This window comes from Faecalimonas canis, assembly GCF_054601575.1.
In genome coordinates this window covers 21,136-72,481 of the sequence record NZ_BAAHSI010000010.1, presented here as the reverse complement: position 1 = coordinate 72,481, position 51,346 = coordinate 21,136, and the positions used below count along the sequence as shown (strand labels likewise).

Below are 51,346 nucleotides of genomic sequence, written 5' to 3'. Positions count from 1 at the left end.
CCTGAGCCAGTATCAAACTCTCGTTAAAAGTGGTTTCCCGTTCAAGAAGCACTACTAGCAATTCTATCCCTTTTACTGTTTGGTTCGTCAGATCTCTCTGATTCGTTCTGTTTATTTCTCTTAGAAATTTTCAGGTTCGTTGTCTATTGTTTAATTATCAATGTTCTGTTTTTCTTTCGCTCTCTTGCGACAGCCATATTAGAATATCATATCCGTTCTTCTTTGTCAACAACTTTTTTCATTTTTTTGAAATTTGTTTTTGACTTGTCTGCCCGTTTCTCGAGTGCTTGTCTATAATATCATCCCCTCCTGCATATGTCAACATCTTTTTTCATTTTTTTAATTCTTTTTAGCATATGACATAAACAAAAATCTCTTATCATTCACACAAAAAGGAAGAGTCCTATCTGACCCTTCCTTTTATCGCACCTTACTGCATATTAATTTTTCTTCTTATATTTTAACGCCACTAAACTTCCCGTTGCAATTGTCATCATTATTAGCCAAATCATCACTTGTGCTGTGTCAACTGTCTTTGGATTTGATGTTACATTTCCACTGCTTTCCGGTTTGATAATATTTTGCAACTTGTCGATTTCTTCTAAATTCTTTTGAACCTGCTCCACTTTCATCTTTAATAGTTTCAGTTCTTCTTCTGTATAATTTCCTTTATATAGTTTTTCTGCCATCTCTAAATCTTTTTTCGCATTTTCAAGTAATTTTTTATCCGCAACTTTTACATTATCCACATTGATTCGGTCTGCTTTATTGATATTTTCAGTTTCTAAGGCTGATTTTGCCAGAGCAACCCTTTCTGAAAGCACTTTAATATGTCCCGCAATCTTATTTACTCTACTTTTCTGTTCTTCAGTTATATTAGGATTTGCCATTAATTCTTTTCCTTTTGCGTTTAACTGTTGAAGTTTTTCCATATCTGAAGATTTTATTGTTTCTATTTTATATAATTGCACCTCTTTTTCTAACCGTGCAACCTCTTCAACAAGATATGTTCCAACCGGCTGTTCTATTGCCCTTACTTTTGTATCTAACTCCAGTTTCAATCCCTGCACATCTCTTCTGTCACGCAATGCCTGAATTGCACTCAAATTATCTACCGGCGCATCATCAGTAGGAACAAGAGGTTTTAAATCTTTAAATACAGAGCCATCTAAAGTTGCACAATATTCATTTACACAAACCGGATATTTCTTCTCTGTATCATAAACAGAAATTTCTTCTCCACTGTCCGTTATCATAGAAGTTACTTTTATTTTACCGTCTGCTTTTTCATAAGTAACTGTAATTCCTGAAAACTGGTCGCCAAAATTAGAACTTTCTTTTGTTCCCAACAAGGCATTTTCTAATTGTTGTGCCATTTGCTTTCCTGTTATTTCATAAGTATAAATTCTATTTCCAAACGGTGTGATTGTATAAATATCCGCTACTGTAACCTCTCTTGTTGCCATTCCTTCTTCCAGCAAAATATCTGTACGAATTCCGCCACTGTTCGTAAATGCTGCAACCGTATTTTGCTCTTTTGTTGCATCCAGCATCAATCCTGCCAGCCAGTTTCCTGCTATGGAAGTTGTTGTTCCTTCCTGAATAGGCGATTTTGTAATATTTTTGTCTACTGTACAGAGAACTTCATACATTTCGTCTTTCACTTCATCCCATGCTGCCTGACTGATTTTTGTGATTTCTTTATCCAAATGTGGATTATTTCCGTTCTGATAATACAAGTTTTGTACGTTTTCTTTCGCTGTCGTATCCACATAACTTGGCTCTACTACTTCTACATCATTATTTTCAGGATTAATCTTTACTTCCGCCGATGCATAACCATATGCTTTGGAATTTCCTTGAATATAATCAATTCCATTTTCTGCCGTTCCTACATTTTTCTTATGGGAATGTCCTCCCAAAACCAAATCCACCACTTCCGGATTCATCGCTTTCGCAATCGGTTCAGGTTCACCGTGCGCCAAAACCATAACAATATCTGCTTTTGTTTTTTCTTTTACTTCTTTTGTTTTCTCGCTAAGTTTATTTAAATCTGCATCTATTTTATATGGTGCTATTTGAGAAGCCTTTATATCATTCGTATAGTCTTCTACATATCCGACAATTGCTATATCGTAATCACCTTTTTTTACTACGGTATAATCCTGTGTAAATGGAACTCTCTGTCCGTTTTGCTTATAATAAATATTACCTGCCAGCACAGGAATATTAGGATCTCCCTTGTAACTTCCTATTTCATAAGGTGCTATCGTCCCTTGCTCATCTGCTGCATATTTTTGAACATCCCAGTCAAATTCATGATTTCCGAGAGCAACTGCATCATATTGCATTTTATCATAAGCCGCACGCATCGGCGCTCCAAAAGTTAAGTTAGAATGCGGTGTACTCTGATAAATATCTCCGCCGTCCAGTAAAAGTACCCCTTCATATTCTTTATTTTTCCTTGCATCATTAACAATTTTTGCAATATATGCAAGTCTGTATTGAAAAGTTTCTTCCTCATATGTTGAAACATCTGTAATATATCCGTGAACATCTGTTGTTTCAAATACTTTAATCGTGTCCCAGTTTGCATATGGGTCATTATTTTCCGCCTGCACCTGAGGAACATTAACGAGCAGCATCGCCATAACCATCAAAAATGATAATAATGTTTTCTGTTTTCTTTTCATTATTTTTTCCTTTCTTTTTTCATGCATTTAGCCAGTTACACCTGCACACATAATATTTCTCCCTCTATAACCACCTTTCTTTTCTTATTTGTGTGTTTTATTTATCCTTACCGCTCTCTTTTTCTGTATTATACTATGTTTTTACAAAAAATGTAAACATAATTCTTATTCAAAAAAGGAACACCAAAATCCTCTTATCTTAGAGAATTTTGGTGTTCTTCTATCATTAATGAGGTTTAAATCCTTCTCCTCGCACTTCATTTGATTCCATTGTTATTAAAAAGGCATTTTCATCTACCTCTTTGACCGCTTTTTGTACCATATGCATTTCCTTATTACTACAAGCACACATTACAACTAATTTTTCTTCGCCCGAATAACTTCCTACACCACGCAAAAATGTTGAACCTCTCTGTGTAAGTTCATCAATCCGTTTCGCAACCTCATGTCCGTGGTCTGTAACAACTAACGTCATTTTTCCTGCATCAATACCATACATAACCTTATCTACAACAACAGAAAGAATGTATGTCAAAATCAATCCGTAAATAATACTGTCCACATCTCCAAAAAGAAGTCCTCCGAGTCCGACAATAATCACATCTGTAAGGAATGTGATTTTTCCGATAGATAAGTGCGGTCTTAACGCACGAACTGACATGATAATAAAATCCGCTCCCCCTGTAGATGTATTTCTCATATAAATCATAGCGTAACCTAATCCCGAAAATACTCCTACACATATAGCCGAAAGCATCCTATCCCCCGAATATACCGGAAGCATCGGCGCTACATAGTCCATAAGAGGCCATGCAATAATCATTGTTTTAAGGGAACGAAGAAGAAATCCTCTTCCTAGTAATTTGTAACACATAATAACAATCGGAATATTTAATATAATTGTCATTGTACCGATTGGTAAGCCGAATAAATGATAAAAAATCATAGCAATTCCTGAAATTCCTGCAACAGGAAATCCTGAATTAGCCGCAAAATTATATACTCCAATAGCAATCAAAAGATTTCCTACAATATCTACCAAAATATCAATCGCAAACTCTTTTACTTTGTTTTTTTCCATACTCTCTTCCTCTCTTATTTTTGTTTATTTTATCCCTAAACCGAAAAAAGAGCAAAGCAAATTATAATAGTATAATTCGCAATCGCTCTTTTTCAATTATAGTATATTCTTCCTTGAATTAAATGTCAATATTTTTCTCTTCCTTGAAATGTAAAATCATCTCATTTGTAAGGCTTATATTTCTTTCCGTTATCGGAATATTTTCACGCTCAAACCATTCCGCTAAAGCCAATTCTTCTCTATCCAAAGTAATTTTATCTTCTCCATCCAAATCCGCAAAAAATCCCAACAAAAGAGTATCCGTAAAAGACCACGGCTGACTTTTATAAAATCGAATATTTTTCACCTTCAGACCTACTTCTTCCATAACTTCCCGTCTGACTGTTTCCTCAATTGTTTCTCCTATTTCTGCATACCCTGCAATCAGAGCATATTTTTTATATTCTCTATCCGCATATTTTGACAGCAAAATCCTGTTCCCATATGTCACTCCAACGATAACCGCAGGAGAAATTTTCGGATATTCCATTTGTCCGCAATTTTCACATTTCAGCATTCTTTCCTTATTATCTTTAACCATCTTCTTTCCACATCTTCCACAAAATCTGTGCGATTGATACCAGCGGTGCAACTGATATCCGGTAATTCCTGCAAAAGCGAGGTATTGCGGTTTCAGTTTGCGAAACATCTCCGTATCTTTCCAGCAATACCCTTCAATTTCTCCGCTTAAATTTTCCGCCAGATAAAAAGAGCAATTGTCAATCGAAAAAAGATATGTACATTTCGTCGCAAAATCAGACTCATATTTTTCCATTTCTTCAATAGTAGGAAAAACAATCTCCATGCAATCTTTCAACAACACTTCCCTCCCCCGATATATGCAGACAAAACTTTCTTTTTGGGGTTCTTTCGGTGTGTATTCATTCCTATAAATATGTGGATGTATATCTTGTATCATTTTATCATCTCCAGTAGACTTTTTTTATTTTTAACGATAAAATCATTTTATAACAAATCAGAAAGGATTGAAAGAATGAAAATAGTATTTTTAGATGCAAAAACAATCGGAGATGACATTGACCTTTCCGGTTTCGAAAAATTAGGTGAAGTTATTCGATATGATTTTTCCTCACCTGAGGAAATTCCCTCCAGAGTTAAAGATGCAGACGTAATTATTTTAAACAAAGTTGTCATTAATCAATCAACAATCTCTACTGCCAAACAATTAAAACTTGTCTGTGTTACTGCAACAGGTACAGATAATTTGGACAAAGAATATCTCGCTGAAAATAATATTGCATGGCGCAATGTTGCCGGCTATTCAACCAACTCTGTAGCGCAGCATACATTTGCCATATTATTTTATCTATTGGAAAAATTAAATTACTATGATAGTTATGTAAAAGACGGACGTTATGTCAACGACAAAATTTTCACTCATTTTGAAGAAAAATTTTCTGAAATAGAGGGAAAAACGTGGGGAATTATCGGTCTTGGAAATATCGGACGCCGCGTTGCTCAAATAGCAGAATGTTTCGGTGCAAAAGTAATTTATTATTCCCCTTCAGGAAGTCCTGCTCAGGAAGGATATATACAAGTAGATTTCGATACCATCCTTTCACAATCAGATATTCTCTCCGTTCACGCACCTCTCACAGAAAAAACACGCAATCTAATGAACAAGACTGCATTTTCTAAGATGAAACCTTCGTCTATTTTTCTAAATCTCGGACGAGGAGCAATCGTTGTGGAAGAAGATTTAACATATGCTCTTGAAAATCATCTCATTACCGCTGCCGGATTGGATGTTCTCTGTACAGAACCGATAGAAGAAGGAAATCCTTTGCTGACAATAAAAGACAGCCGAAAACTTTTTATCACTCCACACATTGCTTGGGCAAGCGTAGAAGCCCGAACAAGATTGATGAATATTATTTTGGAACAGATTAAAGAATTTTTCCAACAATAACAGTCTGAGGAGATGCATATGCATCTCCTCACTTATTTTTTAAACAGGATAAAACAAATCCGATCGTTCCGACAAAAATAGAAAAATCTCCTATATTAAATGTAATATTTGTAAACTTTTTCCACTTTGTCTGAAATCCGATATAATCCACAACATATTTCCTTTTCATTCTGTCATATAAATTACTTATCGCACCGGCAATCAGAAGACTTAAACTAATTTTTTCCAACCCATTTTTATTTCTTCCAAACAGACAAAGCGTATAAACACCTACCATACAAGTGAGAAAAAACGATAACCATCTCACCACTTTAGGATGTTTATCCCCAAAATTTAATGCCATTCCTTCGTTATGCACATGGCGAAAAATAATTCTTTCTTTGCAAACAGGAATTTCTTCCCCTCGTTTTATCTTCTTTTCCACCTGTTTTTTCATCCACAAATCAGAAAGTGCAACTCCAATAATTATCGAAAAGCAAAATACTATCATAATTAGTCCTCACCGATACATTCTATTTCGGCTTCACATGATTGTATTTCATCTTCTCTTTCGGAAATATTTTCACACAAATCGAAAAATTCCCCCTCCTGTACCTCACCGTTTTTGTAACGCTCATAAACCATACGTCCCAAATCTCTGAAATCTCTTCTATTATTTCTTTCTAGAGTGCGGATTTTTCCTTTAATCTTTTGCACTTCCACAACTTCCCCTGCTTTTTTCCCCACTGTTTCCGCAGTTTCACTAATTCTATCCACAATATCTTCAAACAAATCTTTCATCCCTATGTTTCTCCCTTCTTAAAATGACCTTAACTCATCAAATGTTTTATATAAATCCAGTGTTCCATATCCCCAAACTCTATTCGGATATTCTTCTGTATCCATACGATTTGTTCCCAAAACCAACAAATTTTTAATCTGTACGGTATCTACATTTCTTCTGCCCAACTGGTAATAAAGCCACTCCATAAGCAACGCTGAAGCTCCTGCCGTAATTGCTGTTGAAATACTTGAACCGCTTCTTTCTACAAACTGATTTCTTCCCGTCGCCCCCGTCACATTTATTCCGGGAGCTGCAAAATCCGGTTTCAGACTTCCATTTCTAGTATACCCTCTTCCCGAATCAATGGCAATACTATTATTACTTCCATTATAGTTTGCCGCTGTCATTGCTGTCCACACGCATCCCGGCTCTGTAATTGTCCAATCCGGATTTGACCGCAAAAAGTATACCTCCCCACTTAAAAATTCTTTTACCGGAAGCCACATATGGAAAATACCGTCTGCAACCTGTATTGCTTCCACCTCCACTTTCCAAATTCCTTCTACCGCATTTTCAAATCGAATGAACGCTAATTCTGAATTTGTTCTCTCTACAAGCAGCCTGTAATCTACATACACAGTTGTTCTTTCAAAAACAAAACTATGCACGGATGTACTTTCGCTTTGTTTCACCGTTGGAAACGGGATTCTTTCCCCCGCTGGCGAAGTGATCGTTATCATGAAAATATTCGGTATGTCCGTCCACATCTCCAAGGTAAATCCGGCCCCTGTTCTCTCCACACGAATTTCAACAGAATCCTTTCCTCTCTCTCCCTCCAACCTGCCATAATAATGATGGCGCTGGTTTGCCTCATTACCACCGCCCAATACAACTGCCATATTATGTACATTCGAATAATAAGAAAGAAGATTTCCAAGAGGTGATGTTCCATTATGATCTCCCAAATTTGTCCCAAGCGGTATACAGAAAATAAGAGGTAATTGTTCTTTTTCCGCTATCAACTCCAAATATCTCATTCCGAGCATAATATCATTTTCCTGATAGCATTTTGCCTCCTCATTTATAAAATAAAATTGTTTCAAATATTTTTTTGCTTCCTTTAATTTCACAATTCCTAATATTGCTCGCGGTGCTGCTCCCAAAAAATCTTCTTCTACATTTTCTCCACCTGCTGCTACACTTGCCACAAATGTGCCATGTCCATCCGTATCTGTTGTCGGAACAATCTCTTTTGCATTATCGCTTTGCAATGCTTCGTTAATTTCTTCCCTGATATATTCACTTCCATATAAAAACCCTTCCGGCTCTCTTCCCGTCTGAATAGTCTGATCCCAAATTCCCGCAATTCTTGTCGTACCATCCGCATTTTTAAAAAGAGGATTTTCATAATCGATTCCCGTGTCAATAATCCCAATCATTACCCCTTCGCCTCTCAATTGTAATGTGGGGTAATTTTGTACCTGGGAAATTCCCGCCTGATTTAGCGTTTCCGAATCTAACAATGTATAACATTTCGGAATACTCCCATAAGTAAATCTCTCCAATGTCATCGGATCTCCAAAAATCTTATTCACATAAACCGAACGATAATAAAATCCAATTTCTTGCTCACACAATCTGGTCTTTGAAGTCTGCTCCAGAAAATACGGATTTTCTCTTTCGTAAATAAAATCTCTAAAATCTTCCGATAAAATTTGCTCTTTGCATAAAGTTGAATCTTCCAACATATTTTCCTTTTATTTTTAATATATGAAAGTGTGAAAATTTCGTGAAAGGGGACGTAGTATTTTTTAATTTTACTACGTCCCCTTTCACGAATTATTCACATTTATTTCCAAATTTCTTTTTCTTCACGCATTCCACGAACACTGTCATCATATTCCGCAAACTTGTTGCTTCCTGCATAATCTGACGGTTGTGCATCTGCCGGTGCTGATTTGAATACGACTTTCAATAAAATCGGTGTAATAATTGTTGTAATAACAACAACAATAATAACCGGTCCTAAGAAATTAGACCCCAAAAGTCCTAACGCTTCACCTTTACTTGCCACAATTAACGCTACCTCACCACGAGAAATCATTCCGACCCCGATTCGCTTGCACTGATAATTTTCATATCCACAAAATTTTGCTCCCAAACCACAACCAACAATTTTAGTTAAAATAGCTATGATACATAGCACTACTGAGAACACAACAACGGCAACTGACATTTTCGGCAATACAACTTTTAAACCGATGCTGGCAAAGAAGATTGGCGACAACAACATATAAGATAATGTATCAAACTTTGATGCCACAAAAGCTGAACGGGATGTATTTGAAATAATCAACCCTGCAATAAACGCACCTGTAATATCCGCAACTCCAAACACTACTTCTGCAATAAACGCCATCAACAAGCAGAATACGAAAGCAATGATTGCGTGTCTTCTAAGCGGTTTGTGTGATGTTTCACTCCATTTTTTAAACAGTTTGTAAAACAAAACACCGATAATGCCCGCAAAGATGAAAAATCCTACAATTTTTAATAATACAACCGCAATACTTACAGAAGAATCTGCCATACTTGTTACAACTGTAAGGGCTACAATACCTAAAATATCATCAATAATAGCTGCACCTAGAATAGCATTTCCCGAACGTGTTTTTAATTTTCCAAGTTCTTTTAATGTTTCTACCGTAATACTTACGGATGTTGCCGTCAAAATAATGCCAATGAAAACATTCTGTAAAAAGATACTGCAACCTGCATCTGATGAAATCAACTCTGGCTTATTAAAGAAATACGCAATTGCAAATCCACCAATCAACGGAACAATAACACCACAAAGCGCAATTACAAACGACGCTTTCCCGCTCTCTTTTAATTCCTTAATATCTGTTTCCATACCTGCACAGAACATCAAAACGATAACACCGATTTCTGCGATTTCATGGATAAAACTAGTTTCTGTTAATATGCCAAGCATTGCCGGTCCCAATACAAGCCCCGCTAATAACGCTCCTACTACCTGTGGCATTTGTACTCTTCTCGTTGCAAGTCCGAGTACTTTTGTACTTAAAAGAATAATTGCAACGTCTAACAAATAACGATACTCTTCCATGTCTACATCTCCTTATCTTTTCTCTTCTCTTAAAAACCTTATTCAGATTACACCCCTTGGAGATGTTTTGCAACCGTCATTTTTTACAATATTTTTATCTTTTTTTATTTGTTTTTATAACTTTTCATTTTCTTTATGACTTTTGCTCAATAGCAGCCTGTCCTCGAAGAGTAATGATCGGTCCTCCCGTCCCCTCTATGTACGCCTTGGTAATTGTTACCTGACCGATATTATCATCTTTTGGAATTTCATACATAATATCAAGCATAAACTCTTCGATAATTGCACGCAACGCTCTCGCACCTGTATCTTTTTTCATCGCTCTTTCAGCAATTGCTCCCAATGCTTCCTCATCAAATTCCAGTTTCACTTCATCTAATGCAAGCAATTTCTGATACTGTTTTAAAATCGCGTTTTTCGGCTCTTTTAAAATTCTTACCAATTTGTCTTTGTCTAATCCCTGTAAAGTGAAAATAACAGGAAGACGACCAATAAATTCAGGAATCATACCAAAATTTCTAAGGTCTTCTACTTCCACTTTTTCCAAAAGATTCTTATCATTATTGTATTTATCTTTTAAATCTGCCATAAATCCAACAGATGCCTGCTTGTTCAAACGTTCTTTAATAATTTCCTCCAAATCAGGAAATGCCCCACCACAAATAAACAGAATATTTTTAGTATTGACGGTTGTCAGTGGAACCATTGCATTTTTGCTATTTGCTCCCACAGGAACCTCCACATCGCTTCCTTCTAACAATTTTAACATTCCCTGCTGTACGGATTCACCGCTTACATCTCTTTGATTTGTATTTTTCTTCTTGGCAATCTTGTCAATTTCATCAATGAAAATAATACCCTGCTCTGCTTTTTCCACATCATTGTCTGCTGCCGCCAACAATTTAGAAACAACACTTTCAATATCGTCACCGATATATCCCGCTTCTGTCAGAGAAGTAGCATCCGTAATCGCTAAAGGCACATCTAAAAGCCGTGCCAATGTTTTTACAAGATATGTTTTTCCACATCCTGTAGGTCCAATCATCAGCATATTTGATTTTTCAATTTCAATATCATCCATTGTATTTGTGGCAACTCTCTTGTAATGATTGTAGACAGCAACTGCCATGGCCTTTTTCGCGTGTTCCTGTCCTACAATATATTCATCCAAACTTGCTTTAATTTTATGAGGTGCCGGAATATTTTTTATATCTAATGCCGGTTTTGATTCTTCTTTTGGCTTTTTCTTCTTTACTTTCTGCTGCTTTGGAATCATGCTTTCCAAATCTTCCACATTCATCACCTGTATTCCGGGTATATTCATTAATTTACTATAATCAATCTGCCCATTGTTCATCGCATCAAAACTCTTCTGCATACAGTCCGAACATACATGAATGTGATTTGGTAATTCAATCATTTTCCCTGCTATACTTTCAGGGCGTCTGCACATAAAACAGAATTTTTCATATTCATCTTCTTGTTTATCATTTGTTTCCTGTAATTCAGTATCTTTTATATTGTTTTCGTTCTCTAACATATTATCCCTCTCTTAACATTTCCAAAAATTCTTCTTCCGAAATAATCGGTATTCCCAATTCCCTCGCCTTTTTATTTTTTGAAGAAGTTGATGTTGTATCATTATTGATTAAATAATTCGTCTTAGAAGTAACACTCCCTGTCACTTTTCCACCTTTACTCTCAATCATTTCCTTCACCGCATTACGATTTGCAAAATGATTCACGCTTCCGGTAATGACAAACTGGATTCCTTCGAGAATCTGTCCGCTTTCCTCTGCATTTTCCTCAGGAATAGTAACCTCTCGAAGAAGATTTTCAAATTCTCTTCTGTGTTTTTTTACAGAGAAGTATTCTACAAATGTTCCTGCAATCACTTCGCCCACGCCGTCAATTTGATTTAATCTCTCCGGTGTGGCATTCATAATCTCTTCTATATTATTATTAAATTCTTTACATATCATCTTTGCATTTGCCAAACCAATATTAGCAATGCCAAGACTGTAAATCATTTTCGGCAAAGTTGTCATTCTCGCTTTTTCTACACTCGCTTGCAATTTATTATAAGACTTTTCCCCAAATCCTTCCATCGATTTTATTTCTTCTTCGTAACGGTCTAAATGGAAAACATCCGCATACTCTTTGATAAAGCCTTCCAAAATAAATTTTTCTAAAGTCGCCTCCGACATTCCGTCAATATTTAACGCATCTCTGCTGGCAAAAAGTGCAAAAGATTTTATTCGTTTCGCTTGACATTCAGGATTTGTACAATAAAGTGCTTTTGCATTATTTACTTTTTTGATTTCTGTTTTCTCCCTACACACCGGACATATTTCAGGAATATCTTTCACTCCGCTTCTTGTCAGATTTTCAGCAATCTGCGGAATAATCATATTCGCTTTATATACCTGTATCGTATCGCCGATGCCAAGTTCCAATTCTTCCATAATACTGATATTGTGGACACTTGCACGACTTACAGTCGTTCCCTCCAATTCCACCGAATCAAATATAGCCACCGGATTAATCAATCCTGTTCTTGACGGACTCCACTCAATCTCACGAAGAGTTGTTTCTCGAATTTCATCCGCCCACTTAAATGCAAATGAATCTCTCGGAAATTTCGCCGTCATTCCAAGCGACTGACCATACGCAATATCATCATACACTAAAACAAGCCCATCTGACGGGAAGTCATTATCTTCTATCTTATGTGCAAATGCCTCTACTTTCTCTTCAATATCAGCACTTGTCACCTCCTCATGTTCCACCACATCAAATCCCTGTTCCGAAAGCCAGCGCATCTGTTCATTTCTTGAATTTTTGAAGTCAACACCATCTGCTTTCACGAGAGAAAATGCAAAAAACTTTACATTTCTCTTTGCAGTAATTTCGTTATTTAATTGTCGCACCGAGCCGCTACATAAATTTCGCGGATTTTTATACCTTGCATCAATATCTTCAATTTCTTCATTAATTCTCTCAAAATCTTTATAGCCGATAACAGCTTCTCCACGAAGCACCAACTCACCTTTATAAGAAATATGAAGCGGAATATTTTTAAATACTTTTGCATTATTTGTTATAACTTCTCCCACTTCCCCGTTGCCTCGTGTTACCGCTTTCTGAAGTTCGCCGTCACGGTATGTTAAAACAATTGTCAACCCATCTAATTTCCATGAAATAATCGCTTTCTGATTTCCTAAAAAATCTTTCAAACCACTGATTTCTTTCGTTTTGTCTAACGACAGCATCGGCTTCTCGTGCCGTTCTTTCGGCAATTCACTTAAAACTTCATATCCTACATTAACCGTCGGACTATTGGATAAGGTAACATTTAGTTCTCGCTCCAACTCAACTAACTCGTCATATAATTTATCATATTGAAAATTGCTCATAATTTCTGTCGCACTCTGATAATAGGCTTTTCCCGCCTCATTCAAAAGTGTAATCAGTTCCTGCATACGTTTTTTCTTGTCTGTCATTCTTTACTCCTATTTCTGTTCTATAACGGTTTCATTTGATGAATCTTTAATCAACTCATAAAGTTCCCTTGTCTCATCATCCGTCACTTTTCTATACTCTCCTGATTTTAGATTTCCCAATTCGATATTCATTACACGCACTCTCTCCAGTTTTGTCACCTTGTAACCAAAATATTCACACATTCTGCGAATCTGTCTGTTTAATCCTTGCGTCAGTGTAATGTTAAATTTATATTTTCCGATGGCTTTTACTTCACACGGTCTTGTCACCGTATCTAAAATTGGAACTCCCTGCCCCATTTTCTCAATAAATTCCCGTGTAACCGGTTTATTTACCGTCACTTTGTATTCTTTTTCATGTCGGTTTCCTGACCGCATCATTTTATTGATTATATCTCCGTTGTTCGTCATAAGCAAAAGTCCTTCTGAATCTTTATCCAAACGTCCGATATATGTTACCCTTGTCGGATAGTTCAGGAAACGAATGATATTGTTCTTCTCTTTCTTTTCCTCCGTGCAGACAATTCCCACCGGTTTATTTACCGCTAAAAGTACCATTTGATTTCCCTTGCTGATAACTTTCTTTCCAACTTTCACTTCCTGCTCTTTAGAAATTTTCATTCCTGTTTCCGCACGTCTTCCATCTACAAAGACTTTACCTGCCTCTATCAGTCTGTCCGCTTCTCTTCTTGAACAGACACCGGCTTCACTTAAAAATTTATTTAAACGAATTAATTCTTCTTTCATTTTCATTCTCCCCGCTATTTAAACGCATAGGTTTATGATACTGTTTTACTTTCAAAAAGTCAATGTTTCTGCTATAATATAACCCATAGTAAATCTCAAAAAGGAGCAGATTATGAATATCAAATCTTTTACAGAAGAACCTGTTTCCAAAATCTTTTTTCGTTACCTTTTTCCTTCAATATGCGGAACAATGGTAACGTCTATTTATGTGTTGGCAGATACAATCATTATTGGAAAAGGAATAGGCGCCGACGCAATGGCTGCCTTAAATATTGTATTGCCTCTATTTAACATTTTCTTCGGAACAGGATTATTATTCGGCGTGGGCGGTTCTGTATTAATGTCTATTGCCCGTGGAAAAGGCGATAACAAAACCGGTGATAAATACTTTACCACTGCTGTACTGTTAAATGCCGTTACAAGCATTCTTTATATGATACTTTTTCTTATTTTTATGGAAGATATCGCACGTTTCCTCGGCGCGACAAAAGTTACTTTGCCATATATCATGGATTATGCGCCTTATGTTATCTGGGGACTTGGATTTTTCTCCTTCTCTACATTTTTGCAGACTTTTGTCCGAAATGACGGTGCACCTAAACTTTCCATGCTTGCCGTTGTAACCGGCGGTATTTCAAATGTATTTTTGGATATTCTCTTTGTCTATACTCTTGATATGAAAATGGCAGGTGCTTCCATTGCAAGTGTTATCGGAACAACCATTACAACCTGTATTTTACTGTTCCATTTCTTTTCAAAGAAAAACGGATTACATTTTACATTAAAAGGACTTTCATTTTCCTTTGTAAAACAGATTTTTCAAAATGGATTTACCAGTTTTATTTTGGAAATGTCCTCCGGACTTGTTATGTTTTTCTTCAATATACAGATTTTAAAATATATTGGCGATGTAGGAGTAACTATGTATGGCGTCATCGCAAATACTGCTATCGTTGTCACCTGTTTATGTAACGGAATTAATCAGGCCTCGCAGCCTATTATTTCTATTAATCATGGTGCGGGACAACATGAACGTATTCACGTTGTAAAAAAACTGGGACTGAGAACCGCTTTTCTTATCTGTTCTGTCCCTGCAATACTCGGATTAATCGTTCCAAATATGTTTACAAATATTTTCTTAAATCCTAATGCGGAAATACTGGCACTTTCCCCTACGGCAATCCGTATTTACTTTACGGGATTTTTTGTTATTGGGATTAATATGTTTATTGTAGGATATTTTCAGTCCACGGTAAAACCACAGATTTCCCTTTTTCTCTGCCTTATGAAAAGTTGTGTGCTGAGTATAGTATTTGTCTATATTCTACCTCTCTTCCTCGGCATAACAGGAATATGGGCCGCTGTACCTTTAGCTGAATTTATCACACTAGGACTTGGTATCTATTTTCTTAAACGGAGGTAACTATGATTTTATTATCCATTCCTGAAGTGAGGGAGTTTATGTCAAAACTTCTTCTCTCTGAAACATTTGATTCTTTCCTTTTTATCGAAGGAGAAATCGTTACTTTTAATACATTTTCAATGAATGGACGGCTGCAAAAAGATTTTTTTGATAAAGACATGACTCCCGACCGCGCCTATTCTTTATGGAAAGATTTAAGGGAATATTGTTTTTCCCTTATTCGTGGAAAGCGTACTCCTCTTCGTTTTAAATTTGTGTTCGGATTATCTGAACCTAACATCGAAAAACTTTTAAAACAGCAAGGATTGTCTTTTACCACGAATGATGTGCAAGGACTATATTTGAATATTTCTTATGATGGCACTTCTCTTAAATGTGTCACGGGAACTTCTATGAACCTTTTTACAATGGACAAGTCTTTAGAGGAGGCTTGGGATAAAATGGTGCAGAAATTTTTTGTACAAAAAGAAATTATGTTTGAGGTAATATAAAAATAATCGGAGGATATACGAATGAAAAAAGCGAAAAAATTTCTTATATTAATTGCCTGTAGTCTGTTTTTAGCAGGCTGCGCATCTTCTTTAACTGCATCTAGCATCAGTTCCATACAGCAAAAGCCTATTACTCCTAAAATCACATTACCCGAAATCAATCTTGTAAAACCAAAGCAACATACTATTGTAATTGATGCCGGACACCAGCTGAAAGGAAATGCAGAGCGTGAGCCAATTGGACCCGGTGCATCTGAAATGAAACCAAAAGTTGCCAGCGGTACGTCCGGAGTATCGACAAAAGTACCTGAATATCAACTCACTTTAGATATTTCTCTTCTATTAAAGCAGGAGTTATCAAAACGTGGCTATCAGGTTATCATGATTCGAGAACAAAATAACGTCAATATCAGTAATGCTGAAAGAGCCGAAATTGCCAACCGCTCCGAAGCCGATATTTTTATTCGCATACACGCAAACGGAGATAGCAATCAATCTGTATCAGGGGCTCTCACCATGGCTCCTTCCAAAAATAATCGATATGTAAAGGAGATTGCTGACTCTTCTCGCAGACTTTCCGAATCCGTCATTACTTCTTACTGCAATGCAACCGGTTTTAAAAATAGAGGCGTACTTACAAGTGATACAATGAGTGGAATTAACTGGTGCAAAATTCCCGTTACCATTATCGAACTGGGATTTATGACAAATCCGTCAGAGGATAAAGCCATGCAAAACCCAGATACGCAAAATTTTATGGTTTCAGGAATTGCCGATGGTATTGATGCCTATTTCAATTAATTCTTCTCATAAAAAAAGGACACTATGTGTCCTTTTTTAATAAAGAATATCATAATATGAAATTGGAAGATTTTGTAATTTCCATCCACCTTCTTCTTTGACATAAGTCACTGTTTCATCACATTCTTTTTCTTCAGTTTCAGACTGTTCCGACCAAAATCTTTTAAAGGTCGCTTTAATTTTCATTGAAACATCAAACGTTACTTTGTTTCCGTAATAGTTGTTCGATGTCAGTCTTATATCAGATATATCAAAAGCCTGAACTACTACTCCCTCTGTGTCCATAAGTTGATAAAGGTCTTCATACGAAGATTTAATAAAAGAACGTTTCATTGCCTCTTCCGAAAACAATTCTCTCATTTTACTAAAATCTTCCTTGGCAACTGCCGAAGTCAAAATCTTCTCCAAATCCGTTCCAAGTTGTTCCGCTAATTTTTCTTTCTCTTCTTCCGTTGGAACAAGTTTAATGCTCTCGCCGAATGTACCGGAATCTATCATTACAATATCCCTGTACGATTCCATTCCTTTTTCTGACACTTCCAGTTGATATTGTCCTTGAAACAAACTGGAAACTGTCACTTCTTTCATTCCTTCCTTTTCAGAACGTTTACTCTCTTCAATTTCTTTACCGTTTAATTTTACTGTCGCATTTTCAGGAACAGTTACGCTCCATTCATCTACTACTTCATCTTCAGGAACTACACTCCATTCATTCCAGAATAAAAACTTTTTATCCCTTTTTATAAGAGAAACTGTTTCATATTCTTCATTTCCGCTTCCTGTTTCCCGATATGCTATTCCATATGTAACCGTATCCGAATCTTTTGGATTTCCACTTAGTTTTGCTTCTACTGATTGATATTTGATCAAAGTATCATCCTGTGAATGAGCATTCACATACATTTGCTTACTTAACATATCCTCTTTTTCAAAAGAATAATAATCATATACCTTACTCCACTCACAGTTGGCTTTCGCTTTCCAATACTCCAGTGCTGTTGTTTCTGCTGAATATTTCTTATCCAATGAGAAGTAAATACCGACTACCAGCGCTATCATAACTGCCACTTCTGCAACTAAAAACAAACTCTTTTTAGAAACTTTTGGTTTTTGCACCGACATTTCTACCGTTTTATCAAACTGCTCTTCCGCCTCTTTTATGACCGCTGCACTGTCAACCTCTTCTCTATATTCTGCTAAGGAAGTACCACACTCCCCACAAAATAAATCTGTATCATTACATTTCGCTCCACAATTTGGACAAAACATCTCTTCACCCCCCTAAGACCATCCTTTTGCATCTGAATACGCCTGCAATTTTTCTACATTTTTCTTCTCCGTTTCCGAAAAACCTGCACTGACTTTATTCATATCTGACTCTTTTGTCATATTCTTGTACCAATCAAACTGATTAAAATGATTTGTATATTCTTCCGATGTAAACTGATAACCGTGTCGAGCATAAATTTCATTAATTGCAAGTCTGAGCGTCTGTTTATCTTGTACTTTCTCATTAATCATCTCATCTGTAAGCAACGTTTTATCACTGTCAGGAAATACCAGTTCCGACTGCGGTTCAGTAACATTTTTATCTGCCGGACTATCTGCAACAGTAATTTTCTTTCCGTCAAATGCAATCTTCTTATTTGATTTATACTCTTTTGTTTCATCTATTTCCTCATATCTTGAAGCATTCGGTTTAAAATCTGTATTCCACTTTGCTTTAACCGTTTTTCCTTCACTTCCCGTAATGAAAAATGTAGCCACAAGTGCAACAATGAGTAATGCATCAATTACACCAAATAAAATAGCAATTATTTTTTTCTTTCCTCCCATAACGACAACTCCTCTTTCTAAAGCACTTTAAAAATTCAATAAACCGTCCATTGCTGTTCCTAAAATACTTGTTAAAACTTCTTTTGCAAACAGATAAACTACGAGGTAAGTAATAACTGCCATAATTACTTTAGCAACAAAATATGCGTAAACTTTACGATCTTCGCTTGCCTGCACAAGTACTCGGTAACTTCCAAATTCAACTATCGGGAATATAATTGATGCAAATCCAAAAAGAATAAGCCCAAAACTTGCCGATAACAAACTTACAACTCCCACTACAATCCAAACAATAGTTTCAAATAATGCTCTTGTTCCTACTACAGAAAACATTGCACTCTGCTCCGTCACGCCATTTAATACTCCTGAAAAAACTTTCAACATCAGCACTTCAAGACAATCCACTCCTAAAGTTAAAAGAATAGCCATAATGATGATAGTTGCTTTTGGAATTTCCACAAATCCACCCAATGTTGAATCTATTTTCACCAACATAACAATCGTAAAAATAAGAACAATCGCTACCTTAATTGCTATAAATTCAATTCCCGGCACACTTGATTTACCATCTGCAATTTTCTTTGTTTCTGTAACCGGGTGTTTTAAAAGGGGAATGATCTTAGCAAATACATTCTTCGTTTCATTCACCACAATCGTACTTTTCTGACTAATCCACTCCGCTTCCTTTGTCTTCTCACTCGTCTGATTTACCGTCTTCTGTCCTCCGTCCCAACTTTCCGTCTGGGATTCTGTTGTCTGCGGTTCAGCCCCACCTGATACCGTTTTCTGAGGTTCTGAATAATTGTTATTCTCCTGCTGACAAGTACAAACTTCTCCTTCTTCTAACTTTCTGCCACATTTCGTACAAAATTTTGCCATACTATTTCCTCCTCACATTTTTATTATTTATTAATTATATTGTTTTTGTCGATTAATGTCAATTTTTACCAGTTAATTTTTATATTTTCAGCAATTTTAACCATTATATTGTTAAAGGCAACACAAAAGGCGTTGAAACAATTCACACGAATTTATTTCAACGCCTTTAAATATTCAACTTATTCTATTATTTTGCTAACAGCATCATAATTTCATTACTTCTGTTAATAAATGCTGTCATCTCTTCAGGATTTAACGGCTTATTACTAAGCATTGCCAAATCATACAACTGCTGACAGAACATTGGAGTATGTTCGCCGTCTTTATTTTCCAACACATACTGTACTAATGGGTGGTTTGCATTTAACACAAGTGTTACGTCTGTTCCGAACATAGATGGATCCATTCCGTACATATTGTACATTCTCATCATTTCCTGCATACGTCTGGATTCTTCTGATAATGTAACCATTGCCGCTACATTTTCATGTTTCAGTTTCTCCACTTTTACTTCCAATTTATCATTGGATAATGCTTTTCTAAACACTTCTGTCAATGTTTCTTTCTTTTCTTCCAATACTTTTGCATCTTCTTCTGAAACATCTTCTTTAAGTCCTTCTGTTAAATCCGCATCAATACGCTGGAATTTCACGTTCTGATTTCTCTGTTCCAACTGTGAGATAAATGCAGAATCAATATTGTGCGTAAGAAATACTGCATCCATTCCTTCTTTTTTAAACATATTGATATACTGGCTCTGCTGCTGCTCGTCAGTTACATAATAAATAGTTGTTTTTTCTTTTTCTTCACTATTTTCTTCTGTTTTTTCTTCCTCTGGAACAAGATCTTTCAAAGTCATATATTTGTAGTCTAAATTCTTAAACAGAATATAATCGCTCATTTTATCACAGAATTTTTCGTCTTTTAAACATCCGAATTTGATAAACGGACTAATGTCATCCCAATATTTCTCATAAGATTCTCTGTCTGTTTTACACATTCCTGATAACTTATCAGCCACTTTTTTGGAAATATAGTCTGCAATTTTATTTACAAATCCGTCATTCTGCAATGCACTTCTTGATACATTTAACGGTAAATCAGGACAATCAATTACACCCTTTAATAACATAAGAAATTCAGGAATGACTTCTTTAATATTATCTGCAATAAACACCTGATTATTGTAAAGTTTAATTGTACCTTCTATAGATTCATATTCTGTATTAATTTTAGGGAAATATAAAATTCCTTTTAAATTAAACGGATAGTCCATGTTTAAGTGAATCCAGAATAATGGTTCTTTATAATCCATGAATACTTTTCTATAGAAATCAATATATTCTTCTTTTGTACATTCATTTGGGTGTTTACTCCAAAGCGGTGTTGTATCGCTCAAAGATACCGGACGCTTATTGATTTTCACTTTGTCAACAGCAGGAGAAACTTCTACCATTTCTTTTTCGCCATTTTCATTTTCTTTTTCTTCCATTTTGGCATCTTCATGAATATGTTCAACAACTACGTCGTCTTCTCGAAGTTCGGATTCTAAAATTGTTTCATATTCCTGCTCTGCATTCTCTCTTGATAAGAAAATTTCAACCGGCATAAAGGAGCAATATTTTTCAATTACTTCTCTTACACGGTATTCGTTGGAAAATGCTACACTATCCTCATTTAAGAAAAGAGTAATCTCTGTTCCTACCGTATTTTTTGTTCCCTCTTCCATATCATATTCTGTTCCGCCGTCACAAGTCCAATGTACAGGTGTTGCACCTTCTTTGTAAGAAAGAGTATCAATATGCACTTCGTTCGCAACCATAAATGCAGAATAAAATCCCAAACCGAAGTGTCCTATCATATCATCTTCTGTTGTTTTGTCTTTATATTTTTCAAGAAATTCTGTTGCACCTGAAAAAGCAATTTGTGTAATATACTCTTCCACTTCATCTGCTGTCATACCAATACCGGTATCGATAAATTTCAATGTTTTTTCTTCCGGATTTACAACAACTTCTATTTTTGCTTTATAATCTTCCGGAATAGCATATTCTCCCATCATATCCAATTTTTTCAGTTTTGTGATTGCATCACAACCATTTGAAATTAATTCACGAACAAAAATATCGTGGTCTGAATACATCCATTTTTTAATAATCGGAAAAATATTTTCACTGTTAATAGAAAGATTTCCGTGTTTTGCTCCCATTTATAACAACTCCTTTTTCTTTTATTGCCTAACAGATATATTAATACCCTTATTTTTAAATGTCAATAGAAAATTAGCACTCATTCAAAATGAGTGCTAATAAAATTATAAAGAGTATAAAGTTTTTCTAAAATATGCTATTCCACACTCTTCAGCGATTCAACCATATCAATCTTTTTCAACTTATAATACATTACCCAATTGACAAAAATTGAAAATCCGAATGTAAATAACAGCGCAATTACATAACTTATAAAATTGATATTTCTTCCAAACATTACATCATCGATTTCCACTGTGACAATAACGAACCGATGAAGCAGATATCCTAAGCCGCATCCCGCAATTGAACCTATTAATGTCAGCAAAATATTTTCCCTGTAAACATATGCTGCCACTTCTCCGTCATAAAATCCTAAAACTTTAATTGTCGCTAATTCTCTCTTTCGCTCTGTAATATTAATATTATTCAGATTGTATAAAACAACAAACGCAAGCATTCCCGCCGCCACAATGAGAACGACAATAACACTGTTTAATGTTTTCAGCATATCATCAATACGGGTGCGAAGACTGTCTGTATACTGCATATTCATTACTGCTTTTGTTTCCAACATATCTTCACCAATCTGTAAAGTTGTCTTTTCATCCGTGTTTTTCAATTTGTAGAGTTCGCTATTAAAGGAAGGCGTTTCGCCGTATAGTTTTTCATACGTTCCTTTCGTCAGATAAATATAATGTCCCATATAGTTTTCACAGATTGCCGTAACGATGATTTCTTTTTTCTGTCCGTTCTCATCTTTAATAAAAATTTTATCTCCAGCCTCAACTTCCAATGTTTTTGCCATTTTTTCAGTTAAAACCGCACCGTCTTCCGTAAGTTTATATTGTTCATCCGTTTTTCTGTCTTTCAAAGCAACAAAATCATCAAACTTCTTTACATTTGAAGGAACATATAAATATACGTCTTTCTCCGTGCCCCCTTTGCCGACTTTGACATTTTTCATATAAATCTTCAGTGAATCTTTAATTTCATTCTGGTTCTTTTTATAAGTTTCCAATGCCTGTTTTTCCTCTTCAGAGGCATCTTCATTTAACAGCGCCTGTAAGTTATACTGTTGTATTTCTTCATATTGAATAACACTTATACTGAAGATAGAGTCTTTTAATCCGTATCCGACCAAGATAAGCGCCATACAGCCTCCAATTCCAAATATTGTCATGAAGAATCGTTTCTTGTAGCGAATTAAATTTCGGATTGTCGATTTCCAAATAAAACTAAGTCTTTTCCAGATAAACGAAACTTTCTCCAAAAATACTCTTTTTCCCTGTTTTGGCGATGGCGGACGCATAAGTACTGCCGGCTGTTCTGCCATTTCTTTATAGCAGGCGAGTATTGTTGCAAACATTGTACAGGCAACCGCCGCTATTGTTGCCATAACAGCATATTTTACATTATACGGAATAACGATATTCGGCATATGTACATACATAATCTGATAAGCAAACACAATTACATAAGGATACAATTTCTCTCCAATCAAAACTCCTGCAATACTTCCGCCTACAGTAGCAATCAACGCATAATTAATATACTTTCCTGCAATTGCAAAACGGCTGTATCCTAATGCTTTCATCGTTCCTATCTGTGTTCTCTGTTCTTCGACCATACGAGTCATCGTTGTCAGACTGATTAATGTCGCCACAAGGAAAAAGATTAGAGGGAAAACTTTTCCAATTGCCTTAATTCTCTCTGCGTTATCTCCATAACCGCTGTACTCCGGAAATATATCTCTATTGTTCACATACCATTTTGGCGTTCCAATCGTTTCAATCTCTTTTTTTGCATCTGCAATCTTCTTCTCCCCATCAGAAATTTTTGCTTCCGCTTCTTTTTTTGCTTTGAGGTACTCCTCTTTTCCTTTTGCCAGTTCTTTCTCACTTGTTTCAATTGTAGATTGAGCCTTCTCCAATTCCTTTTCTTTTACAACTAATTCTGCTTTCCCCTGCTGCAGTTGTCTTTCTCCTGAAGTAATCTGCACCCCTACTTTTTTCAACATTTCTTCGTTGCGTGCAACCTCTTTTTTTGCCTGACAGATTGCATTTTGTCCTGTCGAAAGTTTCGTTTCAATTTCTTTCAACTGACCTTTCAGCACTGATAACTGCCCTTCCATTTTCTGTATGGCATTTTCCAGCATCGCCTGTTGCTTCTTTAACACCTCTATCTGTGCCTGCTCCTCAGGAATATCGGGATTCATACTTTCTATTTGTTTTTGAATAGCAATATACTGATTTTTCTGTTCTGTCAAAGTTTTCTCCAGCGTCTGTATAGCACTCTGCAATGTTTTTATTCCCTGCTGAGCTTCTGCATACTGCTTTTGAAACTCTGACTCTTTCTGTACCAAAGTTTTCTTTCCCTGTTGCAACTGACTTACGCCTGTTTCATACTGCTTCTTCGCCGTCAAAAGTTCCGTTTCTTTTTGAGAAATCGTTTTCTTCGCCTTTGCAATAGCATTTTTTCCGCCTGTCAGTTGTTTTTTACCGTCCTCCAATTGTTTTTCACCATCGGTAATCTTTTGCTGTGCAGACTTCAACTCTTCTTCCGTTGTCTTTTTTGCCTTATGCAAATCCTTTTCTGACTGGGAAACTTTTTCCTGCGCCTCCGACACAATCTCTTTTCGTCTTTGCCGGCACTGAATACTTTCAATTTTCTCTACCTTCTCAGTCACTTTTTCAACTTTAGTTTCGTATTCCTTCGTAAACGCAACCGCCTCTTTTGCCCCTTCAACTTCTACCAGACATTCTGTATACACATCTGTCGAAAACGTTTCCGGAGATACTATCATAAATCCGCTTACTTCACCTGTACCAATCATGCTGCTTCCTCTCTCGAAGGAAATGTAACATGTACTGCTTCCTGCACCAACAATCTTGTAAGAAGAATGTTTAAGCGTCTTATCCAAGCCTTCATTTGTCCCCGACTCTAGTTTTACGGTATCTCCCACTTTATATCCCGCCATTTTCATAAAATCAATGTCCATAAAACATTCATTATCTTTCTTTGGCATTCTTCCTTCCATCACATCTACTTGATTCATTGTAGGAAGTTCTGACATAATATGTACAACTTTTTCACTGTCCTTCAACTGACATATGGCATCCGTACTATAGCCGTATTCTACCTTTTTCACACCCTCCACCTGTCGAATGGCGTCTATGTCTTTCTCAGTCAATCCAAATGTACTTATCACTTTCATATCCGCCAAATGATGTTCATCAAAATATTCATCCGCAGAAAATCTCATATCCGGCTCTGCCGCACGTATTCCCGAAAAAAAGGAAACTCCGAGAGCCACAATGAAAAAAATCGATAAAAACCGACCTAAACTCCGTCTTATCTCCATATAAAAATCTTTTCTCAATGCTTTTTTCTTCATCTTTATCTACCACTCAATCTCTTCTATCGAAACCGGATTTTTGTTTTCTTCTATCTTTGAAACTTTTCCATTCTTTATATGAATCACTCTATCTGCCATCGGCGCTATCGCTGAGTTATGAGTAATTAAAATAACTGTCATTCCTTTTTTTCTACACATATCCTGCAACAAAGTCAGTATCGCTTTACCCGTATTATAATCCAACGCTCCGGTTGGCTCATCACACAATAATAACTTAGGATTTTTCGCCAACGCTCTCGCAATAGAAACTCTCTGTTGTTCCCCTCCCGACAACTGTGCCGGAAAATTATTTAGTCTTTCGCCCAATCCTACTTCTTTCAGCACACTCTCAGCATCAAGAGGGTTTTTACAAATCTGCAATGCCAATTCTACGTTTTCCAACGCAGTCAAGTTAGGAACAAGGTTATAAAACTGAAAGACAAATCCTATATCATCTCTTCTGTACGCCGTCAATTTTTTCCCGTTGTATTTCGTTATATCATTCCCATCAACGAGAACTTCCCCACTTGTCGCCGTGTCCATTCCGCCGAGAATATTTAAAACTGTCGTTTTACCTGCCCCACTTGCTCCGACAACAACCGCAAATTCACCTTTCTGAATTTCAAAATTAATTCCTGCCACCGCATGAATTTCCACTTCTCCCATTTTATATATCTTTTTTACATCTTTCAATTCTACAAACGCACTCATTACAAAGCCTCCATTTTGCCGAAACCTCTTGTTTCTTTTTTTCTATCCTATTATAATAATACCATTGTCTTGACAAACACAACAAGGAAATTTTCTATAAACTATTAAGGAGAACAAATGTATGAAGAACTTACGAATTATTCCCGTAACAAACGAGGAACTTGTCTATTCTCTCTGTGCCGTAACAGAAGAACTCCTAGACTCTCCTCTTCTTCCCGAAAGTATATGCGAAGATATTACTAATGACTTTGAATATTTCCTATTATCTTATGACTATACTTTTGCGGGGTTTTCAAAAATATTTGAATCTGATAAATATTTACAACTCAATACCATTCACATTCACGAGGATTTTAGAAGAAAAGGAATTTTCTCTTTGTTATTAGAAAATTATATTGAACTCTGTCATTTGCGAAAACTGGACAAAATTATTCTCACCTGTGATAAGCAAAATCAGAATGCCATAGATTGCTTTAAACATTTAGGTTTTCAGGAAACACATAAAGAAGTGTCAGTTTCTCCGAATGTCATTATGGAATTATCTATAAAATAAAAGTATGTTTCACATACCTTCATTCTATAAAAAAATCCAAAACAATCTGCTCGTCACAGCGGATTGTTTTGGATTTTTTAACCTCCTAACGTCACATCTTGCTTATCATACCATTGTATTGCCAAATCAAATTCCTCATCTTTATAATCCGGCCACAAATTTTCTACAACATAAAAATCTGCATACACAGATTGTATCGGAAGCATCCCGGACAACCTTCTCATGTTCCCCCAACGAATTACCAAATCTATCCTCGAAATCTCTTTAGAATACGCACCTTCTCCTCGTGCAATACCGGATAAATCCCAATCCCAACCGTAATTCACCAAGAAATTAACTTTTATCTCCGGTTTTCCAATTTCTTTTCTCGTTGTATATTCCCGAAGTTCTTCCGGAAAATTTTCAGATTCTCTATTTCCTAAAACCAAAAGAGAAACATTCCCCTCTTCTTTAATAAATCGCAATGCATCCACACACGCTTTTTTGAAAGCTTCTTTTTGTTCCCTCGGTCTTCGGCAATTATCCGTTGTAAATCCATAATAAGTAATTTCCGAAACACCGTATTCTTTTGCTTTTCTTAACACTTGTACACCGGGTATCAGTCCACTCTGATAACCGTCCTTTTTCTCCATTTTATGCTGTACCGCCCACCGTCTGTTTCCATCCGGTATAATTGCAATATGTTTAGGAATTCTCATGTTTACCACCACCTTATCTATTCTAAGTGTTGCCATGAGATAACGATCTATACAAATAAAAAATAAGTTTTCAGATAAAATAACATATCATATATTATCTTATCCAAAAACTTATTTCTAAAAAATCGAAGTGACGTGATTCGAACACGCGACCTCTACGTCCCGAACGTAGCGCTCTACCAAACTGAGCCACACTTCGAGAATAAAGAACTACGGAAAAGGGATTCGAACCCCTACAAACAGAGTCAGAGTCTGTTGTGCTACCATTACACCATTCCGCATCAATACTATATTTAATTTTCAAACTACGGAAAAGGGATTCGAACCCCTACAAACAGAGTCAGAGTCTGTTGTGCTACCATTACACCATTCCGCATTACTTGTTGTGTAGTAACTGAACCACACAACAAATTATTATAACAGGTTTTTTTTAAAAATCAACTATTTTTTAAATATTTTTTATTTTTTTATCCTTCTTCCAACTCTAACGTTTGACATCTGCCATATTGCTGCACAAAATCAATAATATAAGAAGAAACTGTTACTGTGATAATTGAAAAAACAATTCTTCCAACAGGAATATAACTTAATGATAATATCAACACGGTGAAATCTGTAAACATATATGCTCTGGACAAACGCCAATGTGTTACCTTTGAAATAGCAAGTGCCAGTGCATCATCTCCTCCGCTTGAACCTCCCTGTCTGACAATAAGTCCTACTCCCACTCCGACAAAGACTCCTCCGAGTACTGCCGAAACAAATGGATAGGCAGATAAATTTGGTAAAATCGGTGGGAACTGTTCCCAGATTTTAAAGAAAAATGAAACACTCATTGTAGAAACAACTGATATTTTTATAAAACGTGCTCCTAAAAATTTATAGGCAAAAAGATAACAACTAATGTCTAATATAGGCGTGATAACAGACGGCTTAAATCCAAGCCAATGATTTATGAGAAGCATCGTTCCTATAACTCCTCCTTCAGTCACTCCTGTCTGCTGATGTATGTTATAAATCCCAAAAGAACAAATAACCGCTCCGATTACAATATAAACAATCTTTCTCCATGATAATCCATCCATAATCCGTTGGACGATTGTTTCCGTCCATTTTCTATTCATTTTTATATCCTCCTTTGCAATTTATCATAAACCTTAGTATAATACTAAGGTCAATACTTTTTTCAAAGGAGAATACTGATTATGAAAAAATATTACCATATCGGAGAAATTTCTAAATTATATCATATAGGTACAGACTCCCTACGTTACTATGAATCACTCGGTATACTCTCACCCATAAGAAGTGAAAAAGGCTACCGCCTTTATAGTTTAAATGACCTTTGGCGACTGAATGTCATTCGAGATTTACGCAGTCTTGGATTTTCTATGGAACAAATAAAAACATATTTGAATAATCGAACCGTTCATTCAACCGAACAATTGCTTACCGATGAACTGTCCGTTATTACAGAAAAGTTAAATACACTTACTAATTTAAAGGAAAATGTAGAGGAACGTCTTCGCACCGTTCAAGAAGCAATTTTGCAGCCTATCGGAGAAATCCGAAAAGTACACTTAAAACGAAGATATTGCCATGTCATCCATTCTCCATATAAAACAGATGAAGAAATGGATATGCTGATTAAACAACTGCTAAATAAAGATGAAGACAGGCTATATATTATCGGCAACAACAGAATTGGTTCTTCCATACCTATGGAAAGCATTGAAAAGAAATTATTTTGTGACTATAGAAATGTATTTATAATAGATAGAAACGGAAAAGAATACATAGAAGAAGGGAATTACCTTACTGTCTGCTACAAAGGAAAGAACAAACAAAATGCAGTTTATATTCCAAAATTACTGCAATATGCAAATGAGCATCATCTCAAACCTTCAGGTCCCATTCGAGAATTACTCTGGATTGACATTCATCAGTCAAACAATACGGAAGAACATATTACAGAACTGCAGGTGCGCTGCCTATAAAGGTAACGCACTTATCCGTTCCAAAGCCCTTTCCGTATCCTCTTTACTTCCAAATCCCGTCAACCTAAAATATCCCTCTCCTGCTGTTCCAAATCCGATTCCGGAAGTTCCGACTACATTTGCAGTTTTCAAAAGATATGTAAAAAAATCCCATGATTTCATATGATTAGGAGTTTTCAGCCAAACATATGGAGAATTTTTTCCGCCGACAACCGTATAGCCTAATGCAGATAACGTTGTCTGTATTTGTCCCGCATTATTCATATAATATTTTATCTGCTCCTCAATCTGTTTTTTTCCTTCTTTTGTGTATGTTGCCTCTCCTGCCCTCTGCACAATATAGGACGTTCCATTATATTTTGTTTCCTGACGTCTTGCCCAAAGAGAATGCAGAGTTACTCCTTTTATCTTAATCTCTTTCGGAATAACCGTTGCTCCTAGCCGTATTCCCGTAAATCCCGCCTTTTTTGAAAAACTTCGCACTTCAATGGCGCACATTCTCGCTCCTTCACACTCATAGATTGTATGAGGTACATCTTCTTCCGAAATATATCCTTCATAAGCACTGTCATAAAAAATAATCGCCCCAACCTGATTTGCATAATCAACCCATTCCTGCAACCGTTCCTTTTTCATCACTGCTCCCGTAGGATTATTAGGAAAACAGAGATAAATCATATCTGGAACACGTTTCGGTATTTCCGGCAGAAAATCCGTTTCTTTTGTACATTCCATGTAAATAATATTTCTCCACCTATCCATTTTTAAATCATATTGCCCCGCCCGTCCTGCCATAATATTAATGTCCGTATAGACAGGATATACCGGATTGCAAACCGCCACTTTATTTTCCCTGCTGAATATTTCCTGCAAATTTCCTATATCACTTTTAGCACCGTCTGATATAAAAATTTCATCTTCGCTTATATTACATCCTCGTTTTTTATAATCATTTTCCGCTATAGCATTCCGTAAAAATCCATATCCCTTACTGCTTCCATATCCCCTAAATGTTTTCTTTTCCCCCATTTCTTCTACTGCCTTTTTCATTGCTTTGACAACAGCCGGCACAAGAGGAAGAGTAACATCCCCTATGCCAAGTTGTATCAATTCGGCTTGTGGATTTTCCTTTTTATACTCTTCCGTTCTCCTTCTCACCTCCGCAAACAGATAATTATGAGGCAGTGATAAATAATTTTCATTTATAGCAAACATACATCAATTTCCCCCTCAAATACCGTTTTCGCTTCTCCTGTCATAAATATGTGGTTGCTCTCTTTATCCCACTCAATAAATAAATTTCCACCGGGCATATTTACTTTCACGCAGTTATCCACATACGTTCTCATCATACAAGCAGCTGCAGCTGCACACGCACCTGTCCCACACGCCATCGTCTCCCCTGTTCCTCTCTCCCTCACACGCATTCTTATTTTCCCTCTATCTATTATGGATACAAACTCTACATTAAACTCTGTGAAATCCTCCCATTCTTTTATGTCCACTTCATCCACATCATCTACATAAACAACCAAATGTTGATTATCTATAAAAACATAATCTGAACTATATTCTGTTTCGCCTATAATAATTTTTCCGTTTTTTTCTCCTACACTCACTTCCCCCATATCTGCAACCATCATATCTATATCTTTCTTTGGAAATATTTTAGTTTCTATTACCCTATTATAAGTTTCTATTTCAATTTTTTTATTTCTCACAATTTCGTGGTCGTATACATACTTTGCCACACATCTAACTCCATTTCCACAAAGTTTTCCTTCCGTTCCGTCCGCATTATACATACGCATTTTCACATCTGCTTTCTCTGAAAAATCGATAAAAATAACTCCGTCCCCTCCTACACCAAAATGTCTGTCACTCAGTTTTCTTACTAATTCAGAAGGATTCTCTATTTTTTCATTCATCGCATTTATATAAATATAGTCGTTTCCTAGTGCCTGCATTTTTGTAAATTTCATTCTTATCTCATTCCCTCTTACCTTTTATCACTAAAGTATGTTCACAGAAATAAAAATATGTTCACAAAAAAGAAGAGGGGTGATTCCCTCTTCAAATTCCATCTTACTTTTTAGAAATGGCGTCAATAGCATCTAATTCTTCCTGTATAAATGCTGTATTTTCTACTATCTTTACATTTTCACGAATTTGCTCAGATGAAGACGCACCAATCAATACACTTGTCACATCTCCGTCACGGATCACCCATGATAATGCCATTTGTGCCAATGTCTGTCCGCGCTCTTTTGCAATTTCATTTAATGCTTCAATCTGCTCAAGACGTTCTTTCGTAATTGCACTTTCTTTCAAAAATCTTCCGTCTTTTCTTATTCTGCTGTTCTCAGGAATACCATGCAGATACTTATCTGTCAAAAGTCCTTGTGCCAGCGGACTGAAAGCAATTAACCCACATCCGTTTTCCGATGCAAATTTTTTCAATCCGTCATCTTCAATCCAACGGTCGAAAATGGAATAGCGTACCTGATTAATAATAAATGGGCATTTTAATTCTTTTAAAATTTCCATTGCCCTTTTCGTTGTTTTTGCATCATAATTAGAAATTCCGGCATACAATGCTTTCCCCTGTTTTACCGCCGTATCAAGTGCCATCATACTTTCTTCAAGTGGAGTTGCCGGATCCATTCGGTGATGATAAAAAATATCTACATAGTCTAACCCCATTCTTTTCAAACTTTCATCCAAACTCGACAACATATATTTTCTGCTTCCCCAATTTCCGTAAGGTCCGTCCCACATTTCATATCCGGATTTTGTACTGATAACCAGTTCATTTCTATATGGTTTCAGTTCTCCGTTAATAATCTTGCCAAAATTTTCTTCCGCACTGCCATTCTTCGGTCCATAATTATTTGCCAAATCAAAATGCGTAATACCGCAGTCAAATGCCGTTTCACACATATCTACCATATTTTCAAAAGAATCATTTGTTCCAAAATTGTGCCATAATCCCAAAGAAACCGCCGGTAATTTCAAACCGCTGTTTCCACTGCGAAAATAATTCATCTTTTCATATCTTTTTTCATCTGCAATATAACTCATGAGCATACCTCCTTACCTTTTCTCCTATATTATATCCCATTTTCATAAAGAAAGGTATATATAAAAAACTTCTTCCACCACTCTGTGATGAAAGAAGTTTTCTTATTTTATAATCCTTTTGCAATTTTTACGCAGGCTTTCATCGCCTCAATAACACTGCTTCTAAATCCTTTTTCCTCTAATACGCGAACTGCCTCAATTGTCGTTCCTCCCGGTGAGCAAACCATATCTTTTAATTCGCCTGGGTGTTTTCCCGTTTCTAAAACCATTTTCGCACTTCCCATAACTGCCTGTGCCGCAAATTTATATGCCTGCTGTCTTGGCATTCCATCAGCAACCGCTGCATCTGCCATCGCTTCAATAAACATAAATACATATGCCGGTGAACTTCCGCTTACAGATACAACAACATCCATAAGTTTTTCACTTAGTACTTCCGCTTTACCAAACCCGCTTAAAATGTTACATACAGTATCCAACTCTTCTTTTGTCACTAAATTATTGTGACAAACTCCCGTAATACCCTCTCCAACTAACGCAGGTGTATTTGGCATTGTACGAACGATTTTTACAGGATGTCCGAATGCTCCTGCAAGATATTCTAAAGTTTTACCCGGTGCAATTGTAACGATAATCTGGCTTTCCGTAATACAGTCTTTAATTTCGTCAATCACATCTGCATAAAACTGTGGTTTTACCGATAATACAACAACTTCTGCCTTTGTTGCCACTTCTTTGTTATCTGTTGTTACATGAATTCCTAATTCTTCTTTTGTTTTCTCCAAGCCCGGAACATACATATCAGATGCAATTACTTCTTCCGCTGTTAAAATTCCGTTTTTTAAAATTCCGCCCATCATTGCTTTTGCCATATTTCCGGCACCGATAAATCCTAATTTCATCTTTCCATTCTTCCTTTCATTTTAAATGTATACATTTCTTTTCTTTGTATACAATATATCACTTTTTATTTCTTCTGTCAAGATTTCCATTGGATTTCTATAGACAAAAATGAGGATAGAATTACTATCCCCATTTTCTCTTTCAATAAACTTTTATTTGTTTAAATCACGGTGTCTTTTTGTTTCTGTAAAAACAATACATCCTCCTGCCATAATCGCTAATAACATAAGCCCTAATCCATTTGCTGTGTCGCCTGTTTCCGGAACTTTGTTATCCGGTTTTTGCTGTGGTTTCTGCGGTTTTTCCGGTTTCTGTGGATGCTGCGGCTGTTCCGGTTTCTGCGGTTTTTCCGGTTTCTGCGGATGCTGCGGTTCTTCCGATTCCGCCTCTTCCAGTCCATCAACTGCTGCAACTAAGTCTACAAGTAATTCCTTCATTTCTTTTTTACTTATATCACTTGTGTCCTTAAGTGCTTTTTCCACTTTTTCTTTTGCTTTTGCATATGCTGCCCAACTGTCTTTAGTGTAAACACTTTCTTCTTTTACATCTGCAATAATCTTATCAAATTCTGCTCTGCTGTCTTCTGCATCTGCTTTCTCTTCTAAGTGCATGGCATTTGTCAGTTCTTCTACCATTGCATTTAATTCTGACTGTTCTTTCGCTTCTGCAAGAACTTTTTCCGCTTTTTCAATTGCTTTGTTTAATACATTTACACTTGATGTTGTGTAACCTTCTGTTTTCAACTCTTTTGCTTCTGCCAGCTTATTTACCAATGCCGTCTTGTCTAATTCAACAACAATGTCTTTTTTATCTAAGTTTTCCACTGCTTTCACTAAATCTGCAAGTAATGTTTCCATCTCTTTTTTGCTTACATCACTTGTATCTTTAAGTGCTTTTTCCACTTCTTCTTTTGCTTTTGCATATGCTGTCCAACTATCTTCCGTGTAAACACTTTCTTCTTTTACATCTGCAATAATCTTATCAAATTCTATCCTGCTGTCTTCTGCATCTGCTTTTTCTTCTAATTTCATGGCGTTTGTCAGTTCTTCTACCATTGCGTTTAATTCTGACTGTTCTTTCGCTTCTGCAAGAACTTTCTCCGCTTTTTCAATTGCTTTGTTTAATACATTTACACTTGATGTTGTATACCCTTCTGTTTTCAACTCTTTTGCTTCTGCCAGTTTTCCTTCTAATAACGCTTTATCTAACGCAGGTATGTCTGCTTTTTCCTGAGTCAAACGCATTTCTGCTGCCGAAGCATAGTTATTACTACCATTTGAATAAGATTCCACTGCATATATTCTTACGAATTTTGCTTCCCTTTCTTCAAAAGAGGCTTTTTTCCAACCCGGAATTGTATCCCACTCTCCCGAAACCGCTTCTGTAAAGTTTGTTCCATTCATACTTGTTTCGATTCTATATTTTGTAATAAAACCATTTGCATATGAATTACGTGTCTGCAAACGCACACCATTCACTTTCTGAGCCTCAGGAAGTTCTAACTGTAACCATAAATCTTTACGTTCTGCACCATTCCATGAAGAATGCCAAATTGTTGCCTGATTATTATCCAACACATTTACAGCCGCACCTTCTTCTCCCGGTGTCTTTGACTGTTCACTTCCTGCTGTTGCTTTAATTCCGTCTACTTTAATATCATTGGAATCATTTGCATTAGGATCTTTTACGGAAAATTCTTTTAAAATTGTTTTTCCGATTTTATCTAAGTTTTCTAAGTTTTCTTTATTTGGAGTATTTGTGTATTTCGTGTTTGCTCGTACCCATTTCCATTCCCATTCAAACCAGTTAATATTTTCAGGCTGTTTGCTGTCTAATTCATCATTTCTTGCCTGAATCCATTTCTGCCATCTTACTTTATAGAAATCATTTAACAAACCTGACCATTGACGGTTAGAGTAGTCTTTTAATCCTCCGCCTTCTGCCTGGTTTACAGATCCCCATGTTGTGACTAATGCTTTCGCATTAAATTCATACAAATCTTTTGTAAAATCATCAGCATTTTTTGCCAAGTCTTTTGCCTGCTCTACCCAAGTACCAAGCAAATAGTATTTACTTGTGCTTGTCACTTTTTCCATATTATCAATAATACTCAAGAATTTTTCCGCATATTTGTTAAACGCTTCTTTATTTCTCGCTCTGAAAGCACTGGCCATTTTACGCTGATATTCCTGTGCACTATTTGACAACACTTGCTGAAGCATTGTCGCCAAGTCATACTTATATCCGTCACTATCTTTTAATTTGTCATAATCTTTCAAAAGAAGTTCTGCCGCTTCTTCTAATTTAACTTTATCATAATCGATAACTGCATTTCCCCATGTGGAAGCCGCATTAATATCTAATGCTGGACGGGCATTTACAACCGATTCAGGCGCTCCCTGTCCCTTCATATTTAACTCTGCTTTATAAACCGTATCTTTCATAATCAATAAAGCTTCATATGCTGACTGACTTTCTTTTCCGTATCTTCTTTTTGCATAGTCTTTCAACCATTTGTCCAAATCAATTACAGGAAGTTTTTCCTTTGCATTGTCTGTCCAAACAGTTTCAAATAAGAAATCGTATAATAATGGGTTGTTTACACTTGCTTCCGGCGTAATTCCAATTCCTTCCATATGTTTTGCACTGTTTAATGCTGCAGGGATATTCTTTGCCAGATTATCTAAATGACCGTGAAGTCCAAGACGTCCTCCAAAGTTATTTAACATACAGAATACCCACGGCGTATCATTAAATTCTCCGCCACCGTACTCATTTGGATTTGTTTCATTCCAGTGTGGTGTTTTTTCAGCATAAAGGTCTAACACTAATGCGTGTTCCTTTCTTCCCTCAAGCCCTTTAAGTAACGCTGTTGTTGGGTTTCCCTGCCATGACTGGATAATCCAAATTCCGTCTTTGTCCGCTTCTAACATTGCATCCAATACTTTACCTGCGATAACTGTCGGATTTAATCCGCCTGTATCTCCACCTTCATGGAACGGGTCAGTTGCATAGTAATGTGCACTTTCTCCATATACTTCTTTCTGTGCCTGATAAAAAAGTTTTGCATATTTATCAAAAGATGCACTGTCTGTTTTTAACATATCCGGTCTTCTAAATGAACACCATGTTCCTTGCTCAATCACTTCCGCACTAGAATCTTTTTCTCGAATATTTGTCGGTACCATTCCACTGTATCCCTGTAATACCGGCTGCATTCCAAGTCTTCTCATTGATAACTGATTTTTTCTTGCAAGTTCTGTTCTCTCTTCAAACCATGAATCGTGGATTGGTCCGCCGAACCCACTTAAATTCGCCATATACGCCCATGCATAATATGCAGGACCTGCAATATAGTCTTTAATTTCCTCATGTGTGTATCCTAAATCTTCAAGAAATCTACGCCATACTTCTTCCTGAGCAGTTGCATCTAAAATAACATTTACACCGTTTAATGCAAGCCAGTCAAGTTCATTACGCCACTCTTTTTCTCCCCAGAACGCCATAGAATAAGAGAGTGTACAGTAATTATACGAATATCTTGTTCCTACTTTTGTTTCTTTATGTACTTTTTCTCCGATTGGCACAATTTTCGCCGGCATATCTGCCTGATCGCCCACCTGAGAAATATTTACGTTACAGAAATATTTCAAGTAATGATTTAATCCCATGGCAAGAGAAACACCGTCATTTCCCGTAATCTGCACTTTTCCATCTTTGTCGTTTAATTCAAAATAGTCATATCCCGTTTCATTTGGATTTTCCTGTAATTTCAAATCAAACCATGATTTATATTCCGCCCCTAATCTTCTTTCGATAATTCCGCAAACTTCTTCATAAGTTTGTTCAGGTGTTACTTTTTCTGTATTTGCATAACTACTGTCTTTGAAATCTTTTACATTTACTTCCGGACGAGTCTGTACTTTTGTACCGCTCTTTTCACCTGTAGCACGGATTTCTTTGATTACAGCCGCTGGACTTGTAGAATTGTATTCCATATATACACGGATAATGCGGGCTTCTTTTCCTTTCGCCTGATAAATCTCTCCTTTATCCGTACAACTTTCTGTGGAAGTTTTTTCCGCTAATTTATCAAAATCTCTTCCATTCATACTTGTATAAATCGAATACTGAGAATACCCTTTTTCCTGTGTGAAAATTTCTACTGTATTTAAGTTATAATTTTCCTTTAAGTCAATATCAACGTATCCCGGATAATATTCCCCAGTCCACATTGTATTTTTACTTCCATCATTTACTTTAGAAGCATTTTTCTGATTAGAATTTGAATGTACCGGTTTCTTAAATGCGATACTTTCTGAATCATCAATTTCTTCTTCTGCCCCATACACACGAAATTCTGCCACAGCCGGCCAGCCGTTCCCTTGACTGTTTGTTGTAGAATGCATCACAATTTTTACATCAGAGTATGCTGTTTCATCAAATTTGTATCCCTGTACATAATTATTTGTACGGTTTGCTTTCGCATGGTCTACAATTTTTGTGTACTCATTTGCACCTTTTGCTTTTCCTAAGATACTGTATGTAAATTCATATGTATGTTCATCTGTAGCACCTACATGTTCAAATACGATTTCACAGGCATCCATCATTCTGTCTTCTGTAAAAGAAAGATTGATATATTTTTCAGAATCCTGTGCTGCGTTGTGAAATTTATACAATGTTTTGTCGTTATCATCGACAAGACGGTCTTTTCCTTCCGATTGATTTTCCTGACCGTCTGTTGTAATCTGTGCCTGTGCTGCAATATTATTATAATCTGACAGATGTACTTCCTGCATCTCATACACTTCGATTTCATGGATAGAAGGCCAGAAAAGAACTTCTCCTCCGTCATGTGCAACCGGATCGGATAAAACAACACGAATATCAGAAGATGAAGCTGTCTGCTCCAATTCAAATACAGCATCTACAGTATCATTTGCATCTCCTGTTGTTGTAACAATTTTTTCTCCAATCAATATCCAATCTGATGTAATACCGTTTTGAGCACGCTGTACCGTTACTTTTACTTTACGGTTTGCATAATCATTTCCACCAACTTTTACAACTACTTTTTTTACATTTGTTCCATTTTTAGCCAACTTCATATCTACTACTGCATTTTTCGCCTCAGTCCAACCGTTCTGCTGCCATGAAGTCGTATCGTTTCCGTCAACCAAGTCTGAAGACGAACCGCTTCCTGTGTTATTCACAGTAATGTTAACATCTTTTTCTCTCGCAACGTTAACGAGTTGCTCTCTTGCCTCAACTTTTAAAGGCACACTAAAAAGTGTTCCGGATAAAAGGCAAAAGGAAAGCAGTAAACTTACTAATTTTTTTACTGTTTTTCTCATTCATTTTCCTCCATTTCGTGTTTCTAAATAATCATTGATTACTAACTTTTTAATAATAACATAACTCTTTTATAAATACAATTTTTCCTCCGCATATCCTTGTGTTTTTCCTTTGAATTGTATACAATTAAATGTATACATTAACATTTAAGAAAGAGGTGTATTTATGCCAACCCAAAGCAAATCTCTTGCCGATAAGGCTTATCATACAATTAAAACAAATATCTTAAACCTGACCTATCCTCCCGGAATGGCTCTCACTGAAGCAATTCTCACCGAAGAACTGAAAATGAGTCGTAATCCGGTCAGAACCGCTATCAAAATGTTGCAGGCAGAAGGTCTTATCGTTTCCGATTATCATAAATCCATGACTGTGAAAGAAATCACGGATAAAGATATAGAAGAAATTTATCAGTTAAGGGAAATTTTTGAAGGTTCTGCTTTCAAGTTAATTTTCTCTTCCGGCCGTTTTGATGAATATTCTTACCGCATTGAAGAAAAAGTTGTCCGCATGTGCGCTGCGTCAAATAATCCGTATGAATGGGAAGTCGCCGACACAAAAATGCACTTGGAGATTGTCAGCATTTTTGATAATACAAGAATAAATAAATTTTATGAAAGTAATCTTTTTGAACTGATTCGTATGGGTTTATATTCTTTAAAAAACGGGATGCAAATCGAAAAAACAAATGCAAACTTAAAAAAAATGGTTCAGTATATGCGTAATAACGATTATGAAAACGCTTACGCAATCTTAACACAAGATCACTTTATGATTGGCAAAGACAGCGCTTTAAATGAATATCATCATTAAATGCTAAGAAGCACATTCCCCCCGAAATGTGCTTCTTATTTTATACTATACTATTTTTAGTTAAACGACTGTTCTGTTCTCTCAATAATTTCATCCTGCAATGCTTTACTCAAGTTACGGAAATGATCACTATAACCGGCAACACGAACAATTAAGTCTTTGTACTCATCCGGATGTTTCTGCGCTTCAATCAATGTTTCTTTATCGATAACATTAAACTGAATGTGATGTCCGTCCATGTTAAAGTATGCTCTTACTAAATCTGCCATATGTGTCAGACCTTCTTCACCGGCAACAACACTCGGTGTGAATTTCTGATTCAACAATGTACCACCCGTTCTTAAATGGTCCATTTTTGCACAAGATTTAATTACCGCTGTAGGTCCGTTTACGTCCGCTCCCTTTTCAGGTGAAATACCTTCTGAAACCGGTTTTTGTGCAAGACGTCCGTTCGGACTTGCATTCATTACTTCACCAAAATATACGTGACAAGTTGTCGGAAGCATATTCACTCTATATGTACCGCCCTTCATATTCGGTCTTCCTGTAACTGTTTTCTGATAGAAGTTAAACACATCTTTCATAATTCCGTCTGCGTAGTCATCATCATTTCCATATTTCGGTGTTTTATTGCGAACTAAATTGGCAATTCTTTCATATCCTTCAAAGTTATGTTCCATAGCTTCGATAAGTTCTTCCATTGTAAATTTCTTTTCATCAAATACATTATATTTAATTGCTGCCAATGAGTCTGTGATTGTTCCGATACCTACGCCCTGTAAATAGTTCGTATTGTATCTTGCTCCGCCCGCATTATAATCTTTTCCTTTTGAAATACAATCATTTGTAATGATAGAAAGGAATGGTGCAGGCATATACTCTGCATAAATCTTTTCGATAATATTGCTTCCCTCAATCTTAATATCTACAAGATATTCAATCTGTTTCTTATAAGCATCATATAATTCTTCATAAGATTTGAAATCTTTTGCATATCCAAGAGGAAGACCAATCTGTTTTTTGCTTACGATGTCATAACCGTTATATAATGTTAATTCCAAAATCTTTGGAAGGTTAAAATATCCTGTTAAAATATACGCTTCGTTTCCGAATGCTCCTGTTTCTACACAGCCGCTTGTTCCACCGCGTCTTGCATCTTCAATTGTTTTTCCGGCATTTAATAATTCCTGAATAATTGCTTCTGTATTATAGAATGCAGGCTGTCCCCAACCTTTTCTTGAAATTTCACAAGCACGTTTTAAGAATTTTGTAGGTGTTTTCTTACTAATCTGTACGTTCGAACTTGGCTGTAACAGTTTCATTTCATCCATACAATCTAAGATTAAGTAACTTACTTCGTTTACACCATTTTCACCGTCCGGTGTAATACCACCTGTATTTAAGTTCGCAAAGTCTGTGTATGTTCCACTTTCTTTTAATGTAACACCAACTTTTGGTGGCGCTGGCTGGTTGTTGAATTTCACCCATAAACATTCTAATAACTCTAATGCTTTTTCATCATCTAAAATACCTTCTTCTGTATCTTTCTGATAGAATGGGTTTAAATGCTGGTCAAATCTTCCCGGACTGTAAGCATCCCATGGATTTAACTCTGTTGTTACTCCAAGGTGAACAAACCAGTACATCTGAATTGCCTGCCAGAATGTCTGTGGGGCATGAGCAGGTACTACGTCACAGTTTGCCGCAATCTGAAGTAATTCTGCTTTACGAGTTTCATCTGTTTCTTTTTCAGCTAATTCTCTAGCATATTTTGCATATCTTTCCCCTAAAATAATAATCGCATCACAGCAAATTTCCATCGCATTTAACTGTGCTTTCTTATCTAAAGCTTCTTTATCATTTAAGAAGTCAAGATTGTTTCTTGCTTCGATAATATCGTTTTTATAATCTAAAAATCCTTTTTTATAAATCTTTTCCGAACCTACTGTATGTCCCGGCCCACGCTGTTCCATAAATTCAGTGAAAATACCTGCTGCATAAGCATCTTTCCATTCCTGACTCATGTTCGCTAAAATTTTATGACGAACAGAACGTTTCTCCCAGAATGGAATGATTTTCTCTTCCTGCAATTTCAAATCATCTTCTGTAACGCGGAAATAAATTAAATCTCTCGCATTCATGATTTTCATATCTTCTACTGTATGACAGCATAATTCAGGGAATGACGGTGCAGCCTGTGGTCCGTCACCTTTTTCCCCTACAATCAATTCTCCATCATTGATACATAATGTTTTATTAGCCATAAAATGTTTAAATGCTAACGCACGAAGTTCCGGAACAGAAACACTTCCTTCATACATCATGTACGCATCTGTTTCTAAGTCCGCTCTTTCCATATAGATGTGTGGTTCTGTTTCCAAACTCTGTTTTCTTAATTTGCGGATTCTTTCGTTCATTCCTCTTTCCATCTCTTAACCTCCTATTTTGGTATTTGTAAACCCATTTTTTTGAAACATTTCTTTTAACTCTTCCATTCTCTCTTTAGAAGGAACAGTAAATCCTTCTCCCTTATATGTAACATCTAACCTCTGATATTTACTACTTGCAATATCATGATACGGCAATAAATTGACCTGTGCTACTGAAATATTTTCTTTTAAATAGGAAATAATTGCTTGCATTTCCTCGTCACTATCATTCACTCCACCGATGACTGGAATACGAATATAAATTCTCGCTCCGTTATCACTTAAATATTTCAGATTGGTGAAAATCAATTCGTTGCTCTGCCCCATGTATTTCTTATGCTTTTCATTATCCATCAATTTAATATCATATAAAAACGTATCCACATACGGCAAAACAATTTGGAAATTTTCTTCAGGCGCAAATCCACATGTATCAATCGTAATGTTATAACCTTTTCTCTTTAACTTTTTCAGAAGTTCCTCTATATATTCCATATCCTGTGCCATAACTTCCCCACCGGAAAGCGTAACACCCCCAAACGACTCTTCATAAAACATATAGTCTTTATCCACTTCTTTTACTAACTCCGCAATTGTATATTGTTTCCCAACAACTTCTCTCGCATTATTTACACAATAGTCCAAACACGTACTGCATACTTTACATTTCGTTCTGTCCGTACACTGCTTACAATTATCTATATGAATAGCTTTCTCCGGACAAACCTGCTCACAAGCACGACACCCTGTACACTTTTCTGTGTTAATCATAACTTCCGGCGCAAAATTCTGGCTCTCCGGATTATGACACCACCAGCAATTCAAATAACAACCTTTAAAAAAAATAGTTGTCCGTATGCCGTCCCCGTCATGCACAGAAAACTTTTGGATATTAATTACATTTGGTGTTCTCATATTTCCTCCATTTTCATCTAAATGAAATTTTTATCCGTTTTTTTCATTATATCACATTGTTATTCTTTTGTCATGATATTTTTTATTGTTTTCATAAAAATTTCTAAAAAGAGAATACGCTTTCATTTATTTATTAATCTTTATACAACTCGTTTTATCTGCGTTCTTTTCACCTGTCAAATGCTTGACATTACAACCAACTGGTAATAATATAAACAATATCTTTTAAAGATAGTAAGAGAAAAAGAGGTAAAATCATGGATACAAATGCAATTATCGGACTTAGAATCAAAAATCTTCGTACCGAAAAAAAATATACTTTAAAATATTTAAGCGAAAACACCGGATTATCCATTGGATTTCTCTCCCAATTGGAACGAGGAATGACAAGTATAGCCATCGATTCTTTGGATAAAATTTCTAAAGTTTTAGATGTAGAACTATCCAGTTTTTTCACTACGAATATAAAACCAAATGATGTACATATAATGAGGCGCTATGAACAGAAATCTACTGTTGTAAATCCTGAAATTATTGAGCACGCTCTCACAAATCATGTAGAAGAATTTGATCTTCTTCCAAGACTTGTAGAACTTATGCCCGCATTACAGGATGAAAGTGATTTAGAACTTTATTCCCACGGCGGTGAAGAATTTATTTATATATTGGAAGGTATCTTGACTTTGCAGATTGAGGAAGATATTTATCATTTATATCCCGGAGATTCAGCCCATGTACATTCAAATATTTCTCACAACTGGAAAAATGATACAAATACTGTTGTAAAATTTTTAACTGTACATACTCCGAATCCTCTGCGCCACAAATAAAATATATACAGATTTGATTTTTCGTGATACAATAGATTTAGTTAAAAATTTGTAGTTTAGAATCGGAGGCGTTTACAATGGGATTTTTAGTTTGCATTATTGCAGTCAGCATTATCGCTGCCATTGTTGCAGCAGTTGTTTCCGCATCAGCCGGTGCTTTAATCGGTGCTCAGGAAATAGACGATGAGGAATAAGCATCGAAAGTAAAGAGGGGTATCGCTCAATCATCAAATGTAATGATTGAGTGATACCCCTTCTCTATATACAAAGAATTTTCAGATAGAATCTTTTAGTTTTAGAATTGATAAGTTTGATACTACAAGAACCTCTATATTATATATATATTCTCTTGTGTTTCATTTTATCGCTATAGTTTAATCTGTAATTCCCATCGATATTTCTACTTCTTCTCTTGTTTCCACAATTGCTTCTATTGCATATTCTAAAGCTTTTGCCATCGTTTCAATCGACATAGTTGCTGTACCCAAAGGCTTTCCAACACCTTGCTGTGTAGAATATGGTACATGAATAAATCCGCCACGAACATTTGGATATTTTTTATTGAGTGTATAAAGTAAATCATACATTACATTATTACATACATATGTCCCCGCCGTATAAGAAACACTTGCTGGAATTCCATGTTCATTAATATTTTTTACCATTGCTTTTACAGGTACTGTCGCAAAATATGCTGTTTCTCCATCCTTTTGCGATTTTTCATCAATAGGCTGATTTCCCGCATTATCAGGAATCGGAGCCTCACACAAATTAATCGCAATTCTTTCTACCTGTATATCCGCTCTTCTTCCTGCTTGTCCGATACAAAGTACCACATCTGGATGATGTTCTTCTATAGCTTTCTCCACTTTTTTCCCTGCTTCACCAAATACAGTCGGTATCTCCACCTTTATAATTTCCGCATTTTTAACTGTATCATGAATTAATTTTACTGATTCATAAGCTGGATTAACCGTTTCTCCACCAAATGGATCAAATCCTGTAACTAAAACTTTCATTCTTTGCCTCCTTAATATACTTCTGGTTCAGGGGTAATAATTTTTCCCTCCATCATAATCTGCCGATTATCGGCATAAATATTCGGTTCCCTACAAACCAAATCATAGTGCCCGCTTGCTTCATGCACTCCGCCTAAAGCAAGATTTCTCCCAAATCCGATATGAAACGTTCCATATGCCGACTCATCTTCAATATAACATTTTCCTCGACATTTTGATTGAGAATTTAATCCAATTCCAAGTTCACTTGCAACCCAAACCCTTTCATCATCATAACTTTTCAAGTATTCTTGGAGTTGACATCCTGTAATCGTGTCTTCTATCTTTGTAATTTTCCCTTGTGAAATTTCTATTTTTGTTGGATAATCTGCTTTCCCAATATATCCAAGCGAGCCATCTAAAACCATGACCCCTTCACTTTTAGTTTCTTCTATTGGAACATATACTTCAATACTAGCCGACGAATACCCTTTCCCATCTTTTAATACTCCATTAAAAAATCCGGCTTTTCTATTTCTTTTATATACTTTCAAATCCGTTCCATTCTTAGAAGTGATATGAATAACACTCGCTGAATTTAAGTACTTCATAATGACCATCGCAAGCATTTTACTTTTCTTTGTATCCATGGTCATAAAATCATAACTCAGCATCGCTTTTCCATCATTTGTACAAAGCGGAAGGGAAAGAAATTTTTTTCCTTTTTTAATTGCCTTTTTCGCAGCTTTGGTTGTAACTAAGGAATAGTTCGTCGCACCTATAATGACATGATAATTTGCAAAAATATCTTCGTGTTGATCAAAAAACACTCCTATCTTCATTCCTGTTTTCTCTACAATCATCAAATCTACAGAAGCACTTCTTCTTAATGCAAATTTCTTCAGTGCTTGAGCCTCTTCTATTGTTTCTTCGCTTGTAACAATTAAAAGTTTTTCCCATGGTTTTAATTTCACCCACTTTTTAATTACAATCTCGGCTCCACGATCTATTCCTTTCATTTTTTTACCTCGGTTCTTTTTTATTTAAACATAATCATATATGCAATTTGGAACACAAGCATAAGTACTGCAATTACAACCTGATTTCGAATTACAGTAAATCTGTTTTTCATATCCAACAAAGCAACTGGAACAATATTAAAGTTCGCAGCCATAGGTGTAAGCAATGTACCACAGTAACCGCAAGTAAGAGCAAGCATACCTATTAATACCGGATTAGCTCCATACGCCAATACAAATGGCGCTCCAATACCTACTGTCATAACTGTAATTGCTGCAAAAGCATTTCCCATGATCATAGTAAATACCATCATTCCAACTGCATAAACAATAATACCAACATTTACATTTCCCTTAGGAATCACATTTCCTACAATCTGAGCAATAACATCTCCTACGCCTGAAGCTGTAAAGATTGCCCCAAGACTTGCAAGAAGCATCGGCAACATACTTAATGGTCCTACAGTAGAAAGCATACGCTCTGAGTCATTCAACAACACCTTTGGGGTATTAGATTTCAAGAATAAGATTAATAAAAGTGCTGAAATCAATACTCCTACTCCTACTCCTACTAAAGCTCCAAGATCTGTAAATAACGCAAATCCTAAAGCACAAACTCCAATAGTAAGTGCAGGAATAAAAATTTTCATTCCTACTTTATCGTAATTCGCTCTTGATTCCTGTTCCGTCGGTTTATCAATTTTTCCAATTTTAACTTTTTGTAAAATAGCAGGAATACACATTACAATAATTAATACACCATTTACTTTTGCGGGAATCCATCTACCAAATGCAAGTACAATACCTAACACAATCCAAAATATACCCGTTCCAATTCTAGATGGGTTTTTTTTGTCCATTACATTTTTCACACCTGTGTAAATTGTAATTACCCCAATTAAAATATAAACAATCTCTAATAATTTTGTTCCCAGCAGTTCTTCTGAACTCATAAAAAACGACATAAAAGAACCTCCTTTCTATTTCTCTTTTTTATAGTATTTTTTCATCAATTTCTTATCTCTAAAAATGTAATAAATAATTGTAACTACAAGTGCAAATATCGCTACTGGAATTTCTACCTTTGCTAAATCTACAAGTTCCACTTTATATCCAAGTCCTTCTAACGTACTCTGTACAAGAAGACCACCGCTACCTCCAATAAACAATACTTGGAAGAAGAACCATGTTATATTCTCCATACCAGAAGCCATACCTTTTACCTGTTCTTCATGTTCTTCGTTTGCCTTTCCTACTGTATTTTCAATCGCTGCATCTGCCATCGGCATAATAACTGGTCTTACAAAACCTGCAACACCACCAAATCCAACATTAAAAGCTGCAAAAATTGCTCTCATGATACCGTAAGCTACCACAACCGCACCTGCAGTAGCACCTTTTATTTTTCCAATCAATGCTGCCGCCGCTTCTTTTAAACCACTTCTTTCTAGTGTTCCCGTTACAAGCATAACAATAATGAAAATAGCCATGCTTCTATTGGCAACAAAACTTGATCCAAGTGTTTCAAGAAGACCATCTACTCCAAGTCCTCCTACTAATGCTGTTACAACGGCCGCTACTAAAATGGTTAAAATATTATCCAATTTTAGAGCAAACCCAACTATAACAATTACGATTCCTATTAGAGTAATATACTCCATATCTTTTTCCTCCTTTGTTTTCCTTTTTATTAATTTTCAAAACTTCCGATAATCAGTGGACGTTGTCTTATATAACAAATCGAAACTGAATCATCCGCTTTTTCTTCTCTTACTTCAAAAACGCTTTCTCCTTCTACGAACATATCAATAGTCGCTAAATCATGAGTCACATGAGCTTTTGCACACAAATTCAAATAATCATCTTGAGCCGTTTCATCAGCCACTTCACTTGTATATGCCACTGTCGTAATCCACGGAAATCGAATAGATGGATATCTATGTTCCGGTTGATATTCAAATGGAATCCAGTAATTAATCATATCCTTATAATAATTCGCTGGGAATAATTTTGGCATCCAGCCATGTGCAAATTTTTCAAATTGTTGCATCCATTCTTTATTCCACTTATAAATATCTTCTTTCGCTCCAATCGCATCCGCAATAACATCTTCCATTTTCTTATTTACTTTATAGTTACTTTTATATTCCTCATTCGTTACATACCAAAAATATCCATATAATAACGATCTCGGAAGCCAAAAGCCTTTGAACGATGGAGATGTATAGCCTGAAAATTGTTGTTCCCACTCATGACTTGGAACACCATGATTATCTACAACAATATCCGGAAGCATTCTATACCACAATCTTGTAAGTCCCATTGCTTCCGTATGAATCGTATCCTCTTTAAAATGTTCATGGTAAAATTCTTTTCCAATCGCATTAAACCTTGCAACATGAAATTTCCAGTATGGATTTTCTTTCTGCAATTCATAATGTATTGCTGTCCCATCTACATTTTCCATCGGTACAATCACTAAATTAAGTTTTTCTGACAAATCCTTATACTTTTCATTTGTAAGAATTTCTTTCAAGAGTATAAATGCTGAATTTGTACTTGAAACCTCATTTGCATGATGTCTAGAATTAATAATTTCTGATGGCAACAGATTAATTCTCTTTGTCCTTGAAATATACCCTTTACATTTAGGTAAAAGTTCAATCGCATAAATATCTCTACCTGCATATGAAGTTGCAGTCTTATAGACAGAAATTCCTTCAACTCTCTTTAACTGTTTTATAATCTCTAAATACTGATCATATCCAATCAATGTATGTTCCAATAAATCAATTTCTCTAATGTCTAGATCTTTTGCCTGTTCTTCATATTCCGGCACATACATCTCAAAAATCTGACCATCCACATCAAGTTGCACTATATCAACTTCTGCATATCCTTTACACGAAGATAAAATTCCTTTGTTAAACAGTAAAGCATATGCTTCCGCTACTTTAGCATTTCCTCCATCCACACAAATATGCGCAGTTATTTTATCGGATTCATACGTTAAAGAATCCATGTAAATATCTATATCCTGACGGTTTGCAAAAGATGTGATTTCTTTTTGCGCAGAAACTAACATTGGTTTTTCTGCCATGATATCGTATAATGTCACTTTAAAATACGGCTTACCAGTTCCTTTTTTCAAAATCGGAAGAATTAACCCTGGTGCATCTAACATTTCACCTGAATGTCTAACCCCATAATTTTTAAAGAAATCCGTTCCTACAAAATACATATCCTCATGCAATGCATCTAAAGTGGAAATCAAATCTTCTCTACACGGGAGTTTATAATCCGGTTCACTTGCAACCACCTCTAAAGATAGTCTTGAGAAAAACGGTTGAGTTTCCAAGCAAATATGTTCGCCCAATTTTCCTTCAATGAACTTTTGTAAGTCTGTCAAAACTTCTTTTTGATATATTTCCCATATACATTCCACATCTGTTCGCACACGCTCATTTAAAACTTCTTGACCATTCAAGTAAACTTTCACATATCCTGTTGCCGGATGCACTTTCCCCATCTCCGGAAATGCATCTAAATAAGGTCTTTCTGCATTTATCGCAAGATAATCTTCTTCTAAAATAGTATTTCCATTTATATCTTCTGCTTCCAAATAATATGTACAGTCTTTTTCTCCTTCATATACAGAAAATACAATATTATCTTTTTCTATTCCTAGTTTCGATTCAATAATATCTACAATTGGATAAAGTTCTTGCAAATAACGGATTGGCAAGTCATACCATTTATCCGGATTACTGAAATCTATGTTGGTATATGAAGGTGTTGCACCGTTTTCATCCAACCATTCTGTTTGCCCTTCTGGTAAAAACGGTCTAAATGCAATATGAAGTTTTCCCACCTTTTCATTTAGCAATTTAGGAATAATAATTTCATCAATCCACGAAAATCCTTGCTTATATGCACAAAGAATTTCCGCATCTAAAAGTTTTGCTCCTTTTTCTTCTAGTCGTTGATTAATATTCTGTTTCAACGCCATTCTAACATCCATTTCTTCACTTAAAGCAGCATAAACTTTTACTTTATCCCCATTTCTTAAAAGCGGATATACTTTACTTTCTAAAATTTCCTTACAAACATCTACTTCCCAAGGAATATCATATTCTTTTTCATATACTTTTTTCATTCCTTTGTAGTTTTCAAATAAAACATTGGGAAATTCCTTTTCTATCCCCTTTTTAACGGAAGAAATCTCCGGCGAAACGTAAGCTGTCACCGAGTCTCCCAGTTCTTTCTGAAATGCTTTCAGGTAACTAAGTTGGCCGTCTAGATTTTTCATAGAAAAACTATCCGTTAATTCCATCAATCTATCCGTCCATCTTTCCGCATTCGGAAGTAACGGGAATTTTTCACAAAGCCATGCTGAAAAGACTTCTAATTCTTTTCCTTTTCCTGATAAATATACAATTGTACGATGATCTTGCTTATCGAAGCGAACTCTACATTCATCGCCCTCTTCTATTACAAACGCATTTCCAGTATAGGATTCATCTGCAACTATCGTTCCTTCATACCCCGTTGTTTCCATACCAAAGCGAAATGCTATATTACATGCGGCAATGACCATAGATTCATCTGCATTCTCTGGAAGAATAATTTTCATATCCAAACTATCTGGAAGCATATCCAAATTATTATCTTTTAAAAACTCTCCTTTTTCAAATACAGATTCTAATCCTTTTTTCTTTCTCCAGTCTAAATCCGGAATCTGCTTTGCACTTTTTGTGGCTGACACATAATCTTCCGGTGCTTCTATATTCCTAAGTTGCAATTCATATTGCGAAAAACTCTCTGGAACTTCCTCTCCTTCTGTTGTAGAAACAACCGGAAATTCAGCTGATACAGATTGAAAACCTTTTAAAAGAGCAAATTCAATTAAGCGATTTCTCTCTGTTTTCCCCATCTTTTTTGGGAGTTGAATTTTTTTCTGTTTCTCCACATAAACACTCCTTTCTCTCATTCATTTTCTTGAATCGTACCTTATTCCGTACTACATTCTAATTATTTTGTTATAATTTTAGCAATCTATTTATAAACTGTCAAGACTTGTATCCCTTACGGTTTTCGTGATATAATAATGAAATATAACGAGTAATAAAGGATATTTATTTTATGAGAAAAAAAGCAATAAACACTACTATAAAAGAACAATTAATAAGCGCTGCCTGGGAATTATTTTTGGAAAAAGGATATGATGCAACAACTGTTAATGAAATTATAGAACGTTCTCAAACATCTAGAGGTTCTTTTTATCATCACTTCAGAGGAAAAGAAGATCTTATATTCAGTCTTGCCTATTTCTTCGATAATGATTATGACGAATGGTTGAAATCTCTTCCTTCTAATTTAAGTGCGGTCGACAAATTAATTACATTCGATGAATTTATTTTAAGCAACCTGGAGCATTCCCCATATATTTCTTTTTTTCAAACACTATATGGACTTCAAGTCATGACACAAGGCACTAGATACATCCTAAACCCCAAACGTCGGTATTACCAAATTCTTAATCAACTTGTAAAAGAAGGCCTTGATTCAGGAGAAATTATTTCATCAGAATCTTATACAGAAATCAGCGAAAAAATTGCTTCTTTAGAGCGTGGTCTTACTTACGATTGGTGTTTACAGGAACATCGATATTCTCTACTTCACTATGCACATGGCATCGTTTGCACCTATTTAGAATCATTACGTAAACACTAATCAACTTTTTATTCCACATCTATAAAAATTTCACACTGACAAACAAAAACAGGAGATGCTGTGTACTATCATCACAGTATCTCCTATTTTCTATTTACCAGATTTTATTTTGTTTTCCTTTTTTTACCAAGAACAATTACTCCTGCAGCTGCTGCTATTAACATAAATGTAAATGGTATCGCTACATTTGCAGTGTCACTTGTTTTCACCGGCTTATTATCAGGTTTTTGAACCGGTTTATTATCCGGGTTTTGAGTCGGATGAGTATCCGGTTTAGTGGTTGGCTTATTATCAGGTGTTGGAGTTATTGGTGTTTGAACTTTCTCATAAATTGCATATACTGTCA

39 protein-coding genes, 3 tRNA genes and 1 pseudogene are annotated in these 51,346 nt (G+C 35.9%); 9 read left to right on the top strand and 34 right to left on the bottom strand.

Going from position 1 to position 51,346, the window contains the following annotated elements; translation table 11 throughout:
- Positions 1 to 440 precede the first annotated feature (440 nt).
- The 3 genes from ACYPXO_RS03335 to nudC all read right to left on the bottom strand — a co-directional run bounded on the left by ACYPXO_RS03335 (position 441) and on the right by nudC (position 4,732).
- The gene (locus ACYPXO_RS03335) at positions 441 to 2,693 is read right to left on the bottom strand and encodes a bifunctional metallophosphatase/5'-nucleotidase (protein ID WP_459639264.1); all 2,253 of its coding nucleotides are present in this window, start codon (positions 2,691 to 2,693) and stop codon (positions 441 to 443) included.
- A gap of 226 nt (positions 2,694 to 2,919) precedes the next feature.
- On the bottom strand, positions 2,920 to 3,774 hold the full coding sequence (locus ACYPXO_RS03330) for a YitT family protein (RefSeq protein WP_459639263.1): 855 nt from the start codon (positions 3,772 to 3,774) through the stop codon (positions 2,920 to 2,922).
- Between the two features lie 118 nt (positions 3,775 to 3,892).
- Positions 3,893 to 4,732 (bottom strand): NAD(+) diphosphatase, encoded by an 840-nt coding sequence (gene nudC / locus ACYPXO_RS03325; protein WP_459639262.1) that lies wholly within the window; start codon positions 4,730 to 4,732, stop codon positions 3,893 to 3,895.
- Positions 4,733 to 4,807: 75 nt separating this feature from the next.
- Between nudC and ACYPXO_RS03320 the strand changes: the two genes are divergently transcribed.
- Positions 4,808 to 5,743 carry a D-2-hydroxyacid dehydrogenase gene (locus ACYPXO_RS03320; protein WP_459639261.1) on the top strand — a complete coding sequence of 312 codons (936 nt, stop codon included), beginning with the start codon at positions 4,808 to 4,810 and terminating at the stop codon, positions 5,741 to 5,743.
- A 28-nt stretch (positions 5,744 to 5,771) separates the two neighbouring features.
- Here ACYPXO_RS03320 and lspA read toward each other — a convergent pair whose 3' ends face one another.
- The 7 genes from lspA to rluF form a co-directional block, all read right to left on the bottom strand.
- The gene (gene lspA / locus ACYPXO_RS03315; RefSeq protein WP_459639260.1) at positions 5,772 to 6,233 is read right to left on the bottom strand and encodes a signal peptidase II; all 462 of its coding nucleotides are present in this window, start codon (positions 6,231 to 6,233) and stop codon (positions 5,772 to 5,774) included.
- Positions 6,234 to 6,235: 2 nt separating this feature from the next.
- Complete coding sequence (locus ACYPXO_RS03310; RefSeq protein WP_459639259.1) at positions 6,236 to 6,523, bottom strand: hypothetical protein; 288 nt, start codon at positions 6,521 to 6,523, stop codon at positions 6,236 to 6,238.
- Positions 6,524 to 6,541: 18 nt separating this feature from the next.
- Complete coding sequence (locus ACYPXO_RS03305; protein WP_459639258.1) at positions 6,542 to 8,254, bottom strand: S8 family peptidase; 1,713 nt, start codon at positions 8,252 to 8,254, stop codon at positions 6,542 to 6,544.
- Positions 8,255 to 8,355: 101 nt separating this feature from the next.
- The gene (locus tag ACYPXO_RS03300; RefSeq protein ID WP_459639257.1) at positions 8,356 to 9,636 is read right to left on the bottom strand and encodes a cation:proton antiporter; all 1,281 of its coding nucleotides are present in this window, start codon (positions 9,634 to 9,636) and stop codon (positions 8,356 to 8,358) included.
- Positions 9,637 to 9,769: 133 nt separating this feature from the next.
- Entirely contained in the window at positions 9,770 to 11,176 is a 1,407-nt protein-coding gene (clpX, locus tag ACYPXO_RS03295) for an ATP-dependent Clp protease ATP-binding subunit ClpX (protein WP_459639256.1), read from the bottom strand.
- 1 nt (position 11,177) lies between these two features.
- On the bottom strand, positions 11,178 to 13,139 hold the full coding sequence (gene ligA, locus ACYPXO_RS03290; protein WP_459639255.1) for an NAD-dependent DNA ligase LigA: 1,962 nt from the start codon (positions 13,137 to 13,139) through the stop codon (positions 11,178 to 11,180).
- A 9-nt stretch (positions 13,140 to 13,148) separates the two neighbouring features.
- Complete coding sequence (gene rluF, locus ACYPXO_RS03285) at positions 13,149 to 13,886, bottom strand: 23S rRNA pseudouridine(2604) synthase RluF (RefSeq protein WP_459639254.1); 738 nt, start codon at positions 13,884 to 13,886, stop codon at positions 13,149 to 13,151.
- Positions 13,887 to 13,998: 112 nt separating this feature from the next.
- Here rluF and ACYPXO_RS03280 point away from each other — a divergent pair, with 112 nt between their 5' ends.
- Genes ACYPXO_RS03280 through ACYPXO_RS03270 form a run of 3 tightly spaced genes read left to right on the top strand, consistent with a single transcriptional unit; the run spans position 13,999 to position 16,601 of the window.
- The gene (locus tag ACYPXO_RS03280; RefSeq protein WP_459639253.1) at positions 13,999 to 15,309 is read left to right on the top strand and encodes an MATE family efflux transporter; all 1,311 of its coding nucleotides are present in this window, start codon (positions 13,999 to 14,001) and stop codon (positions 15,307 to 15,309) included.
- A 2-nt stretch (positions 15,310 to 15,311) separates the two neighbouring features.
- The gene (locus ACYPXO_RS03275; RefSeq protein ID WP_459639252.1) at positions 15,312 to 15,800 is read left to right on the top strand and encodes a DUF5721 family protein; all 489 of its coding nucleotides are present in this window, start codon (positions 15,312 to 15,314) and stop codon (positions 15,798 to 15,800) included.
- A gap of 21 nt (positions 15,801 to 15,821) precedes the next feature.
- Positions 15,822 to 16,601: an N-acetylmuramoyl-L-alanine amidase family protein gene (locus ACYPXO_RS03270; protein ID WP_459639251.1), complete on the top strand. Its 780-nt coding sequence runs from the start codon at positions 15,822 to 15,824 to the stop codon at positions 16,599 to 16,601.
- Positions 16,602 to 16,637: 36 nt separating this feature from the next.
- Here the strand turns inward: ACYPXO_RS03270 and ACYPXO_RS03265 are convergent, their stop codons facing one another.
- The 6 genes from ACYPXO_RS03265 to ACYPXO_RS03240 all read right to left on the bottom strand — a co-directional run bounded on the left by ACYPXO_RS03265 (position 16,638) and on the right by ACYPXO_RS03240 (position 25,673).
- Positions 16,638 to 17,870 (bottom strand): zinc-ribbon domain-containing protein, encoded by a 1,233-nt coding sequence (locus ACYPXO_RS03265; RefSeq protein ID WP_459639250.1) that lies wholly within the window; start codon positions 17,868 to 17,870, stop codon positions 16,638 to 16,640.
- Between the two features lie 12 nt (positions 17,871 to 17,882).
- Positions 17,883 to 18,437: a YARHG domain-containing protein gene (locus ACYPXO_RS03260; RefSeq protein WP_459639249.1), complete on the bottom strand. Its 555-nt coding sequence runs from the start codon at positions 18,435 to 18,437 to the stop codon at positions 17,883 to 17,885.
- Positions 18,438 to 18,464: 27 nt separating this feature from the next.
- Entirely contained in the window at positions 18,465 to 19,316 is an 852-nt protein-coding gene (locus ACYPXO_RS03255) for a hypothetical protein (protein WP_459639248.1), read from the bottom strand.
- Positions 19,317 to 19,503: 187 nt separating this feature from the next.
- A complete protein-coding gene (gene htpG, locus ACYPXO_RS03250; protein ID WP_459639247.1) occupies positions 19,504 to 21,525 on the bottom strand; it encodes a molecular chaperone HtpG in 2,022 nt (673 codons plus the stop codon).
- A gap of 137 nt (positions 21,526 to 21,662) precedes the next feature.
- The gene (locus ACYPXO_RS03245; protein WP_459639246.1) at positions 21,663 to 24,962 is read right to left on the bottom strand and encodes an ABC transporter permease; all 3,300 of its coding nucleotides are present in this window, start codon (positions 24,960 to 24,962) and stop codon (positions 21,663 to 21,665) included.
- Positions 24,963 to 24,968: 6 nt separating this feature from the next.
- Positions 24,969 to 25,673 (bottom strand): ABC transporter ATP-binding protein, encoded by a 705-nt coding sequence (locus ACYPXO_RS03240; RefSeq protein WP_459639245.1) that lies wholly within the window; start codon positions 25,671 to 25,673, stop codon positions 24,969 to 24,971.
- Between the two features lie 121 nt (positions 25,674 to 25,794).
- Here ACYPXO_RS03240 and ACYPXO_RS03235 point away from each other — a divergent pair, with 121 nt between their 5' ends.
- On the top strand, positions 25,795 to 26,226 hold the full coding sequence (locus ACYPXO_RS03235) for a GNAT family N-acetyltransferase (RefSeq protein WP_459639244.1): 432 nt from the start codon (positions 25,795 to 25,797) through the stop codon (positions 26,224 to 26,226).
- Between the two features lie 77 nt (positions 26,227 to 26,303).
- Here the strand turns inward: ACYPXO_RS03235 and ACYPXO_RS03230 are convergent, their stop codons facing one another.
- From ACYPXO_RS03230 to ACYPXO_RS03210, 5 genes are all read right to left on the bottom strand, one after another.
- Positions 26,304 to 26,924, bottom strand: coding sequence for an undecaprenyl diphosphate synthase family protein (locus ACYPXO_RS03230; RefSeq protein WP_459639243.1), 621 nt, complete (start codon positions 26,922 to 26,924; stop codon positions 26,304 to 26,306).
- A 125-nt stretch (positions 26,925 to 27,049) separates the two neighbouring features.
- Positions 27,050 to 27,123 (bottom strand) — tRNA-Pro (locus ACYPXO_RS03225).
- 11 nt (positions 27,124 to 27,134) lie between these two features.
- Positions 27,135 to 27,205: transfer RNA gene (locus ACYPXO_RS03220), tRNA-Gln, on the bottom strand.
- Between the two features lie 24 nt (positions 27,206 to 27,229).
- Positions 27,230 to 27,300: transfer RNA gene (locus tag ACYPXO_RS03215), tRNA-Gln, on the bottom strand.
- Positions 27,301 to 27,391: 91 nt separating this feature from the next.
- A complete protein-coding gene (locus tag ACYPXO_RS03210) occupies positions 27,392 to 28,054 on the bottom strand; it encodes a YitT family protein (RefSeq protein WP_459639266.1) in 663 nt (220 codons plus the stop codon).
- A gap of 75 nt (positions 28,055 to 28,129) precedes the next feature.
- Between ACYPXO_RS03210 and ACYPXO_RS03205 the strand changes: the two genes are divergently transcribed.
- Entirely contained in the window at positions 28,130 to 28,921 is a 792-nt protein-coding gene (locus ACYPXO_RS03205) for a MerR family transcriptional regulator (protein WP_459639242.1), read from the top strand.
- On the opposite strand, the gene ACYPXO_RS03200 is transcribed toward ACYPXO_RS03205, so the two are convergent.
- The 5 genes from ACYPXO_RS03200 to ACYPXO_RS03180 all read right to left on the bottom strand — a co-directional run bounded on the left by ACYPXO_RS03200 (position 28,916) and on the right by ACYPXO_RS03180 (position 38,262).
- Positions 28,916 to 30,136, bottom strand: a complete 1,221-nt coding sequence (locus ACYPXO_RS03200) for an LL-diaminopimelate aminotransferase (protein WP_459639241.1) — start codon at positions 30,134 to 30,136, stop codon at positions 28,916 to 28,918. The genes ACYPXO_RS03205 and ACYPXO_RS03200 overlap by 6 nt on opposite strands.
- A complete protein-coding gene (dapF, locus tag ACYPXO_RS03195) occupies positions 30,124 to 30,903 on the bottom strand; it encodes a diaminopimelate epimerase (protein ID WP_459639240.1) in 780 nt (259 codons plus the stop codon). The genes ACYPXO_RS03200 and dapF overlap by 13 nt, the downstream gene beginning before the upstream one ends.
- Positions 30,904 to 31,006: 103 nt before the next feature.
- Positions 31,007 to 32,002, bottom strand: coding sequence for an aldo/keto reductase (locus tag ACYPXO_RS03190; RefSeq protein ID WP_459639239.1), 996 nt, complete (start codon positions 32,000 to 32,002; stop codon positions 31,007 to 31,009).
- A 107-nt stretch (positions 32,003 to 32,109) separates the two neighbouring features.
- On the bottom strand, positions 32,110 to 32,904 hold the full coding sequence (gene proC / locus ACYPXO_RS03185; RefSeq protein WP_459639238.1) for a pyrroline-5-carboxylate reductase: 795 nt from the start codon (positions 32,902 to 32,904) through the stop codon (positions 32,110 to 32,112).
- 153 nt (positions 32,905 to 33,057) lie between these two features.
- On the bottom strand, positions 33,058 to 38,262 hold the full coding sequence (locus tag ACYPXO_RS03180) for an alpha-N-acetylglucosaminidase TIM-barrel domain-containing protein (protein ID WP_459639237.1): 5,205 nt from the start codon (positions 38,260 to 38,262) through the stop codon (positions 33,058 to 33,060).
- A 166-nt stretch (positions 38,263 to 38,428) separates the two neighbouring features.
- Between ACYPXO_RS03180 and ACYPXO_RS03175 the strand changes: the two genes are divergently transcribed.
- Positions 38,429 to 39,076 carry a GntR family transcriptional regulator gene (locus tag ACYPXO_RS03175; RefSeq protein ID WP_459639236.1) on the top strand — a complete coding sequence of 216 codons (648 nt, stop codon included), beginning with the start codon at positions 38,429 to 38,431 and terminating at the stop codon, positions 39,074 to 39,076.
- A 56-nt stretch (positions 39,077 to 39,132) separates the two neighbouring features.
- Here the strand turns inward: ACYPXO_RS03175 and hypD are convergent, their stop codons facing one another.
- Positions 39,133 to 41,505 carry a trans-4-hydroxy-L-proline dehydratase gene (hypD, locus tag ACYPXO_RS03170; RefSeq protein WP_459639235.1) on the bottom strand — a complete coding sequence of 791 codons (2,373 nt, stop codon included), beginning with the start codon at positions 41,503 to 41,505 and terminating at the stop codon, positions 39,133 to 39,135.
- A gap of 3 nt (positions 41,506 to 41,508) precedes the next feature.
- Positions 41,509 to 42,420 carry a trans-4-hydroxy-L-proline dehydratase activase gene (locus tag ACYPXO_RS03165; protein WP_459639234.1) on the bottom strand — a complete coding sequence of 304 codons (912 nt, stop codon included), beginning with the start codon at positions 42,418 to 42,420 and terminating at the stop codon, positions 41,509 to 41,511.
- A 257-nt stretch (positions 42,421 to 42,677) separates the two neighbouring features.
- Here ACYPXO_RS03165 and ACYPXO_RS03160 point away from each other — a divergent pair, with 257 nt between their 5' ends.
- Positions 42,678 to 43,250 (top strand): helix-turn-helix domain-containing protein, encoded by a 573-nt coding sequence (locus tag ACYPXO_RS03160; RefSeq protein WP_009462347.1) that lies wholly within the window; start codon positions 42,678 to 42,680, stop codon positions 43,248 to 43,250.
- Positions 43,251 to 43,624: 374 nt separating this feature from the next.
- Here ACYPXO_RS03160 and pcp read toward each other — a convergent pair whose 3' ends face one another.
- Genes pcp through ACYPXO_RS03135 form a run of 5 tightly spaced genes read right to left on the bottom strand, consistent with a single transcriptional unit; the run spans position 43,625 to position 50,236 of the window.
- Positions 43,625 to 44,269 carry a pyroglutamyl-peptidase I gene (pcp, locus tag ACYPXO_RS03155; RefSeq protein ID WP_009462344.1) on the bottom strand — a complete coding sequence of 215 codons (645 nt, stop codon included), beginning with the start codon at positions 44,267 to 44,269 and terminating at the stop codon, positions 43,625 to 43,627.
- Positions 44,270 to 44,280: 11 nt separating this feature from the next.
- Entirely contained in the window at positions 44,281 to 45,267 is a 987-nt protein-coding gene (locus ACYPXO_RS03150) for a M29 family metallopeptidase (RefSeq protein WP_459639233.1), read from the bottom strand.
- A 20-nt stretch (positions 45,268 to 45,287) separates the two neighbouring features.
- Entirely contained in the window at positions 45,288 to 46,232 is a 945-nt protein-coding gene (locus tag ACYPXO_RS03145) for a DUF979 domain-containing protein (RefSeq protein ID WP_459639232.1), read from the bottom strand.
- A gap of 15 nt (positions 46,233 to 46,247) precedes the next feature.
- Positions 46,248 to 46,928: a DUF969 domain-containing protein gene (locus ACYPXO_RS03140; RefSeq protein ID WP_459639231.1), complete on the bottom strand. Its 681-nt coding sequence runs from the start codon at positions 46,926 to 46,928 to the stop codon at positions 46,248 to 46,250.
- 29 nt (positions 46,929 to 46,957) lie between these two features.
- Positions 46,958 to 50,236 carry a M14 family metallopeptidase gene (locus tag ACYPXO_RS03135; protein WP_459639230.1) on the bottom strand — a complete coding sequence of 1,093 codons (3,279 nt, stop codon included), beginning with the start codon at positions 50,234 to 50,236 and terminating at the stop codon, positions 46,958 to 46,960.
- A gap of 173 nt (positions 50,237 to 50,409) precedes the next feature.
- Here ACYPXO_RS03135 and ACYPXO_RS03130 point away from each other — a divergent pair, with 173 nt between their 5' ends.
- On the top strand, positions 50,410 to 51,000 hold the full coding sequence (locus ACYPXO_RS03130; protein ID WP_009462335.1) for a TetR/AcrR family transcriptional regulator: 591 nt from the start codon (positions 50,410 to 50,412) through the stop codon (positions 50,998 to 51,000).
- Positions 51,001 to 51,104: 104 nt separating this feature from the next.
- Here the strand turns inward: ACYPXO_RS03130 and ACYPXO_RS03125 are convergent.
- Positions 51,105 to 51,346: pseudogene (locus ACYPXO_RS03125) on the bottom strand (hypothetical protein); the annotation flags it as partial.

Coding starts and splice junctions, on each gene's coding strand:
- ACYPXO_RS03310 (WP_459639259.1), bottom strand. CDS start 6,523: ATGAAAGATTTGTTTGAAGATATTGTGGATAGAATTAGTGAAACTGCG.
- lspA (WP_459639260.1), bottom strand. CDS start 6,233: ATGATAGTATTTTGCTTTTCGATAATTATTGGAGTTGCACTTTCTGAT.
- ACYPXO_RS03260 (WP_459639249.1), bottom strand. CDS start 18,437: ATGGGAGGAAAGAAAAAAATAATTGCTATTTTATTTGGTGTAATTGAT.
- ACYPXO_RS03280 (WP_459639253.1), top strand. CDS start 13,999: ATGAATATCAAATCTTTTACAGAAGAACCTGTTTCCAAAATCTTTTTT.
- ACYPXO_RS03330 (WP_459639263.1), bottom strand. CDS start 3,774: ATGGAAAAAAACAAAGTAAAAGAGTTTGCGATTGATATTTTGGTAGAT.
- dapF (WP_459639240.1), bottom strand. CDS start 30,903: ATGAAATTTACAAAAATGCAGGCACTAGGAAACGACTATATTTATATA.
- ACYPXO_RS03255 (WP_459639248.1), bottom strand. CDS start 19,316: ATGGCAAAATTTTGTACGAAATGTGGCAGAAAGTTAGAAGAAGGAGAA.
- ACYPXO_RS03180 (WP_459639237.1), bottom strand. CDS start 38,262: ATGAGAAAAACAGTAAAAAAATTAGTAAGTTTACTGCTTTCCTTTTGC.
- ACYPXO_RS03165 (WP_459639234.1), bottom strand. CDS start 42,420: ATGAGAACACCAAATGTAATTAATATCCAAAAGTTTTCTGTGCATGAC.
- hypD (WP_459639235.1), bottom strand. CDS start 41,505: ATGGAAAGAGGAATGAACGAAAGAATCCGCAAATTAAGAAAACAGAGT.
- nudC (WP_459639262.1), bottom strand. CDS start 4,732: ATGATACAAGATATACATCCACATATTTATAGGAATGAATACACACCG.
- ACYPXO_RS03190 (WP_459639239.1), bottom strand. CDS start 32,002: ATGAGTTATATTGCAGATGAAAAAAGATATGAAAAGATGAATTATTTT.
- ACYPXO_RS03145 (WP_459639232.1), bottom strand. CDS start 46,232: ATGTCGTTTTTTATGAGTTCAGAAGAACTGCTGGGAACAAAATTATTA.
- ACYPXO_RS03140 (WP_459639231.1), bottom strand. CDS start 46,928: ATGGAGTATATTACTCTAATAGGAATCGTAATTGTTATAGTTGGGTTT.
- ACYPXO_RS03335 (WP_459639264.1), bottom strand. CDS start 2,693: ATGAAAAGAAAACAGAAAACATTATTATCATTTTTGATGGTTATGGCG.
- pcp (WP_009462344.1), bottom strand. CDS start 44,269: ATGAAAGTTTTAGTTACAGGATTTGATCCATTTGGTGGAGAAACGGTT.
- ACYPXO_RS03160 (WP_009462347.1), top strand. CDS start 42,678: ATGGATACAAATGCAATTATCGGACTTAGAATCAAAAATCTTCGTACC.
- ACYPXO_RS03175 (WP_459639236.1), top strand. CDS start 38,429: ATGCCAACCCAAAGCAAATCTCTTGCCGATAAGGCTTATCATACAATT.
- rluF (WP_459639254.1), bottom strand. CDS start 13,886: ATGAAAGAAGAATTAATTCGTTTAAATAAATTTTTAAGTGAAGCCGGT.
- htpG (WP_459639247.1), bottom strand. CDS start 21,525: ATGGGAGCAAAACACGGAAATCTTTCTATTAACAGTGAAAATATTTTT.
- ACYPXO_RS03150 (WP_459639233.1), bottom strand. CDS start 45,267: ATGAAAGGAATAGATCGTGGAGCCGAGATTGTAATTAAAAAGTGGGTG.
- clpX (WP_459639256.1), bottom strand. CDS start 11,176: ATGTTAGAGAACGAAAACAATATAAAAGATACTGAATTACAGGAAACA.
- ACYPXO_RS03230 (WP_459639243.1), bottom strand. CDS start 26,924: ATGAGAATTCCTAAACATATTGCAATTATACCGGATGGAAACAGACGG.
- ACYPXO_RS03265 (WP_459639250.1), bottom strand. CDS start 17,870: ATGTTTTGTCCAAATTGTGGAGCGAAATGTAATGATACAGATTTATTT.
- ACYPXO_RS03320 (WP_459639261.1), top strand. CDS start 4,808: ATGAAAATAGTATTTTTAGATGCAAAAACAATCGGAGATGACATTGAC.
- ligA (WP_459639255.1), bottom strand. CDS start 13,139: ATGACAGACAAGAAAAAACGTATGCAGGAACTGATTACACTTTTGAAT.
- ACYPXO_RS03205 (WP_459639242.1), top strand. CDS start 28,130: ATGAAAAAATATTACCATATCGGAGAAATTTCTAAATTATATCATATA.
- ACYPXO_RS03305 (WP_459639258.1), bottom strand. CDS start 8,254: ATGTTGGAAGATTCAACTTTATGCAAAGAGCAAATTTTATCGGAAGAT.
- ACYPXO_RS03270 (WP_459639251.1), top strand. CDS start 15,822: ATGAAAAAAGCGAAAAAATTTCTTATATTAATTGCCTGTAGTCTGTTT.
- ACYPXO_RS03245 (WP_459639246.1), bottom strand. CDS start 24,962: ATGAAGAAAAAAGCATTGAGAAAAGATTTTTATATGGAGATAAGACGG.
- ACYPXO_RS03130 (WP_009462335.1), top strand. CDS start 50,410: ATGAGAAAAAAAGCAATAAACACTACTATAAAAGAACAATTAATAAGC.
- ACYPXO_RS03300 (WP_459639257.1), bottom strand. CDS start 9,636: ATGGAAGAGTATCGTTATTTGTTAGACGTTGCAATTATTCTTTTAAGT.
- ACYPXO_RS03235 (WP_459639244.1), top strand. CDS start 25,795: ATGAAGAACTTACGAATTATTCCCGTAACAAACGAGGAACTTGTCTAT.
- ACYPXO_RS03200 (WP_459639241.1), bottom strand. CDS start 30,136: ATGTTTGCTATAAATGAAAATTATTTATCACTGCCTCATAATTATCTG.
- ACYPXO_RS03275 (WP_459639252.1), top strand. CDS start 15,312: ATGATTTTATTATCCATTCCTGAAGTGAGGGAGTTTATGTCAAAACTT.
- ACYPXO_RS03240 (WP_459639245.1), bottom strand. CDS start 25,673: ATGAGTGCGTTTGTAGAATTGAAAGATGTAAAAAAGATATATAAAATG.
- proC (WP_459639238.1), bottom strand. CDS start 32,904: ATGAAATTAGGATTTATCGGTGCCGGAAATATGGCAAAAGCAATGATG.